We start from the raw sequence: 54,531 nt of genomic DNA on the forward strand, positions 1-54,531 counted from the left end.
GCGGCACGCTCGGCGCGACCACCGAGTCCCAGCTGCCTGTCCTCATCCCCTCCGCCTATCGGCACCCGACCCGGGACCAGTACGGACTGGCGTACTGCACCGGCACAGAGATTGGACGATTCGCCATCTACTCCGACGCGCACGAGTCCCGACCCGGCCAGGTATGGCTGATCAACCACCCGTCGATCGCCACCGGGGACTACGTGCTCCCGGTGTCCGGCATCAGCTGGGTGGTGTGACATGCGCTACCAGTTCGGCGCCACCATGGCGGACTACGTCGTCCGGCCGACCGATGGCCTGTGGGGCGTCGCGCCCGGCGTGACCGTCACCTTCTGGAATGCTCCGGTCGGCGGAGTCCAGTACACAGACCTCCGCAACGGCGCCAACGACCAAATCAGCCAGGTCACCACCGATGAGCAAGGGCTTCTGCCGTCGTTCTTCGGCCCTGACGGGGTCACCGGCATGTGGGCGGACGCGGGCGGCTCCGCGCGCGCCTGGGTGGACTCACACAACGCGGCCACCGCAACCGTAGGCAAGGGCCTGTATGTGCCCCCCGGTTGGGGTGAGAACTGGCGAGCCAAGCGGGACGCTGCCCGGTCCGGGGGCAAGGCCAAGCTGATGTGCATCGGTGACTCGATCACCTACGGCTACTGGTCCAGCGACCTCCTCAGCAAGAGCTGGGTCGGGCTCGTCCGCACCGCTCTCCAGGGCGGGTATGGCGATGGCGGCTCCGGAATGTTCTCCGTCAACAGGTCCGCCGAATTCATCGGCACTGGCAGGGACGCGACCATTGCCCTCTGGAGGGCGAACAACAGCATTACTTCCACCACGGGCACGTGGACGGATACCGGGCTTTTCTACGGCCCCGCAGTCAGCAGCATGTACGCCACCGCCGCCGCAACGGCGACTTTCAAGGTCCGCGGCACCACCATCAACATCTACACCCTCGCCGGAGTGAATCTCCCGAACGCGGGCTTCACCTACCAGATCGACGGGGGCTCCCCGGTCGCCGTCGCCGACCCGGGCCTGTCCACCGGCACCGTCCAGGTGAAGACGATCACCGGGCTCGCCGCTGGGGACCACACGGTCGTCATCTCGTACAACGGCACGGGCGGGGCCCGGCTCCAGCTCATCGGCGTGAGCGCCGAGAACGCTACCGGCGTCGTCGTGGACAACATGGGCCGCTCCGGGGCGTCTACGTCCACGTTCTTCACCAGCGGCACCGGTAACACCCTGTGGAACGGCGGCTCGAGCAACGCCGCCGATCTGATCATCTACTCGCTGGCGATCAACGACGCCCAGGCCAGCGTCGCGGTCGACACCTGGGTCAGCAACGTGATCTCGACGCTGTCCACCTTCAAGGCAGTCAACGACGGCGCGACCGACTTGCTGTTCCTCTTCCAGCACCGAGGCAACTACACCAGCGGCACGTTCTACGGCCAATATCTGACCAGGGCACGCGGTCTCGCTGAGGCCTACGGGGCCGCGCTGGTGAACGTCTGGCCCATGGGACGCAACTCCTACAGCTACTGGACCAGCCTCGGCTACTGGGGCGACGCGGCCAACGCGGGCGCGGCCGGCACTGACGTCGTGCACCCGTCCGACGCCGGCCACCAGGCCATCGCCGACGCCGTGCTGCCCGTCCTGACCGCCTGACTTGGAGGCCCGGATGCCCCTTGTTACGGCCGCCGCCCCACCTCCACCGAAGCCGGTCCCGGCGCCGATCGCGGTGACGGACGGCTACGGCATCAGCATCGGCGGCCTCGTCCTGCACCAGGTCGACGGCCGCCTCGCGGTCCGCATGCCCGACGGCAGCGACCGCTTCATCTCCCTCACCGCCGGCTAGCGGACGGCTCCCAGCCGGCCCCGCATCGCGGCAGACCGTCACCGCCCCGCGCCGCCCGGCCCGGGGCTTTTCTCATCTCTGGAGGCCTCGTGGCCACACCACCGAGCGCGGCCGCCTTCGCCGCGCTGCTCCGCGCCGAGGGCGTCACTGTCGTCGAGGTCGGCGACTGGGAGCACCACAACCGCAACAGCAAGGGCCCGTGGGGACCCGTCCGCGGCGTGATGATCCACCACACCGTCACCCGCGGCACCGCCGCCACCGTGAAAATCTGCCGCGACGGACACTCCGACCTCCCCGGCCCCCTCTGCCACGGCGTCATCGCCAAGGACGGCCGCGTGCACCTCGTCGGCTACGGCCGCGCGAACCATGCAGGCCTCGGCGACGACGACGTGCTGCGCGCCGTCACGAACGAGGCCTCGCTGCCGACCGACAACGAGGCGAACACCGACGGCAACCGGTACTTCTACGGCTTCGAATGCGAGAACCTCGGCGACGGCAAGGACCCCTGGCCCGACGAGCAGCTCGAGGCGATCGAGAAGGTGGCCGCCGCAATCTGCCGACACCACCACTGGGGCGCCGGCAGCGTCATCGGGCACCTGGAGTGGCAGCCCGGCAAGGTCGACCCGCGCGGCTTCACCATGGCCAGCATGCGCACCCGCATCGCCAAGCGCCTCAAGTCGGACGCTCCCGCCGAACAGCTCCCGCCGCCGAAGCGGCCGGTGGTCGACCTGTCCCAGCTCGTCGCCGCGGCCCGCTCCAACCCGAAGGCCAAGGGCACCCCGGTCACCTACTCCGGAGTCAAGGTCGTCGAGACCGCTCTCGTGAACGCCGGCTACCTGCCCAAGGCGTACAGCGACGGCCACTACGGCAGGGTCACCATCGAGGCCTACGCCCGATGGCAGCGCCACCTTGGCTACACGGGTTCCGCCGCCGACGGCATCCCCGGCAAGACCAGCCTCGTCCGCCTGGGCGACAAGTACGGCTTCGACGTGAAGGAGTAGCTCATGCGGATCTCGGAGATGTGGAAGGCCGTTGTCGGCGGCCTGGCCGCGGGCGCGGCTGCCGCGACGACTGCGGTACAGGATGGTCAGGTCACCGCCGCCGAGGGCATCACCATCGCGGTCGCTGTCCTCAGCGCGTACGGCGTCACCTGGTACGTGCCCAACAAGCAACAGCCGTCGGGCGACATCTGATGCGCGCGGCGGTCCGGCGGATCCGTCGCAAGCTGGGCCGCCGCGGCCACTTCCTACTGATCTTGGGAGTCGGCAAGTTCTGCTGGGGCATGGGTTTCATCATCGACCCGCCCGCGCCTGAAGGCCTCCGACTCCTCACCCGCTTCGGCAGCCTCCAGCACTGGGCTCTGCTCTGGATCATCTGCGGCATCGTCACCTCGATCGCAGCCTTCAACCAAGTGGGCCGCGACGGCGCCGGTTTCGTCGCCGCGCTCATTCCCCCCACCGTGTGGGCCATCGCCTACGCGGCCGCTGTCGCCAGCGGCGACTACTCTCGCGGCATCTACGTCGCGATCTGGTACCTGACCTCGCACTGCGGGGTCATCGTGTGGGCGAGTACGGTGCCCGAGCACTCGGTCCCCCACGTGCCGCGCTCCGCCCGGAAAGGCAGAGCCGCGTGAGCATCTGGGCCCAAGTCGTGGCAGCGTTCGGCACCATCGGCATGATCATCGCTGGCGCATTCGCAGCGCGAGCGACCAAGGCGGCAGCCTCCGCCACAGCAGAGGCGACGCAAGCGGCCGCGCAGGCTCAGGCGGCACCGGCTCAGAGGACCGCAGACCTTGCAGTGCTACAGGCGACGGTCGAAAGAGTCGACAAAGAGAACGGCGAGCTCCGCACCAGGCAGAGCCGCCTCGAGGCGGTCCTCCGTGCTTTCTCATGGTCCGCCGACCGCTGGTGCCGACAGATGACCCGCGCCGGCATCGAGCCCGAGCCTCCCCACCCTTTAGTCACGGAATACCAAGAGACCGGCCTGTGAGCTGGCCCCCTTCCGCCTCCGTGGCGGGAGGGGGCCCTTTCGTCATGCCCAGGCTCAGCCAGCGGCGGGCGGCTGCCCGTACACCGCCACCCACCGGTCGCCGCGCGCCACGATGTCCGCCGTCTCCACCGGCCGGCCCGTCGCCTGGTCGTAGTACGTCCGCTCGATGGCCAGCACCGGCCCGGGCGGCGTCATGCCCAGCGCCTGCGCCTCCTGCCGCGTCGCCATGCGGGCCCGAACTCGTTCGACTGGATCACCGACGTCGATGGAGAGGACCCGCATCCGCGCGGCCACTCCAACACCGGCGTACGGACCGACCTCGGGGAGCGCGATGAGCGACTGCCCGGTCAGGGCGAGCGGCTCCCACGACTCGGCCAGCTGAACAGGCCGGTCGTCCGCAAGGTAGGTGTACGAGGTGTGCATCACCGCAGCGCCGGGCTCGATGCCAAGCCGCACGGCGACGGCTTCGCTGGCCTGCTCTGTGGTGCTCTCATGCCGCCAACTGCCGACCGCGCCCTGCTCGGCCGCACCCCGGGCGAACGGCGAGTCCTCGCTGCGGCGCCGGTGCTGACGGACCAGGAGCGCCGGTGTCTCGCGGCCGCGCACGTAGTGCCCCGCGCCGTGACGGCTGATGACGAGGCCTTCGTCGACGAGCACCTTGTAGGCGCCGGTCGCCACCGAGTTGCTGCCGCCGTACTCCTTGATGATCTCCGCGATCGACGGCAGCCGCGTGCCGGGCGGCAGTTCACCGGACTCGATGCGGGCGCGCAGCTCGTCGGCGACCCGTAGATACAACGGCGTCTCGGTGCTCACTGCCCGCCTCCCGATCGTGTGACTTGCGTGACAGAGTAGTCACTTCCCGTCTACTCTCGTACGAGAGTAAGCCTCTCGCACGAGAGTGGGGGATCCGTCATGCCGATCGGTGAGCGCGCAGCCGCGTTACGCGCCGCGCTGGAGAGCGCCCTCGAGGACCCAGTGCACGTCCAGGCAACAGACCAGGGCTACCGCATCACTGGCACCGCCCCGGACAACGCCGACCACGACACCTGGGCCGAACTCCTCACCGCGCTACGTGCCGCGGACCGCTGGGGCAGCACCGACACGGCCGACGATCCCCAGGTATGGGCCGAAGTCGAGGAGAAGTAGCGCATGGCCGTCCAGGAAGACCCCGTCACCCTGATGGACCCCACACACCCGCCCGCGCCCGCGCCCGGCTGCGACGTGTGCCAGGCCCTCGACCGGCAGCGCGCAGCCCACGAGCAGCGCCAGGAGTACGGGCGCGCCACCGACTGCGAGGAAGAGATCCGCCGCCACCCGCAGCACGGCAAGGCCCGCTCGTGACCGGCGAGCATCTGGCGGCTCCGACCGCCGCGGACGCGGAGCAGCGGTACCTCGAGCACGCCGCAGCCTGCTCCGGCTGTAGAGCACTGCTCCGCCGCTGCCCGACCGCTGAGGTGCTGTGGCGGAAGTACTGCGCGGTCGCGCGCCGATGAGCTGGCTCGTCTCCGCCGCGAGCGCCGGCCGCGGCGGAGATGAGCCCCACAACTCCCGTCCGCCAATCCCGTGCCAACAGGACCGGACGGGCCCAACAGCCCCACGCCTGGGGCCAACACCCAACAGGAGGAAGCAGTGACCACCACCTTAGAGCGTCCCCTCAGCAACATCGACGCGCTCACCCTGATCAACCCCGAACTGGCTGACCGGCTCACCCGTCGCATCACCACCGACCACCCGGAGATCAACGAGCCGACCGCCCGCCGCATCGTCGGCCAGGCGGTCGCATTCATCGCCGCCTCCGGCCAGCAGCCCGGACAGTCCCTCGCCCCCAGCAAGCTGGTCGACCTCGGATGGCACGCCTTCGTACTCCACACCGTCGACTACGCCGAGTTCTGTCAGCGCGTCGTCGGTCGGTTCGTCCACCACGTCCCCACCGACGAGGACGAGGAGACGCCGGGTGGCCCGCGGGCCACCCGGGAGCGGACGCTCGCCGCCATCACCGGCGCCGGATACGCCGTCGACGAGGAGCTGTGGCCGAACGTGGCCGACTGTACCCAGTGCCACGCCGGGTGCAGCGACAGCCCGAACAGCGGCAAGAAGTAACGCCCTCGTGTCAGACTCCAGCCGCCCGGCACCACAGCTGGGCGGCTGGCCCTATGAGCGGAGTAGCACGTGACAGACACGGCGATCGCCTGGGACACCTACTCCCAGCAGCGACCGGAACGCCGCGCGGTGAACGGCCGCGGCGACACGACCTGGTTCAACTGGACCCAGTTCGAGGACCACGGGCCCGGCATGGAACTCCTCGAGCTCAAGGCCGGCGACCGGGTCCTGGACCTGGGCTGCGGCAAAGGCGGCAACGCCGCGCACCTCGCCTCCCTCGGCGTGCGCGCGGTCGGCGTCGACGTCTCTCCCGCGCAGCTGCTCGCAGCCCGGAACCGGTGGGGCCTCCTCGCCGGTCTGGAGCTTCACCGAGCCGAGGCAGTCGACTTCCTGCAGACGACCCGCGAGACGTTCGACGCGATCTACTCCGTGTACGGCGCCGCATGGTTCACCGACCCGGACCTGCTGCTGCCCGTGATCCGGGAGCGGCTGCGCCCGGGCGGCCGGCTGGTGTTCTCGCAGCGGCCGCCCGTCCTGGGCTGCTACGGCTGCCAGGCCTCCTACATCCCGCGCGGCCCGGAGGAGGACCCGCTCGTGGTGAAGCGCTGGGACTTCGAACCGGCCGTGTGGGAGCAGCTGCTCGCCAAGCACGGTTTCGTGGATGCGCGGGCGATGGTGCTGTCGGCGCCGCCCGGGCCGCGCACGGTCGGAACGCTGATCGTCGGTGCCCGCGCGCAGGCTTCAGCGGACGAGGTCGGCGAGCGGGGTGTCCAGGGCGTCGGCGATGAGGAGCAGCCGGTCGATGGAAGTGGCGTATGCCCCCTGCTCGATCCGGTTGACCGTCTTCCGGTCGATGCCGGTGAGCTCACCGAGCGCCTCCTGCGACAGCTGGCGTCGGCCGCGCGCGGCGCGGATAGCGTCCCCGATGGCCCGGCGGCGGGTGAGCACCCAGTCGGGCGGGGGATCTGACGGCACGGGTACACGCTGACCCGTCCCATGATCATTGTCTGTACCAGAGTTGGTACAGCAGAAGCGTAGATATATCTTGATTGCAAGAGATGGGTGCCACAAACACTCATTCGAGTGACTGGCTGCATAACGGCAGCGACCTGGGGTTACCCGCTGACTCCCGAGTCAGTTACTCTCCAGTCGGCCGGTCGTCGCAACTGCCCCCCAGGCGGCGGCGATCGGTCCGGAGCCCCCCGGCCTTCGCGGCTGGGGGGCTCTGTCGTGTGTTCCGTTCTGCACTCATCCGGTGCGGCAGTAGGGGTGCGACCGCCTGCCCGTTTGGCCGTGGCCAAACCGACCGGCATCCGCCCCCGTCACGCGTCATCGAGCGTCATCGAAACGCATCCCTTTGTCCGGATTCTCGGCATCATCGCAGGTCACGAACGGGTGAAGAATCGGGTTCGATTCCCGTCCGCCTCCGCTCCCTTCCTCGGACCGGCAGCGCCGCCGCTGATCGTCCACGCGTTCCGTGTACCCGTGGGCGTCCAGGTACTCCAGCAGCGGCACGGCGACCCGGCGCGTGGTGTCCAGGGCCTGGCGGGCCTCGCTCAGTGTGAACGGCTGCGGCAGCATGCGCAGTTCGGCCGCGGCCGCGGCGTCCGCCCCGGGCAGCAGCACGACGCCGTCGGCGATCCGCAGCAGGGCGCCCGCGGCCACGGCGGCGGCCAGCGGCTTCCTGGTCAGGCCGAGCCGGGTCAGCCGGTCGGCCTCGGGGGCGCGAAACGGCGTCCGGGCGAGGTCCCCGCGCACGGCGTCCACCGCGGCCCGCACGGGTGGCGGCAGGGCGGGCCGCGTGTCCTCGGTGTCGTACAACCGGCCCTGCCGGTCGCGGAGTCGGGGCGCGGCCCGGACGAGGGCGTCCACCAGGACGCGGTCGGGCAGGTCCAGCAGACGGCGGGCCGCCTCGGCGGGGAGGCCGGGTTCCAGCGGGTGCGCCTCGGCGTACCGGCGGACCTCGGCGGCCAGCCGGTCCGCGAGGTCGGTCCAGTGCGCCTCGTCGGCCAGCCAGTCGCCGGCGACGGGGCCGGACGGCGGCGGGGCGCCCATGGCGAGCAGGTCGCGGCGCCTGACCAGACCCCGGCGGCGCAGTTCGGCGGCGCCGTCGGGCCGGCCGGTCAGCCCGGCCAGTTCGGCCGCGCGGGCCCGGCCGGCGCCGCGCCGGGTCAGCCGGGGCGGGCGTACGTCGAGGACGGTGACGCCGCAGGGGGTGCGGCTGCCGCCGGGTTCGCGGAGCACCGCCCGGTCGCCGATCCGCAGGGGCAGCGCGCGGCGCAGGGTGAGCCGGGCGGTGTCCTCGCCGAGCGGGCGGACGGTCACCGGGACGGCGGCCGTGCCGATGTGCAGGGTGACCGAGCGGGGCAGGTCGCGGACGGGCTCGCCGGTGACCCGGACGTCCGCGGTGCCGGTCGTCAGCCAGCGGTCCGGGGTGAGCAGGGCCTGGCCGCGGCGCAGTGCGCCGGTCTCCGGCCCGTGCACGTTGACGGCGACCCGGGCCACCGCGCCGGCCTCCGTCCGCTGCTCGTGCAGGGTCTGCAGGCCGCGCACCCGCAGGACGTCCCCGTCCCCGGTGACCAGCCTGTCGCCGACGCGCAGGGTGCCCGCGCCGAGCGTGCCGGTGACCACGGTGCCGTGACCGCGGACGGTGAACGCCCGGTCCAGCCACAGGCGTACGTCGGCCCCGGTGTCCGGTGCGGGCAACCCGGCCGTCAGCCGGGCCAGTTCGGCGCGCAGTTCGTCCAGCCCGGCGCCGGTGACGGCGCTGACCGCCACGGACGGCACCTTGCCGAGGGAGGTGGCGGCCAGCCGTTCCACGGCGTCCGCGCGGACCGGTTCGGGGTCGGCGAGGTCGCCGCGGGTCACCGCGAGGACGGCGTGCCGGACGCCGAGCGCGTCGAGGATCGCCAGGTGCTCCTGCGACTGCGGCTGCCAGCCCTGGTCGGCGGCGACGACGAACAGCACGGCGGGCACCGGGCCGGCGCCGGCGAGCATGGTCGCGACGAACCGCTCGTGCCCGGGTACGTCGACGAACGCGAGGTCCTCCCCGCCCGGTTCGAGCCGCGTCCACACGAAGCCGAGGTCCAGGGTCAGGCCCCGGCGGCGCTCCTCCTCGTAGCGGTCGGGCTCCATGCCGGTGAGCGCCCGCAGCAGGGTGGACTTGCCGTGGTCGACATGGCCGGCGGTGGCGAGGACGTGCACGGCGCCTACCTCTCCGCGGCCGGGCGGGCCGCCCGTACGGCCGCGGCCAGCGGTTCGTCGTCCTCCGGCGGCACGGCCCGCAGGTCGAGCAGGCAGCGCCCGGCCTCGAGCCGGCCGACCACCGGGGTCGGGCCGGTGCGCAGCGCCGCGGCGTACGGCTCGGGCAGCGACAGCGCGGCACTGGGCAGGGTGACGCCGGGCGCCCCTCCCCCGCCGACCGTGGCGGCGCCGGCGACGGCCCGGGCGTCGATCCCGTCGGCGGCCAGGGCGGCGGCGAGCCGGCCGGCGCGCTCGCCGAGCCGGGCCGGGTCGGCGGTGAGGGCGGCGGCGGTCGGGGTGGGCGGTCCGGTGAGCGTGGCCTCCAGGGCGGCCAGGGTGAGCTTGTCGACCCGCAGGGCGCGGGCCAGCGGGTGCCTGGCGAGGGTGCGCACCAGGTCCTCGCGGCCCAGCAGCAGCCCGCACTGGGGGCCGCCGAGCAGCTTGTCGCCGCTCGCGGTGACGAGGGCGGCCCCGGCGCGCAGGGCCGTGGCGGCGTCCGGTTCCTCGGGCAGTTCCGGGTGCGGGGCGAGCAGCCCGGAGCCGATGTCGGCGACGACGGGCACGCCGAGCCCGGCCAGTTCGCCGACCTCGGCGGCGCGGGTGAAGCCGGTGATGCGGAAGTTGGAGGGGTGCACCTTGAGGATGAAGCCGGTGCCGGGTCCGACGGCGGCGGCGTAGTCGGCGGCGGTGGTGCGGTTGGTGGTGCCGACCTCGCGGAGCCGGGCGCCGGTGGAGACCAGCAGGTCGGGCAGGCGGAAGCCGTCCCCGATCTCCACCATCTCGCCGCGGCTGACGACGATCTCCCGGCCGGCCGCGAGGGCGGTGGCGGCCAGCACGAGCGCGGCGGCCCCGTTGTTGACGACGTGCACGCCGCCGGCGGCGGGGACGCGGCCGGCGAGCGCGGCCAGGGCGGAGCGGCCGCGCCGGGCCCGCGCTCCGGTGGCCAGGTCGAGCTCCACGTCCGTGGGTCCGGCGGCAGCGGCCACCGCCTGCCGGGCCGCCGCCGACAGCGGTGCCCGGCCGAGGTTGGTGTGCAGCAGGACGCCGGTCGCGTTGATCACCGGTCGGAGCCCGCCGGCCGTGCCGGGCAGCAGGGCCACGGCGGTGTCCCGGACCTGCTCGGGGGCGATGCCGCCCGCACGCGCCTGTTCCTGCGCCTGCCGGACCGCCCCCTTGACCACATCCTCTCCGAGCCGCCCCACGGCCTCGGCCAGCCGGGCATCGCGCAACAGCACATCGGTACGCGGAATCCGACGCCGGGCGTCGCCGCCGTCACCAGGACGCGCGGCGGCCGGCTCGGACCGGCCGGCCCCGGGACCTTCCGGAGCACCGGCGCCCGGTCGGGCCCGGGCACCGGAGCCGGATCCGCCGCCGTGGCGCCGCAGGTCCGTCCCGCCCGTCTCGACGCCGCGGCCGCCGCCGTCCTCTGCCGGGTCTCCCGAGACGTCGCAGGCGTGCCCCTCGGCACCGGGCCGCCCCGGCCCCGGCCGACGGGCGCGGACGTCGTGGCCGCAACCAGCCGAGGCGCCGGAGCCGGCCCGGGCACCGGAGCCCGGTCCGGTGGGGTTCGGGTTCCGGTCGTCTCTGCCGGGTGCCACCCGCTGTTCCATGCCGCCCCTGTTCCGTTCCTCCGGTTCCGCCGTGCCCGTGCGGGCATCGCTCATCGTCTCCCAGTGCCCCTGCGCGGGCGTTCGACACGCCGGGCGGAACGCGCCGCGTCACGAGCCGCTGCCGGGCTCCCGCGGCCCGTCGCCGGGCCTCGGGGGCGGCCGGGGCGGGGGCGCCTCGCCGGCGGTGAGGTGCGCCAGTACCTCCACCAGCTCCTTGCAGGCCTGCTCCACGGAGCGCCGGGTGTTGCGCTGCTCGGTGATCACGGCGGACAGCAGCAGCGCGGTGAGCGCCATCGCCCCGTTGAAGGCCTGGAGTTTCGCCATGACCTCGATCCGGCTCAGCCCCGCGAAGGCGCCGACGGCGTCCGTCGCCGCGACCGTGGCCAGCACGGACGTCAGCAGGGCGCAGAGCATGCTGCCCGCGAGCTGGAAGCGCAGCGCGGCCCAGATGATCAGCGGGTAGACGAGGAAGAGCAGGCTGATCGAGCTGTAGGCGGCCAGTGGCACGATGGCGCAGGCGACCACGGCCATCGCGGTGGCCTCCTTCCAGCGTCCGAGCGGCAGCGGCCAGCGGGTGCGGCGCAGCATCAGCAGGACCGGGGTGACGAGCAGGACGCCCATCGCGTCGCCCACCCACCAGGCCAGCCAGACGGCCCAGAAGGCGTGCGCCGCCAGCTTGTCGGTCAGGACCAGCACGCCCACGCCGAAGGTCGCGCTGATCGTGGTGGCCGCCAGCGCGCCGAGGAACACCAGGGCGAGCCCGTCGCGCAGCCGGCTGATCTCGGGGCGGAAGCCGGACCGCCGCAGCAGCAGCACCGCGATCACCGGGGCCACCGTCTGCCCGAAGAGGATGCCTACCACGTCGGGGCCGGGGGTGCCGAGGGACCAGGTGGCGAACAGCGCGCCGACCGTGATGGCGGGCCAGCAGGCGAGGCCGAAGAACATCAGGGCGGCCACGGCCACTCCGGTGGGCGGCCAGATCGGGGTGACGACGGCGCCCTCGACCGCAAGTTCGCGCATGAGTCCCAGGCGCGCCGCCCCGTAGTAGCAGGCGGCGACCACCAGAAGCTGGACGGCGTAGCCGCCCGGCCGGCGCAGATCCTGGAGAGGCACCACAGCAGCAATCTCACACCGGTGGCCGTACCTCTGCGAGGCGAGCGGCGTCCGGTCCCGCTCTATGGCTGAACGCCGGGCCGCCGCCGGGACCCCCCGGCCACCGCGTCCCGCCAGTGCGCGCCGGGCCCGTCGAGGCCCGCGACCAGGACCGCGGCGTCGTCCTCGTGCCCCACGCTCTCGGCGCCCTTGATCACCGCGGCGGCCAGCGCGTAGGGCTCGAGTCCGGAGACGGCGGCGATGCCGGCGAGCCGGACGACCTGGTCGAGGCCGTCCTCGACGGCGAGCGAGGGGCCCTCCACCACGCCGTCGGTGAGCAGCACGAACACCCCGCCGGTGGTGAGCCGGTGCCGGGTCACGGGGTACGCCGCGCCGTGCTGGATGCCGAGCGGCGGTCCTCCCTCGTCCTCCGCGACGCCTGATTTGCCGTCGGCGGTGGCCCAGACGAAGGGTATGTGCCCGGCCCGCGCGCTCTCCAGGACGCCGGTGGCCGGTTCGAGCCGCATGAAGGTGCAGGTGGCGAACAGCTCGATGCCGAGCGAGAGCAGCAGCTCGTTGGTCCGGGCCAGGATCTCGCCCGGCTCGGTGCTGACGGAGGCGAGGGCCCGCAGCGCGGTCCGCACCTGGCCCATGAAGGCGGCGGCCTCGATGTTGTGGCCCTGCACGTCCCCGATGGACATCCCGATGCGGCCGTCGGGCAGGGTGAACGCGTCATACCAGTCGCCGCCCACGTTCAGGCCGTGGCAGGCGGGCGCGTAGCGCACCGCGAGGTGCAGTCCGGGCGCGGCGGGCAGGTCCGGGGGCAGCATTCCGCGCTGCAGGGCGATGGCCAGTTCGACCTGGGCGCGCTGCAGCTCGGCACGCTCGCGCGCCTGGGCGGTGAGCATCCCGAGCCGGACCAGCAGCTCGTCGCCATCGTCCGTGGAGCGCTTGCGGGGCATGGATCACATCCGGCTGGGCGGCAGCCTTTTACGGCAAACGCCTAGATTTTACCCATTCGTGGTGATTCTCCGCAGGGGGCGGGGCGCCCGAGACGGTCGGCGGGGCCGCGTGGCCCCGCGATCCGCCCGGTCAACGGACCTCCGAGTCGATACCCGTGACGAACGCGGGTCCCAGCGGCGCCGACCGCTCGTCCAGACCGGCGTCGCGCAGCGCCGAGTCCGCGAGCCGGCGTGCCTCGTCCTCGGCGTGCGGGCCGGTGTCCGCCTCGACGGTCAGACGGAGGGTGAAGGTGTTGTCCTCGTTGACGTTGAGTACGTCCAGGTCCTCGGTGCTGCCCATCCGCGTGGTGTGCGGATCGGCCGGCCGGAGGGCCCGGCTCAGCCGCGCGCGGGCCTCGTCCCCGACTCCCGTCGTGAAGGTACCGGGCACGGTGATGACGTAGGTCGTCATGACGATCCTTTCCTCGGGCGTACCCCCGCCTACCCCGATTCACGGGCTTCGCACGGGGGAGGCGCCGCGACGCCGTGGCCGCTCCGGGTCAGACCCAGCCGTCCAGCGCCGTCATGAAACCCTCGAAGTCGTCGCGGTAGAGGGTGTGACCGGCGTTCGGCACCCAACGGACCATGAAGCCGCGCCGCACCAGCTCGTCGGCCTGCTCGGGCGGTACGAGACTGTTCGCGCCGGCCAGCACCACCAGGGACGGCACCACCGGGCGCACCGGGGTCCGGCTGACCGCGAAGGCGTCGGGGAACGCCTGGACGGTCGCCGCGTCCCAGTCGGCGATGGCGGCCAGTTCGACGTCCACGTCGGCGTCCTCCCAGCGCGGGTTGAACCCCCGGATCACGGTGCGGTCGACGAGCTTGAAGTCGCCGAAGGCGGCGGCGGCCGTCACCGCGCGCTTCCCGAGCTCCCACGCCGGGTCGCAGTAGACGGCCCGTTCCGGCGCCAGCCGCTCCACCGCGAGCGCGAGGGCCATGCCGCCGAGCGAGTGGCCGACCGCCAGCTCGACGCCGGCCGGCAGGGTCTCCACGAGGTCGTCCGCCCAGGTGGCGGCGCCGTACCCGCCCCGGCCGCTCGCGCCGTGGCCGCGCAGGTCGACGCCGATCACCCGGTAGCCCCGGTCCGCGAGCACCGGCGCGACCCGGCGCCAGGTCCGGTGGTCGGACATGATCCCGTGGATCAGGACGGCGATCCGCTCCCCGGTCCCCCACTCGCGGGTGTGCAGCTTCATCGGCTCGCCTTTCTCGTCGGGGCGCCGCAGGATCCTCGCACCGAACCGGCGGCCGATCCACCGGGACCGCCGGCGCGTCCTCCGGGAGCGGCCGCGCCCGCCGGCGGTACGGCGGGCGGCGGGGCTGACGGCGTCACAGCGGGGAGTGCGCCACCACCGTCACGTAGGCGCCGTAGAGCAGGGAGGCGGCGGCGAGGGCGCAGCCGACGAGCAGGGCCTGGGCCGGCCGCGCCCGCCAGGTCCGGGCGAGCGCGCGGGCCGGCGGGATCAGCAGCGGGAAGGCCGGCAGCAGGAAGCGGGGCTTGGACGAGAAGGATCCCGAGCCGCCCAGCACCAGCAGCACCAGGACCGCCGCGAACACCACCAGGGCCAGCGGGGCGCGGTCCAGGCAGAGCAGCCCGAACAGGACCACGCCGAGCAGGACGAGCAGCAGCGCGGCGGGGTAGACGACACCGCCGCCGTACAGGAACAGCAGCCGGAGGAAGCGCAGGGCGCCGGCGCCGAAGTCGAAGCGCGAGTCCCAGGCGCTCTGGACCGTGAAGTAGCCGCGGAACAGGTCGCCGGTCCGGGCGCCCACCCACAGCACGTACCCGAGCCAGCCGAGCGGCGCGAGCAGGACGCCGGCCCACAGGGCGGCGGGCGCCCGGCCGCGCCGGCGCAGCAGTTCGTGCGCGGCGGCGATCCCGAGGGCCGCGGCGACGGCGAACCCGGTCGGCCGGGCCAGTCCGGCCAGCGCGGCGAGCGAACCGGCCCACAGCCAGCGGCCCTTGAGCAGGCAGTACAGGGACCAGACCGCGAGCGCGGCGAACAGGGACTCGGTGTAGGCGATGGTCAGCTCGACGGAGTGCGGCAGGACCGCCCAGAGGGCCACCAGGGCGGTGGCGGCGGCCCGCCCGTACAGGTGGTGGCCGATGAGGTAGAGGCCGTACGCGGCCACGCCGGCGGCGGCCCAGGCGACCAGCAGCCCGGCCTGCCCGGGGGTGCACGGCAGCACGGTCAGCGCGGCCCGGACGAGCCAGGGGTAGAGGGGGAAGAAGGCCCAGTCGGTCTGCACCGCGCCGGACGGGGTGATCCAGATGAGGTGTCCGTAGCCGTGGGCGGCGATGTGCAGGTACCAGCGGGAGTCCCAGGAGTGGGCCAGGCTCCTGGTCAGGGTGTGGCCGGCGAGGTGATCGGCGGTGATCACGACGAGGATCCCGGCGAGCCGGACCGCGGCGAACAGCGCGAGGGCCGCCGGAGCGCCGTCGGGCATCCGGTGCCGGGCCACCAGAGGCCGTCCCGGGCGGCGGAGGGGACCGGACGGGGCGGCCGGCTCGGGCCGGGGTACGGAAGACGTGCTCACGCCCCCGACCTTGGCCAGAGCGGTACGGGCGCGCAACGCGCGACCCGCCTTTCCGGGCGTCTTCCACCCTGATTCAGGAACGGGCGGGAGCCCCCTGCCGGAGACCCTCGGAAAGATCGAAGTAGGGTGTGGTTACCATATGAGCGCTGCCTAGCTCGAAAGATAGATCTGTGACTGTCAACGACGACTCGTTCACCAACTGGATGCACCGCGAGGAAATAGCGGAGTCCATGATCCCGATCATCGGAAAGCTGCACCGCGAGCGGGACGTGACCGTCCTGCTGCACAGCCGCTCCCTGGTGAACAAGTCGGTGGTCAGCATCCTGAAGACGCACCGCTTCGCCCGGCAGATCGCCGGTGAGGAGCTGTCGGTCACCGAGACCATGCCGTTCCTCCAGGCCCTGACCACCCTCGACCTCGGGCCCTCCCAGATCGACCTCGGCATGCTGGCCGCCACCTACAAGGCCGACGACCGCGGCCTGAGCGTGGCGGAGTTCACCGCGGAGGCCGTCGCCGGCGCCACCGGCGCCGACAAGATCGAGCGCCGCGAGCCGCGCGACGTCGTCCTCTACGGCTTCGGCCGCATCGGCCGCCTCGTCGCCCGGCTGCTGATCGAGAAGGCCGGCTCGGGCAACGGCCTGCGGCTGCGCGCCATCGTGGTCCGCGGCGGCGGTGGCCGTGCCGCCGAGGACCTCGTCAAGCGCGCCTCGCTGCTGCGCCGCGACTCCATCCACGGCCAGTTCCAGGGCACCATCACGGTGGACGAGGACAGCAGCACGATCGTGGCCAACGGCAACGCGATCAAGGTGATCTACGCCGACGACCCGTCGCACATCGACTACACCGAGTACGGCATCCGGGACGCCATCCTCATCGACAACACCGGCAAGTGGCGCGACCGCGCGGGCCTGTCGGAGCACCTGCGCCCCGGCATCGACAAGGTCGTGCTGACCGCGCCCGGCAAGGGCGACGTCCCGAACATCGTGCACGGCGTCAACCACGACACGATCAAGCCGGACGAGCGGATCCTGTCCTGCGCCTCCTGCACCACCAACGCGATCGTCCCGCCGCTGAAGGCCATGGACGACGAGTACGGCGTGCTGCGCGGCCACGTGGAGACCGTGCACTCGTTCACCAACGACCAGAACCTGCTGGACAACTACCACAAGGCCGAGCGCCGCGGCCGCTCCGCGCCGCTCAACATGGTGATCACCGAGACCGGCGCCGCCTCGGCCGTGGCGAAGGCGCTGCCCGACCTCAAGGCGCCGATCACCGGCAGCTCGATCCGCGTGCCCGTACCGGACGTCTCGATCGCGATCCTCAATCTGCAGCTGGCCCGCGAGACCACCCGCGAGGACGTGCACGACTACCTGCGGAACGTGTCGCTGACCTCGCCGCTCAAGCGCCAGATCGACTTCACCACGGCGCCCGACGCGGTCTCCAGCGACTTCATCGGATCGCGCCACGCGTCGATCGTGGACGCCGGCGCCCTCAAGGTGGAGGGGGACAACGCCATCCTCTACCTCTGGTACGACAACGAGTTCGGCTACTCCTGCCAGGTCGTCCGGGTCGTCCAGCACGTCTCGGGCGTGGAGTACCCGACGTACCCGGCGACGGCCGTCTGACGCCGTAGCGCCGGTCACACGACGGCCGCCGACCGGAAGCCCGGTCGGCGGCCGTCGTGCTCGCCGCCCGCGGCCGGGCCTGCCGCGGCCGGGCGCGGACGCCCCCCGAGGAGCCGGTCACGCCCCGGCGACGCTCCAGGTGCGCGCGGCCCACGCCCTCAAGTGCGGTGCCCCGGCGACCAGTTCGCGGTACGCGCCGGTGGCCGACTGCATCAGCGCCTCCACGACGTCGTCACCGACCGCGTCGGGCCGCCAGGCCAGCACATAGCGGCACCACAGCGGCGAGCCGGCCAGCGGCCGCACCGCGACGTGCGGGATCGGGCGCAGGGTGGGCTGGACCAGGGACACGCCCAGCCCGTCGGCGATCATGCTCTGGAGCTGCGTCTGGTCGCCGAGGAACTCGTGCACGGTGACGGGGGTGAAGCCGGCCGCGGCGCACGCGTCGTAGAACACGGCGGGCCAGCCGGCGCCGTCGTCCGGGGTGACGAACCACGGGTCCTCGGCCAGGTCCGAGAGCTGCACCTGGGCGCTCTGGCGCAGCCGGTGGCGGGCGGGCAGGGCGACGAACGTCGGCTCGGTGACGATGCCGCGGTGGCGCACGGCGGGCGAGTGCGCCAGTTCCCGGCCCGGGTAGTCGGCGGCGATGGCCGCGTCCACCGCGCCCTCCTCCAGCAGCTCCACGATCCTCGAAGAGGCGTAGACGCTGGTCACGGCGACGGACAGATCCGGAAGACGGGCGCGGACGCGGGAGACGGCGCCCGAGAGCATGGGCGAGTTGGTCGCGGCCACGCGCAGGGTGCGGCCCGGACGGGCGGCGGGCGGCCGGTGGCCGATGGCGTCGGCGCGGGCCAGGACGTCCCGGGCCTGGGCGACGACCTCGGCGCCGTACGGGGTGGGCCGTGCCCCGCTCGCGCCGCGCTCGAAGAGCGGCTCGCCGAGATGGCGTTCGATGCGCCGGAGCTGGGTGCTGACGGCGGGCTGCGAGTAGCCGAGCTGCGCGGCGGCGCGGCCCACGCCGCCCGCGTCCGCGATCGCGCACAGCACCCGCAGGTGCCGGAGCTCAAGCTCCATCGCCCACTCCCCGTCTCCTCGGTCCGGCTCGCACGAGCCCCGCACGATTGTCCACCCTGCGGCAGCATGCCGACACTCCCTATCACCTTTTCGCACTTGCCTAAAGCATTTAGGTAAACGCATAATGCATGAAGCCGAAGAGGAGGAAGCTGATGGTGCGCGCAGGTCTGACCACGGAGCGTCTGGTCCGGGCGGGGGCCGAGCTGGCCGACGAGGCCGGCTTCGAGCAGGTGACCGTGTCGGCGCTGGCCCGGCGCTTCGACGTCAAGGTGGCCAGCCTGTACTCGCACCTGAAGAGCTCCCAGGACCTGAAGACCCGCATCGCGCTGCTCGCGCTCGAGGAACTCGCCGACCGGGCCGCCGAGGCCCTGGCCGGCCGGGCCGGGATCGACGCTCTGCGCGCCTTCGCGGACGCCTACCGCGACTACGCCCGTGAGCACCCCGGCCGCTATCAGGCGGCGCGGTTCCGGCTCGACCCGGAGACGGCCGCCGCGAGTGCGGGCGGCCGGCACGCGCAGATGACCCGGGCGATCCTGCGCGGCTACGACCTGGCCGAACCCGACCAGACCCACGCCGTCCGGCTGCTCGGCAGCGTGTTCCACGGCTACGTCGATCTGGAGGCGGCCGGCGGCTTCAGCCACAGCGCCCCCGACTCCCAGGAGTCGTGGACCCGGATCCTCGACGCCCTCGACACGCTGCTGCGCGAGTGGCCGGCTCGCTGAACTCCCCGAACCCCCGATACGACAGGCTCCTTCCGATGCCCTCCACCCCGTCCGACTGGATCACCACCCCGCTGACCGCCGGCCTCGTGCGCGGCGCCCTCGACCTCGAACGCACCGAGCACGGACTGCTGCCGCACCGGCTGCCCGCCCGGGCTCGGGCCCAGTGCGCCGATCCGCAGCTGCGGATGGCGGAGTCCCAGCCCTCCGGCGTACGGCTGGTGCTGCGCACCCGTGCCACCGCCGTCGAACTCGACACCCTGCCCACCAAGCGCGTCCACACCGGAGCGCCACCGCGCCCGGACGGCGTGTACGACCTGCTCGTGGACGGGCGCCCGGCCGGCCGTGCCGTCGCCGCCGGCGGCAACACCCTGACGATCGACATGGTCGCCGGCACCGCCGAGCACCGGCCCGGCCCGGTCGCAACCGTGCGTTTCACCGGCCTCGAGGACCGCGTCAAGGACGTCGAGATATGGCTGCCGCACAACGAGACCACCGAGCTGGTCGCGCTGCGCACCGACGCACCCGTCGAACCGGCGCCCGACCGGGGCCGCGCGGTGTGGCTCCATCACGGAAGCTCGATCAGCCACGGCTCCGACGCCGCGAGCCCCACCACCACGTGGCCGGCGCTGGCCGCCTCGCTCGGCGGGGTGGAGCTGATCAACCTGGGCCTCGGCGGCAGCGCCCTGCTCGACCCCTTCACCGCACGCGCGCTGCGCGACACGCCCGCCGACCTGATCAGCGTGAAACTCGGCATCAACCTGGTCAACACGGACCTGATGCGTCTGCGCGCCCTGGGGCCGGCCGTCCACGGCTTCCTCGACACCGTCCGGGAGGGCCACCCCGGCACACCGCTGCTCGTGGTCTCGCCGATCCTGTGCCCCATCCACGAGGACACCCCGGGCCCGAGCATGCCGGACCTGTCCGCCCTGAGCTCCGGACAGCTGCGGTTCCGGGCCGCCGGGGACCCGGCGGAGGTCGCGCGGGGCAAGCTCACCCTGGGCGTCGTCCGGGCGGAGCTGGCCCGGATCGTGCGGGAACGGGCCGCCGAGGACCCGCTGCTGCACTACCTCGACGGCCGTGAGCTGTACGGGGAGGCCGACTTCGCCGAACTGCCGCTGCCCGACGGGCTGCACCCGGACGCCGCCGCGCACCGGCGGATCGGCGAGCGCTTCGCCTCGCTCGCCCTCGCCCCGGGCGGCCCGCTCGGACGCCGGACCGGCCGATCGGCTGACGGGCTGACCGGCGCCGGCTGACAGCCCCTCACACCAGGTGGGCGAAGACGACCAGGTTGTCGGTGTAGTCCCGCACCGTGTGGTCGTAGTCCCCGGCGCAGGTGATGAGCCGGACCTCGGGGCGGTCGGCGTCGGCGTACACCCGGTCGCTGGGGAACGCGTCCTTGGCGAAGGTCTCGGTGTCGTCCACGACGAACTCCGCCTTCCGCCCGTCGGCCCGGTCCACGGTGAACCGGTCGCCGCGCCCGAGCTCGTAGAGGTTGGCGAAGACGGCCGCCGACGTGACCGTGTCCACATGACCGGCGATGATCGCCGTGCCCTTCTCCCCGGGCGTGACGCCGTCGGCGTACCAGCCGACGAGGTTGGTGTCGGCCGCCGGCGGCGGCTGGAGCTGCCCGGTGGAGGCGAGCGAGAGGGGGGTGAAGGGGGCGTCCACGGAGATCTTCGGGATGACCAGGCGGGTCGGCGTGGCAGGGGGCAGCGACCGCTCCGCCTCATCCGTGCCGGACCCGTCCGTGCCGGGCTGCTCGGTGCCGGCCGGTGTTCCGGCGCTCACCGTCGTGCCGCCGGGCGCCTGCGGGGCGTCGCCGTCGCCGCGATGGCCGCCGAACAGGCTGACGGCGATGAACACGATCGCTACGCCCCACAGCGTCAGGCGCCCGCCGCGACCGGCGTTCTGCGCGTCCTGCGCCCGTTCGGCGGAGGCCGGGGCCGAGGGGCCGGCAGACCCGGAGGCGGGAGAACCGGGGCCGGAGGAAGGGCCCGGCGAGGAGGTACTCGGGGAAGAGGGGTCCGGGGAAGAGGGAACTGCTGCCATCGGACATCACCTCACTCGGGCACGGCAGCACAGGCGTCGGGCTCTTTCAGGGCGCGGCGCCGCCGGCGCGGGGACACCGGCGGCGTACGCGGCCCTGAGAGAAGAGGGGGCCGGTCAGGACGCCGGCTCGACGGCCTTCTTGCGGCGCAGCGCGTACATGCCGGTGGCGCCTACGGCGAGCACCGCCAGACCGCCCGCGGTGATGCCGGGAGAGGCGAGGCCGCCGCCGCCGGTGTGCATGCCGCCGCGCGGCTTGTCGTGGTCGCCGCCGCCCCAGTCGTCCTTGCCTCCTCCGCTGTCCTTGCCGCCCCAGTCGTCCTTCCCGCCGCCGTCCCGGCCGCCGTCCTCCTTGCCGCCGCCCTCCTTGCCGCCCCCGCCTTCCTTGCCGCCGCCCTTTTCCTTGTCCCGGTAGGTCTCGGGGTCGAACCTGCTGTCGCCGCCGGAGCCCCAGTCGTCGCCGCCGCGGACCGCGGCGAGCGCACCGCCGCCCGTGTGCATTCCGCCGCGCGGACCGTCGTGGCTGCGGCCGCCGTCGTCCTCGCTGCTGTAGTCGTTGTCGTGGTCCTTGCCTGAGCCCTTGTCGTGGTCCCGGCCGGAACCCTTGTCGTAACCGCTGTCGGAGTCGCTGTCGTGCTCCTTGCTGTACGAGGAGTCGTCCCGGCCTCCGCCGTCCGCGGCCGGCGCGGCGAAAGCCGCAGCGGGCGTGGCGAAGGCCAGGGCGGCGGAGGCGGCCGCCGTGGCGAGAAGAATGCGGGCAGAGCGCATATCGGTGTCCTTCCGCCGTGGCCGGGCAGCGGATACGTCATCAGCTGAATGGACCCGGTCTCGACATGAACCACCGTCAGTCAGGCCGTGACGGCGCACCATCCGGGCGGCCCAGCCGGGTCATCGCGCCACCCGTCTGTCCCAGCGACACGCCGGGGCACCCTCCGTCCGGGGCAGTGCGCGTCACCCGGCCGCGCGCTCCGGCCGGACCCCGGCACGGGTGTCCCCCGTCCGGGCCGATCCGGCCGCGGGGCGGCGGTGGCAGGCTTGAGGGGAATCCGACGGCGCATCACATCACGGCGGAGTGACCGTTCCCCGGCCCGCCGAGGAGGGAGCCGCTCCATGACCCGCGCGACCACGGGCGGCCGGCGTCCGGTCCGGCGCCTGCTCGCGGCCTCGCTCGGCGGCCTGATCGGGGTCGCCGCGGTGGCCGCGCCGGCCGGGGCGGACGTGGGCGATGTGACGGTGCATCCGATCACCACCACGGCCGGCACGCTGCCCGCCGGCATCACCACCGGCCCGGACGGGGCGCTGTGGTTCGCGGGGTCGGGGGCCGGCCGTATCGGACGGGTCAGCGCCGAGGGCGAGGTCACGGACTTCCCCGCCTCCGGGCCGGACAGCCTGCCTCTCGACATCACGGCCGGTCCCGACCGGGCGCTGTGGTTCACCGAGGGCAGGGCCAACCGGATCGGGCGCCTCACCACCTCCGGCCGGCTCACGGAGTTCCGGGTCCCGACGCCGGACGGCTTCCCGGCCGGGATCGCGGCCGGGCCGGACGGCGCCCTGTGGTTCACCGAGCAGCACGCCGACAGGATCGGCCGGATCACCACGTCCGGCCGCGTCACCGAGTATCCGGTGCCGACCCCGGACGCCGCCGTCCGCTCCATCGCGGCGGGCGCCGACGGCGCGTTGTGGTTCACGGAACCGGCCGGCGGCAGGATCGGGCGGATCGGCGTCGACGGGCGGATCACCGAGTTCGGGCTGCCTCCCGGCGGGGCCTTCCCCGACGCGATCGTCGCCGGGCCCGGCGGCATGTGGTTCACCATGTCCGGCCCGCACCCGATCGGCCGGATCGACTCCTCGGGCCACGTCACCGGGTTCCGGCCGCCCGATCCGGACAGCGTCCCGGCCGGCATCGCACGCGGGCCCGACGGCCGGGTGTGGTACGCCGACCAGGCGGGCCGGATCGGGCGGATCGACGCGGGCGGCGCGATCACCTCCTTCCCGGTGCCGGACGGCGGCGACGCCGTGCCGTTCCGTCTCACCGCGGGTCCCGACGGGGGCGTGTGGTTCACCGAACTGCTCGGCAACGCCGTGGGGCGGGTCCGGGCCGTGCCGCGCTGAGCCCGTGACGTGATCCGCGGGCACACCGGAGCCTCTTGTTATGACCGGCGTCATAGAGCAGGCTGTTCGACGGCCGGCGGCCGGCCGGGGGCCGGTGGGGCGAGGTGGCGGGAGGACGCTGTGGTGGACGCGACGGCGCGGGACATGTGGGAGCTGTTCGAGCCCTTGCACGATCTGGTGTACTTCGCGCCCGAGGCGCGGCAGGCGGCGGACGGGCTCGGGATGCGCGGGTACTGGATGGGCTACTTCGCGCTGCGCGCCGCCCCGTTGGGACCGGTGTCCCCGAGCGTGGTGACGAGTTCCTTCTACGTCTTCCATCCCGCCCGGGTCGCCCGCGCGCTCCCCGACGCCTGGAGTCACGCGTCTCCCGCACAGGTGCTGGCGGCCCGCGCGGAGGCCGTGGACGCGGCGATGACCCGCCTGTTCGGGGCGGAGACGGCGCGGTCCGAGCGGTTCGCCGAGGCGGCCGACCTCGCGTGGGAGGCCGCGGCAGCGGCGGACACCAATGGCCGGGTGCTTGCCGCGGCCAACCAGGCGCTGGAGCGGCCCGGGAGAGCGGCCGCGCGGCTGTGGCAGGCGGTGACGACGCTGCGGGAGCACCGGGGCGACGGGCATGTCGCGGTGCTGGTGAGCCTGGGGATCGGCCCGTTGGAGGCCATGGTGCTCAAGGCGGCCGCCGGCGAGTCGGACGGGGCGTTCCTGCGGGAGACCCGGAAGTGGGAGCAGGAGGACTGGACGGCGGCCGAGCGGGCCCTGCGCGAGCGCGGGTTCCTGGACGCGCACGGCGCGCTGACCCGCGCCGGCGTGGCGGGCCGGGCACTGGTCGAGCGGCGGACCGACGAGGCGGCCGGGCGGCCGTGGCACGCGCTGGGCGCGGAGCGCACCGCACGTCTGGCCGCGCTGCTGGACCCGCTCGCCCGCGCCGTCCGGGAGTCGGGGCTGCTGCCGCCCGGCAATCCGGTGGGGCTCCCCCCGCGGGAGCCCGCGGCGCGGTGACGGCCGCCGGGCCTGCCCGGATCCGGCCGTAGCCGGATGAGAGAACGGCCGAAGCGTCCTCAGAAAGGGCTCATCCGCGGGTCGTACGCTGAGGCCGTGGTCGATCGAGACGAGGAACCAGGGCGGGTGGCGTCCCGGCTCACCGGGCGCCGGGTCACGGCCGCGCGGGCGCCGTCCGGGGCGCCGGCCGAAGTGACGCTCGAAGGCGGCACGGTGGTGATGGTCAAGCGCGGCGACGCCCCGGGCGCGGTGCGCGCCGAGGTGGCCGGTCTGCGCTGGCTGGGCACGGCGGACGCGGTGCGGGTGCCGGCGGTGCTCGGCCACGACGAGCGGTGGATGGTCATCGAGCGGGTGCCGACCGGGCGGCCGGACGGCACGGCGGCGCTGCGTTTCGGCCACGCCCTCGCCGCCCTGCACGCCGCCGGGGCGCCCGCGTTCGGCGCGCCGCCGCCCGGCGGGCCCGAGGCGGCGTACATCGGCGCCGCCCCCATGCGCAACGCGCCGGCGGCCGACTGGCCCACGTGGTACTCCGAGCACCGGGTGCTGCCGTATCTGCGGGCCGCCGTCGACGCCGGCGCCCTGCGGCCCGCGGAGGCCGCCCCGATCGAGCGGGTCTGCGCCCGGCTGCCGGACCTCGCGGGGCCGGCCGAGCCGCCCGCCCGGCTGCACGGCGACCTGTGGAACGGCAACGTGCTCTGGGGCGCGGACGGGGAGGTGCGGCTCATCGACCCGGCCGCGCACGGCGGGCACCGCGAGACCGACCTGGCGATGCTCCGGCTCTTCGGCTGCCCCCTGCTGGACCGGGTGCTGGCCGGCTACACCGAGGCCGCGCCCCTGGCGGACGGCTGGCGGGACCGGGTCGGTCTGCACCAGCTCTTCCCGCTGCTGGTGCACGTGGTGCTGTTCGGACGCGGATACACGGAACGGGCCGTGGCCGCGGCACGCGGAGCCCTGTCCGGATGAATCCGCCGCGACCGCGCGCAGCCTCGCGGCCTCCGTCGGCGTCCTAGTACCTGACGCCTCCGAACGGCCTTGCTTCCGACCATGGTTACGGAGCGTAAGGAAACCAATCACCCGTTCGATTCGTATAAGGACGTGAAAGCCGAATCAGGGAGAGACCCATGCAACCGTTCACGCTCAACTACGCGCGCCCCGCTGTGCAGTTGGACGTCACCGCACCGTACGCGTACGACTCCGGACTGCAGTTGAACGTCCTCCCGGACGGGCGGATCGCCGCCACCGACCACGCCACGCTGAGAGCGTTGGGGACGACGACCTCGACGGCCGGCTCCAAGACGCACTTCGACGACTGACGCGGGCCCACGGAAGATGACCGTGCTCATCCTGACCAGTGAAGAGGACGTGACGGCGGACATGGTGGTGCTCCGGCTGCGCCGGACCGGTGTGCCCGTGGTCCGGCTGGACCCCGCCGATCTCACCAACGGGGTAGCCCTGTCGGGCGAGTTCGTGCACGGCGCCTGCCGCGGGCATCTGTCCGTCGGCGGGCGCCTGGTGAGCATGGACGGCCTGCGCTCCGTCTGGGTGCGCAGGCCGGGCGAAGCGGCCGCCCGCGCCGCCCAGCCGTCCGCCTGGCTCACCGAGGAGTCCGCCCAGGCGCTGTACGGCATGCTGCGCTCCACGGGGGCACGCTGGATGAACCATCCGGACGCGGCGCGCCGCGCCCGGCACAAGCCCTGGCAGTTGAGGCTGGCGCAGGACAGCGGCCTCCCCGTGCCCGCGACGCTGATCACGACGTTCCCGCAGGCGGCCCGGGAGTTCGCCGAGCGGTTCCCGGACCTGGTGGTCAAGCCGGTCTCCGGCGCGCATCCGCAGGAGCCGCCGCGTGCGGTGCCCACCAGCCGGGTCGCGCCGGACGCGGACTTCTCCGCCGTGGCCTTCGGCCCGACGCTGCTGCAGCGGCGGATACCGAAGCGGGCCGACATCCGGCTCACCGTCGTCGGCGACCGGCTGCTCGCCGCGCGCAAGCCGGCCGATCCCGACGGCCACCCCGACGACGTGGACGTGCGCTTCGCGCCGTCGGTCTCGCCCTGGCTCCCGGACCAGGTGCCGCCGCGCGTCGCCGAGGCCGTCCTCCGCTACATGAAGGAAGCCGGACTCGCCTACGGCGCCTTCGACTTCGCGGAGGACGCGGACGGGATCTGGTGGTTCCTGGAGTGCAACCAGTCGGGCCAGTTCGGCTTCGTCGAGATGGACACCGGGCAGCCGATCGCGGAGACCATCGCACGGTGGCTGGCGGGCGACGGAGAGCCGGCGGCGCCGGACGCGGGTGACGACCGGGACACGGCGCCGTGACGCCGTCGGCTCCGGTCCGGACAGAGGAGGACCACATGCGCATCGGACTGCTGGGGACGGGCCCGTGGGCCCAGGCGGCCCACGCCCCCGCCCTCGCCGGGCACCCCGGCCTGGACTTCGCCGGGGTGTGGGGCCGCCGCCCGGAGGCGGCCGCCGAGCTTGCGGCGCGGTACGGGGTGCGGGCGTACGACGACGTCGACGCGCTGCTCGCCGACGTGGACGCGGTCGCGCTGGCCCTGCCGCCGTCCGTGCAGGCGGAGCTGGCGGTGCGGGCCGCGCGGGCGGGCCGTCATCTGCTGCTGGACAAGCCGCTGGCAGTGGGGGTGGCCGAGGGGCGGGCCGTCGTCGAGGCGGTGGAACGGGCCCAGGTGGCCTCCGTGGTCTTCCTCACCACCCGGTTCCAGAAGGAGCCGGAGGCGTGGGTCGAGGAGCAGGCCGCCACGGCGGGCTGGTTCACGGCGCGGGCGCAGTGGCTGGGGGCGGTGTTCACCGGTGACAGCCCGTTCGCCCACTCCCCCTGGCGGCGGGAGAAGGGCGCGCTGTGGGACGTGGGACCGCATGCGCTGTCCCTGCTGCTGCCGGTGCTCGGCGACGTCCGGCGGGTGGCGGCCGCCGCGCACGGCCCCGCCGACACCGTGCACCTGGTCCTGGACCACGCCACCGGCGCTTCGAGCACGCTCACCGTGAGCCTGACGGCCCCGCCGGCGGCGGCCGGGGCCGACCTCGAGCTGCGCGGCGAGGCGGGAACCGCGGTACTGCCGAGGAGCTCCGAGGGCGCGGTCCCCGCTCTCGCCCGGGCCGCCGACGCCCTGCGCACCGCGGCCCGCACCGGCCGCCCCCATCCGTGTGACGCCGCCTTCGGCCTGCGCATCACCGAGATCCTCGCCGCTGCCGAGGCCCGCCTGGCCGGCCACTCGGCCGATTAGGCCAACCAGGCCGACCGGCACCCACCCAGCGGCCCGCCGGTGGCCACGGGGGCTAGTCGGAGGTCAGCGGGCGGGCAGCGCGGCGATGGGCCCGGCCGCCCGGTCCGGGGGCCGCGGAGGGAGGTGAGGGCCCCGGAGGCGGCGTAGCGTGGGAACGTGACTCGGGTGCGTGGCGAGACGTCGCGTCGGGACGTGGAGGATCGCGGCTGGCTGCGGGGTGCGCCGCCGCCGCGGTGGGTGCGGGTGCTGCCGGTGCTGCTGCTCGTGGCGGTGACCGGGGCCACGCTCGTCACCCCGGAGGCGAGCGACCTCGGGTTCCTGCTCGGCGCGATCCCACCGCTCGCGGTGCTGTCGTACGGGCCCTGGGGCACGGCCGCGCTCGGCGGCGCGGTCGTCGCCGTGCTCCACGTGCCGGCCACGCATCTGAACCGCCCCGGTAACACGGACCTGCTCACCATCGTCTTCGTGGCCGTGCTGAGCGTTTTCGTGTCCTACGTGCGCAGCCACCGCGACGCCCAGCTCGTCGTGGAGCGGGCGATCGGGGAGGCCGTGCAGCGGGCGGTGATGCCACCGCTGCCGGAGCGGGTCGGCCGGATCGGCTGTGCCGGTTTCTACCGGGCCGCGCAGGACGGCACGCTGGTGGGCGGCGACTTCTTCGACGTGCGGGACGGGCCCGGCGGTGTCCGCGCGGTGATGGGCGATGTGCGGGGACACGGCCTGGCGGCGATGACGACGGTGGTGTCGCTGCTCGGCGCGTTCCGCGAGGCGGCCCTCGACCAGCCTGACCTCGAGGCGGTCGCGGCCCGGATGGACCGGAGACTCGGCATGGACGCGGCCGGCGACGGCCAGACGGAGCTGTTCGCCACCGCCGTGCTGCTGGAGTTCACCGGCGACGGCGACGCGGTCCGGGTCGTGGCCTGCGGTCATCCGCCGCCCGTGCTGCTGCACGGCGGGCAGGCCCGGGAGGCGACCGTCACGCCGGGCCCGCCGCTGGGCATCGGGCTGGTCGGTCTCGATCCGCCGAAGGAGGTCACGCTCGCCCTGGCGCCGGGCGACCGGCTGCTGCTGGCCTCGGACGGGGTGTGGGAGGCGCGGAACGCCGCCGGGTCCTTCTACCCGCTGCCCGACCGGCTCGGCCGTCTGGCCGCGGCCGCTCCCGCCGGGCTGCCGGACGCGGTGTGGGAGGACCTGGCGCGGATCGGTTACGAGGTCCGCGACGACGCCACCATGCTGGTGCTCACCCCCCGGCCGCCGGACGCCTGACCGGCACACCGGTGCCGGGGGACGCGCCGCGCCGCGCCGGTCAGCCGACGTCCCAGAGGAACCGGTGGGTGTGGATCCCGAAGTACGGGAAGGACTGGATCTCGCGGACGCCCTCGACGGGCCGGACCACGTCGTTGACGAAGTCGAGCAGCTCCTTGGGTCCCGGCGCGACCACCTCCGCGAACAGGTCGAAGCCCCCGGCGGTGAGCACCGAGTAGACCACCTCGGGGCGTTGCGCGAGCGCGTCGGCGACGGTCCGCGGGTCGCCGTCGACGACGATGCCGAGCAGGGCCATCGCCTGTCCGCCCATGGCCATCGGGTCGGTGACGCCGACGACCTGGACGGCCCTCGAGTCCAGCAGGCGCTGCAGTCGCTGCCGGGCCGCCGAGGCGGACAGGCCGACCCTGGGGCCCAGGTCGGCGTAGGCGATGCGGCCGTCGGTCTGCAGTTCGCGCAGGATGGCGCGGTCGGTCTCGTCCATCTGGGCGGCCGTCCTCTCTCAGTCCGCCAGTTCGGCCAGGGCCGCGGCGAAGACCTGGGTGTGGGTGTCGACGTCCTGCTCGGTGGTGTCGGGGCACATGAGGGCCATGTTGTGGAAGGGGGTCAGGAGGATGCCCCGGTTGGCGAGGTAGAGGTGCAGGAAGTCCTCCAGTTCCGGGTCGGCGGCGGCCGCCGACCCGGTGCCGGTGCGGGGCGCCGGGGCGGCGAAGCGGTACTCGGTGCGGGCGCCGAGCCTGCTGACCGACCAGGGCAGCCGGTGGGCCTCGACACCGGCCCGGACGCCCGCCTCGAAGCGCTCCGAGAGGCCCGCCATGCGGGCGAAGGCCTCGTCGGTGAGCACGTGCTCCAGGGTGGCGCGGGTCGCGGCGACCGACAGGGCGTTCCCGGCGAGGGTTCCGCCGACGCCGCCCATGTCCACCAGGTCCAGGTCTTCGCGGCCCAGCAGCCGGTCGGCCAGCTCGGCGGACAGGCCGTACGCGCCGGCCGGGATGCCGCCGCCGATCGCCTTGCCGATGGTCAGCAGGTCGGGTTCCAGGCCCCAGGCTGCCGTGCAGCCGCCGGGTCCGGCGGAGAAGGTGTGGGTCTCGTCGTTGATCAGCAGCACGCCGTGCCGCCGGGTCAGCTCGCGGACGCCGGCGAGGTAGCCGGGCTCGGGCAGCACGATGCCGATGTTGGTGAGCGCGGGTTCCATGAGCACGGCGGCGACGTCGCCGTGGGCCAGTTCGCGTTCCAGCCCGTCGAGGTCGTTGAACTCGGCGACCCGGCTGGTCAGCGTGACGTCGCAGGGCGCGCCGACGTTGCCGGGGCGGTCCGTGCCCCGGCCGTCGGGACCGACGACGATCAGCGACTCGTCGACGCTGCCGTGGTAGCAGTAGCTGTTGACCAGGATCTTCGGGCGGCCGGTGACGGCCCGGGCGAGCCGGATCGCCCACCGGTTGGCGTCGGTCGCGGTCAGCGAGAAGCTCCAGCGGGCCAGCCCGAACCGCCGGGTCAGCTCGGCGCCGACCCACTCGGCGTCCTCGGTGGGCAGCATGGCGGTGGCCCCGCCCAGGGTCTGGTACCGGTGCCGCACCGCCTCGGCGACCGGGGCCGGCGAGTGCCCGGCCATCGCGCCGGTGTCGCCGAGGCAGAAGTCGATGTACTCGTGCCCGTCCACGTCGGTGACCCGGGCGCCGCGTGCCCCGGCGAGGTAGCGGGGGAAGGCGCCGGCGGTCTTGTTCATCCAGGTCATCGGCACCCGGCCGAAGAGATGGTCGGCCTCGGCGTAGGCCGCCCTGGAGCGCGGGTTGCGGCGTTCGGCCTCGGCGCTCTCGCGGGCCAGGAGGGCGTGCAGACGCGAGCGGTCCATGGAGTACCTCGGTGCGTGCTGGGCGACGGAACAGTGGGAGCGTACAACCGGAAAGGCGCCGAATACAAGATCGGGCGCTTGAATCGGTCGTCGGCGCGATCGATTCCGCTGCCGCTGGGTCGACACGGCGCACGGCGTCGAGCGCGCCCCCCAAACGCCAGGCTGCGCCACCCCTTCCGCCAGATAGAAATATCTACCAGCATGCATATGCCGGGTTGGCGTGCGCGTGCACCGACTGCCCGGTCATGACCGTTTCCCGCGCCGCGGGCGGCCGAGCGACATCACCCGGAGCAGTGCATGAGGAACGCGATGTGGATGCGGGGCGTGGAGTGGCTCGCCGCGGCGGCGGCCGATCCGCGGGCCTGCAAGTGGGAGTGGGATCACGGCGACGGCGTCTCGGTCCTGGAGGCGGGCCGTTTCTGGGACGTGCTGAGCGTGCCGGACCGGCTCGGTCTGCTGGCCCTGGACCTGCTGTGGCGGCCCGCGCTGCCCGTGCCCGGCCCGGCCCTGGTGGACACCACCGCGGGACGGGTCGGTTTCTTCCTGCCTCCCGACCCCGCCGGCGGCTGGGTCGGCGCCGGTCTGCGGTACGCGACCAAGGGGTCCTGGGTCGCCGTACCGCCGCCGTACCGCTCCGCCCGCTCCCTGGAGTGGCTGATCCCGCCGGACGGCTCCGGCACGCTGCACGCGCCGGGCACCCTGGAAGCGGCGCTGCGGCAGGCCAACGGCGTGCTGGCGGTCACGGCTCCGCTGTGCGGCCGTTAGCGGACCGCCCCGAGGACCGTCCCTCCGCGACGAGTTGGGCGGCGACGGCCGGTGAGAGCGGCGCGGCCCGGCCGACGGGCGGGGTGCGGCCCCCGCCCCTATGCTGAGCAGGCAGGGCTCCGACGTCTCGCCCACCGCACGTCCGGCTCTCACGTGGTTGGAGTCGCCCATGTCGCACTCGCTCGCACGCCTGCGCAGGGGGGCCGCGGCAGCCGTCGTGGTGGGGACACTGACGGTGCCGTTCACCGGCGTTCCCGCCGGGGCGGCGCAGGACGCCGTACGCGCCGCGTCCGCCGCCGCCTCGCCGAGCCCCTCCCCGTCCGGACCGAATGCCGTCCGCGCCCTCACCCCCGACGTGACCCGTGAACTCGACGCCGCCGTGCGGCAGGTGATGCGCACGGCGAACGTGCCCGGCGTGACCGTCGGCGTCTGGACGCCGGACCGCGGCAGTTACGTCCGCTCCTTCGGCGTGGCCGACAGGAGCGACGGCCGGCCGATGACGCCGGACATGTACGTCCGGATCGGCAGTGAGACCAAGACGTTCACCGTGACGGCGCTGCTGCAGTTGGTGGACGAGGGGAAGGCCGCTCTGGACGACCCGATCGGCAGATACGTCGCCGGGGTGCCCAACGGCGACCGGATCACCCTGCGCGAGCTGGCCGGGATGCGCAGCGGGCTGTTCAACTACTCCGAGGACGACGGCTTCTTCAAGGCGCTCACGTCCGATCCGCAACGCCCCTTCACACCGCAGCAGTTGCTCGGCTACGCGTTCCGGCACCCGGTGATGTTCCCGCCCGGGCAGAAGTTCTACTACAGCAACACCAACCTCATCCTGCTCGGCCTGGTCGTCGAGAAGCAGAGCGGCCAGAGCCTCGGGGACTACATCCACCGGCACATCCTCGTCCCGGCCGGGATGAACGACACGTCGTTCCCGTCCGGCGCGGAGTTCCCCTCCCCGCACCCGCAGGGCTACACCGACCAGACGGCCGACGGCAAGGTGCAGGACACGGCCGACTGGAACCCGTCGTGGGGGTGGGCGGCCGGCGCCATGGTCTCCACCCTGGGGGACCTGCGGACCTGGGCGCCCACGGTGGCGACCGGCCGCTTCCCGGACGGCCGGCGGATGATCAGCCCGGCCGCGCAGGCGCAGCGGCTCGTCACACCGCCCACGCCCATCCCGGGCGCCGGGTACGGGCTGGGGATCTTCGACGTGCAGGGATGGATCGGCCACAACGGCTCGCTGCCGGGCTACGAGACCCTGACCGTGTATCTGCCCGAGGCCCGCACGACCCTCGTGGTGGCCCTCAACACCGACATCGACCACGACAACCAGGAACCGAGCACCCTGTTCGGGCAGGCGATCACGAGGATCATCTCCCCCGGCCACGTCTTCGACCTGCCGGCGGAACCCGCCGCCCGGTGACACGGGGCGGGCCGGCCGGCGGAGAAGGGGGCGGGGCCCCGACCGGTCCCCCGTGCCGGTCGTGCCCCGCGGACCGCCGACGTTACGCGCGGGACCCGGCGACGGGTACCGCGCCGGTGCCCTTCCACCGGCGCCGGGGACTCAGTCGTGCACAGCCGAGTCCGGTTGGCCCGGGTTCGCCCCGCCGAGGCCGGGGACGGCGAGGGCGCCGGTGGCCAGGTGGGCGAGGACGACCTCGTACAGATCGCTCCCGCCGGTCAGCAACTGGCGTTCCAGCACGGGTTCGGCGGCCCGGACGTGCTCGCGCACGGTCTGGGCGTGGACGCCCAGCTCCCGGGCCGCGCGTTCGGCGTTGGCGTCGGCGGCGAGCCAGGCGCGCAGGGTGCGGCGCAGATCGCGGCCGTCACCGTCCAGGCGGCCGAGGAGGTCCCCGGCCCAGCCCCGCAGCGCGGGCGGGGCGAGCAGATCGCCGAGCCGGTCGCCCCCCGCCGGGGCGGGTGCCGTGCCGCCCGGGTCGTACGGGCCGCGCGCCGCCTCGGAGTCGAGCGCGAGCCGGACGACGGCGCGGGTGCCGAGGCCGGAGAAGTCCATGCCGATCAGCGTCTCGACGCGGTCCATGCGGGCGCGGACGGTGTTGCGGCTGACGCCGAGCACCTTGGCCGCGGCCACGGCGGTGAACTCCAGGCCGAGACGGGTGGTGGCGAGGAGTTCGGCGCGGGTGTGGTGGGGCAGCGTGTCGAGGGGGCACAGCGCTCCGGCGGACCAGGCGTGCAGAGCGGCCGGGTCCATGAGCCGCTCGGGGTGGGTGCGTTCGGCGTAGACGGCGGTGCGGTCCGGGCGGCAACGGGCCACGGCGAGGGCGCTGACCGCCTGGCCGTAGGCGGTGGCGGTGCGGGCCAGGCGCTGGCGCAGGCTGCCGCCGAGGAAGATGCCGGACCGGCCGTCGAGCAGGGACCGCAGCCGCTGCCCCGCCGTGGGCTCGGGGCTGACGACGATGACATGGCCGTCCATCGCGGGGCAGCGCACGACGAGTGCCTGGCCTTCGGTGGCGTCGGCGCAGGCGTCGGCGAGCGCGTCCCGCTCGGCGGGGGCGCTCTCGACCACGTAGACCCGTGCGGTGTCGCCTTCGAGCAGGCCCGGCCACAGGCCCGCGGCGACCCTGCGGGCGGAGACGATGTCCTCCACCATCAGCAGCTGCAGGATGGCGAGCCGCAGGTCGGCCGTGGCCCGGCGCAGCCGGCGTCCGGCGTGCGTCAGCTCCCGGTGGCGCAGCAGGAGTTCGAGCACGCCGGCGGCACGGTTCACGAGTTCGGCGGCGCGCCGGTCGAAGGGTTCGGCGCGGGCCACGGCCAGCACGGCGCCCGCGCCCCGGTCGCGGTGCCGTACCGCGACCATGCGGAGCCGGCGGTCGCCGTCGTCCAGGGCGGCGGAGGAGATCCGGCCGCCGGCCATGTCGTGGAGCACGGCGGCGTCGAGCGGGATCGACTCGCCCGCGAGAAGGCCGCCGTGCGCGTCCTGGAGGCACACGTTCGCCCGCAGTGCCTGTCCCAGCCAGCCGGCCACCCGGTGCGGGTCCCGGGCCGCGGGGCGGAGGTGGTCGAGCAACTGCTCGGCCCAGTCGGGGGCGTACGGCTCCTCGGCGCGGGGGACCTCGTCGGCTCGGCCGGCCACGTCGTGCCCCTCCTCGTCCTCGGGCTGACCTCGGGTTTCGGACGTGGACGTTACCCGATCGGCGCTCTGCCGTCCCCGGCGGCCGGACATGGCTCCGCCGGCGGTCCTGGGGGGGGAATGGACCGCCGGCGGAGGCGCCGCAGCCCGGTGGCGGGGGGAGGCCCCGGGCGGCTCCTCCATCGGATGCCCACTGACGCACGTCCTACACCACACGATTTCCGGGGACTTCCGGAGCGGTTTCCTCAGTCGCTCACGCGGGTGCGGTCACCGGCGCCCGCGCCGGGCGAAGGGCGCGAACGCCGGTTCCGTGCGCCACCGGCAGGGCGGGTGCGGACGCACGCCGGCGCCGGACCGGGCGGGGAGGCACGACCGGTGCGGCCGGGCCGCGCCCGCGGCGCCCGGGAAAGGGCATTAAGCTCGGCGGATGGCGAAGTACTTCGACGTGCACCCCGAGAACCCGCAGCCGCGCAGCATCGGCCAGATCGTCGACGCGGTGCGCTCGGGGGCCCTCATCGCATACCCGACCGACTCCTGCTACGCGCTGGGCTGCCAGATCGGCAGCCGGGACGGCATGGAACGGATCCGTTCCATCCGCCATCTGGACGACCGGCACCACTTCACGCTGATGTGCCGGGACTTCGCGCAGCTCGGCCAGTTCGTGCGCGTCGACAACGACGTGTTCCGGGCCGTCAAGGCGTCGACCCCGGGCAGCTACACCTTCATCCTGCCGGCCACCCGCGAGGTGCCGCGCAAGCTGCTGCACCCGAAGAAGAAGACGGTGGGCGTGCGCATCCCCGACCACGTGGTCACCCAGACCCTGCTGGCCGAACTGGGCGAGCCGCTGCTGTCCAGCACGCTGCTGCTGCCGGACGAGGAGGAGCCGATGACCCAGGGCTGGGAGATCAAGGACCGGCTCGACCACGTGGTGGACGCGGTGGTCGACTCCGGGGACTGCGGCACCGAGCCGACCACCGTGGTGGACTTCTCCAGCGGCGAGGCCGAGATCGTCCGGCGGGGCGCCGGGGACACGGCACGCTTCGAGTGACGGGCAGGCCCGTCCCGGCCGTGTGGATCTTGCGTGGCAGCATGAGGCGTGCACGCGAGGCCGAGGGGAACCGGTGTCCCCCTCGGCCGATCCACCCGGGAGGCTCCACACCATGACCGACGCACAGGGGACCGACGTCGACGTCCCCACCGCGGACGGCGTCGCAGACGCCTATCTCGCCCATCACGCCGACGGACGCCCGCGGCCGGGGGTCCTCCTCTACCAGGACGCGTACGGGCTGCGCCCGCAGCTGCGCTCGATGGCCGACCGGCTCGCGGCCGCCGGCTACACGGTGCTGGTGCCCAACGTCTTCTACCGGCACGGCCGCACCCCGATCGGGGAGGTCCCGGAGTTCATCGACACGGCGGCCGACCCGACCATCTGGGAGCGGATCGGCCCGGTCATGGCCTCCCTCACCCCGGACCAGACCCGGCGGGACGCGGACGCCTACCTGGACTGGCTCGCCGGCAGCCCCCTGGTCGCCGACGGCCCGGTGGCGCTGACGGGCTACTGCATGGGCGCCCGGCTGGCCCTGCGGACGGCGGCCACCCACGCGGACCGGGTCGCGGCCGCGGCCGGCTTCCACGGCGGGCGGCTCGCCACCGACGCCCCCGACAGCCCGCACCTGGGCGCCGCGCGGATCACCGCCGAGCTGTATTTCGGCCACGCCGACCAGGACCGGTCCATGCCCGAGGAGCAGATCCGGCGCCTGGACGACGCGCTCACCGCGGCGGGCGTCCGGCACACCACCGAGGTCTATGCGGGGGCCGCGCACGGGTACACGCAGGCGGACACCACCGCCTACGACCGGGGGGCCGACGAGCGGCACTGGGCCGCGCTGCTCGCCCTGCTGGAACGCGCCTTCTAGGGCCGGCCGTGGCGTCCGCCCCGGCGCGGACGCCACCCGGATCTTGTCCAAATCATTGACATGCACGTGATCGAACGCAACGCTGAGAGCGCTCTCAGAACAGGTACGGACCAATTTCGTGCCACCCCGACCCCACACGGAGGTGGAGAGTGCTCCCCAAGCGAACGCGTCCCGTGCTGCCCATGGCGGCCGCGGCGGCCCTGGTGGGCGGTGTGCTCGCGCTGGGCACGCCGGACCGCGCCGGCGCCGCCGTCCCGGACACCATCCCCCTGAAGATCACCAACAACTCGGGCCGTTCCGAGCCCGTGTACGTGTACGACCTCGGCACCCAGCTGTCCTCGGGACGGCAGGGCTGGGCCGACGAGAGCGGCGGCTTCCACGCCTGGCCCGCGGGCGGCAACCCGCCGACCCCGGCGCCGGACGCGGCGATCGCCGGACCGGCTCCCGGGCAGTCGAAGACGATCCGGATACCCAAGTTCTCCGGCCGGATCTACTTCTCCTACGGCCGGAAGCTCGACTTCCGGCTGACCACCGGCGGCCTGGTGCAGCCGGCCGTGCAGAACCCCTCCGACCCCAACAGGAACATCCTGTTCAACTGGTCGGAGTACACCCTGAACGACTCGGGCCTGTGGCTCAACAGCACCCAGGTGGACATGTTCTCCGCGCCGTACGCGGTCGGGGTGCAGCGCGCGGACGGCGGCGTGAGCACCACCGGGCACCTGAAGTCCGGCGGCTACAACGCGGTGTTCAACACGCTGCGCGGCCAGTCGGGCGGCTGGTCCGGCCTGGTCCAGACGCGTTCCGACGGCACCGTGCTGCGCGCGCTCTCCCCGCTGTACGGGGTGGAGACCGGGGCCCTGCCGGCGAACGTCATGGACGACTACGTCAACCGGGTGTGGCAGAAGTACACGACGTCGACGCTGACCGTCACGCCCTTCACCGACCAGCCGAACACCAAGTACTTCGGCCGGGTGTCGGGGAACGTCATGAACTTCACCAACTCCTCCGGCGCGGTGGTCACCAGCTTCCAGAAGCCGGACGCCTCCAGCGTCTTCGGCTGCCACAAGCTGCTGGACGCGCCCAACGACAACGTGCGCGGCCCCATCTCCCGCACGCTGTGCGCCGGTTTCAACCGCTCCACGCTGCTGAGCAACCCCAACCAGCCCGACACCTCGGCGGCCGGCTTCTACCAGGACGGCGTGACCAACCAGTACGCGCGCGCCGTCCACTCCCAGATGGCGGACGGCAAGGCCTACGCCTTCGCCTTCGACGACGTCGGCAACCAGGAGTCGCTGGTGCACGACGGCGGTCCGCAGCAGGCGTATCTGACGCTGGATCCGCTGAGCTGAGACATGGGACGGTCCCGCACCCCGGAGCTGCTCCGGGGTGCGGGACCGTTTCGTGCGGTGATCAGCCGGTCGTCAGGGCGGTGTCGTCCACGACGAAGCTGGTCTGCAGGGAGGAGTCCTCCACGCCGTTGAACTTCAGCGTGACGGTCTGGCCCGCCAGCGAGGACAGGTCGAAGGACTTCTGGCTGTAGCCGGACGCCGCGTTGGCGTTCGAGTAGGTGGCCAGGGTCTTGGAACCGGCGGTCACCGTCAGCTTGTCGTACGCGGTGGTGCCGCTCTCCGCGGTGTCGATGTGCAGGTAGAAGGTCAGGGTCGCCTTGCAGCCCGCGGGGATCGTCACCGACTGGGACACGGTGTCGGTGTGCGTGGTGCCGTAGCCGTCGAGCCAGGCCTTGTACGAACCGCTGTGCGCGGCCTCACCGGTGTCGGTGGTGATGGCGCCGCTCGTCGCGGTCCAGCCGGTGCTGCCCGACTCGAAGCCCGGGTTGGCCAGGAGCTGGGACGCGGAGCAGCCGCCGCCGGTGGTGCTGACGGTCCAGCCGAAGGTCGCCGTGCCGGTCGCGCCGGTGGAGTCCTTCACCGTCACCGTGGTGCTGGAGGAACCGGCGGTGGTGGGCGTACCGGAGATCAGGCCGGTCGAGCTGTTGATCGACAGGCCGGCCGGCAGACCGGTGGCGCTGTAGGTCAGGGCGCCGCTGTTGGTGCTGCTCGCCTGGACCTGCAGGCTGACCGCCGTGCCGACGGTGGCGCTCTGGCTGCCCGGGTTGGTCACCGTGACGCCGCTGCTCGGCGGGTTGATGTGGCTGCCGACGTTGATGCCGGCGAAGGCGTTGCCCACCCCGGCGTACTCGGCGGAGTTGGTGCCGTACAGCGAGGCGGCCGCGTTCAGGGCGGCGGTGCGGGCGCCGGCGTAGTTGGTGCTCGACGTCATGTAGGTCGTCAGCGCCTTGTACCAGATCTGCAGCGCCTTGGCGCGGCCGATGCCGGCGACGGCGACGCCGTCCGAGGTCGGGCTGTTGTAGGTGACCCCGTTGATGACCTTGCTGCCGCTGCCCTCGGACAGCAGGTAGAACATGTGGTTCGCGGGGCCCGAGGAGTAGTGGACGTCCAGGTTGCCGACGCCGGAGTACCAGCTGTCGGCGGAGCCGCCGTCCTTGCTGGGCTTGTCCATGTAGCGCAGCGGGCTGCCGTCGCCGTTGATGTTGATCTTCTCGCCGATGAGGTAGTCACCGACGTCGGTGGAGTTGTTGGCGTAGAACTCCACGCCCGTGCCGAAGATGTCGGAGGTCGCCTCGTTCAGGCCGCCGGACTCGCCGCTGTAGTTGAGGCCCGCGGTGTTGGAGGTGACGCCGTGGCTCATCTCGTGGCCGGCCACGTCCAGCGACGTCAGCGCGTGGGTGTTGGACGTGCCGTCGCCGTAGGTCATGCAGAAGCAGCTGTCGTCCCAGAACGCGTTGACGTAGCCGCTGCTGTAGTGGACCCGGCTGTAGGCGGCGACACCGTCGTTGCGGATGCCGCTGCGGCCGAAGGTGTTCTTGTAGAAGTCCCAGGTCTCCTGGGCGCCGTAGGCCGCGTCGGCGCCGGCGGTCTGGGTGTTGGAGCCCGAGCCGGTGCCCCAGACGTCGTCCGAGTCGGTCATCAGCGTGCCGGTGCCGGAGGTGCCCCCGTTGAGGGTGTACGTCTTGTGGCCGCCGCGCGTGGTGTCGTAGAGCTGGTACGTCGAGCCCGACAGCGTGGTGCTGAGGCTGACGGAGCCGCTGTACTGGGTGTTGCCGGTACCGGTCTGGACGGCCTGGTAGCGGTTCAGCTCCTTGCCGGTGTGGGCGTCGGTGATGACGTGGAGCTCGCTGGGCGTGCCGTCGTCCTGGAGGCCGCCGATCACCGTCTCCCAGGCGAGCTTCGGGGTGCCGTCGCCGGCCCAGATCACCTTGCGGGCGCTGTCGGTGGTGGCCTTCTTCGCGTCGAGTGCCTTGGCCGCCTTCAGGGCCTTGGTCTCGGCGGAGCCCTTGGCGAAGGTCGCGGTGGTGGAGGCGACCTTCACGGCGTGCTTGTTGTTGAAGGTCGTGCTCACCGTGCCCTTGGCCACGGAGGCCGGCGGGGTGTGCACCACGATGTCGCCGCCGAGGACGGGCAGCCCGGCGTAGGTGCGCTCGTAACGGGTGTGCAGAGTACCGTCGTTGTCCTTGACGACGTCCTTGACGACCAGCTTCTCCTTGGCGCCGAGACCGAGGGTGCGGGCGGTCGCGGCGGTCTTCTGCTGGGCGGTCTTGAGCAGCTTGGCGTGCTGGGCCGGGGAGAGCCGTGCCTCCAGGCCGCCGGTGCGCAGGTGGCCGGCGTGGGGAGCGGAGGGCTTGGCGGCGGCCGGCACCGACTGGATGCCGACGGCGAGGAAGGCCGCGGTGGAGACCAGTGCGGCTCCGGCGATGGCCCGTCTGTGGGGAAGACGACTCACTCGATTTCCTCCTGCTGCGGCCGCCGGATAGCGGCCGGTGAAGACCCGGGCAGACGGGTGTGCTGTCCGGGACGAGCTGAACTGTGTGGGGAGCAAGGTGCTTGCACGCGAAACCGACTGCGTGCTGGGGGAGAATGGCAGCCTTGACTCGCGCATGTCAGCAGCGTCAGAGGCAATTCAAGGGTTTTCCCTACCCTGCCCCGGCGACGGCGGGGCGGCCCCGTGTGCTCGCGTCGCGCCGGGCCGGCGCATCGGGCGGCGCAGGGCGCGGTGAACACGGCTTCGGCAACGCCGAACCGCGAAGTCCTCTTATTTTACCAGCACTTGACGTCGAGTCCCACCCTTCGGGCGTTCACAGGGCCGTTGTTACCGTGCTCGCGTGTCTGAATCCTCACGCGATACCGCCCGGGGCGCCGGCTGGGGCCCCTCCGAACCCGGCCTCTACCAGCGGCTGATGCCCGTCCACGTGCGGAAGCTGTCCTGGCTGGATCCGAGGGTCCTGTGGGCCGCCCGCAACGGGGTGCTCGCGTCGTGGTTCGGCGATCCGACCGGCCGTACCCGCGGCCGCCTGGTGGCCGCGCAGGCGGCGGCCGGGGCGCCGGCGGACAAGGTGGTGCGGCCGGACGTGCCGGACCGCTTCTCCTTCATGGTCCTCGGGGACACCGGCGAGGGCGGCGCCTCCCAGTACGCCACCGTGCCCGGCCTGCTGAAGGCCGGCCTGGACACGGAGTTCGCGGTGATCGCGAGCGACGTCATCTACCCCGTCGGCAGCGCGGACGACTACGGCACCAAGTTCTTCCGGCCGTACCAGGACTATCCCGCGCCCATCTACGCCGTACCGGGCAACCACGACTGGTACGAGGACCTCGCCGCGTTCACGCGGGTCTTCTGCGCCGACGCTCCCCCGCCCGCCCCCGAGCCGCGGCCCCGCCCGCTCACCCGCGCCTGGCTGCGCACCCTGCTGTGGCACCGGGCCCGCCCGTCGGACGGTGAACACCTCTCCGAGGCGCGGGAGTCGCGCTCGGCACCGGAGCAGCGGGCCGTGCAGCCGGGGCCCTACTGGGCGATCGACGCCGGACCGGTGCGGATCGTCGGCATCGACACCGGGCTGCTCGGCACGATCGACGCCGAGCAGGGCGCGTGGCTGCGGGAGGTGTCCCGGGGACCGCGGCGCAAGATCCTGATCACCGGCTCCCCGCTGTACGTGGACGGCGAGCACCACCCCTGCGCCATCGAGGGCGGCGGCACGGTCGACGACGTCGTACGCGACCCGGAGCACCACTACGTGGCCGCGATAGGCGGCGACATCCACAACTACCAGCGCTATCCGGTCGACGTCGACGGCCGCACCGTCCAGTACGTGGTCTCGGGCGGCGGCGGCGCGTTCATGCACGCCACCCACACCATCCCGCGGGTGTCCGTCGCCGGTGTCGGCGAGCGGGAGTTCCGCTGCTATCCGCTGCGCGGCGACTCGCTGGCGTTCTACAGCCGGGTGTACGCCCGGCGGCTGCGGCTGCGCCGCTTCTTCACCCTCACCGAGGACGAGGCGACGGCGGTCGTGGCCCGACGTCTCGGCATCGAGCCCGCCCGCGCGCCCGCTCCGGAGGCCCGGATCACCCTGCGGGTCCGGCTGGTCGCCGGACTGCTGGGCACGGGCCGCCGCCCCGACCGGGCCGCCCGGTTCCGGCTGCCCGTGCGCAAGCTCTACACCCAGCTCTTCTCGCCCGGTTCGGTCACCTACAGCCCGCCGTTCTTCAAGTCCTTCCTGCGCCTGGACGTCACCCCGGAGGCGGTGCGGCTGCGCTGCTTCGCCGCGACCGGCAACCGCGCCCAGGAACTGGATCCGCCGGTCGAGGACGAGGTCATGATCCCGCTGACCTGAGCCGCAGGGGGCCGGCGCCGCGCCGTGGGCCGGCCCCCGCCCGGTTCACCAGCGGCCCGGCTCCGTACCGGTGACCGGCTCGGACGGCCTGCCGTCCACGCCCACCGGGACGTCGCCCGCGAGCATCACCCGGTGCATGATCCGGGGAAGGCCCAGATGGGCGTTGTCGCTCGGGGCCAGGTGGATGGTGGCCCGGTTGTCCCAGAAGGCCACGCTCCCCGGCTCCCAGCGGAAGCGGACCGTGTACTCGGGGCGCACCGCCTGGTCGAGCAGCATCTCCAGCAGGGCCGCGCTCTCGGGCCGGGAGACCCCGGTGATCTGCTCGAGGTAGTAGCCGTTGACGTACAGCACGCGCTCGCCCGTCTCCGGGTGCACCCGCACCAGGGGGTGCACGGAGGCGACCTGATGGTCCAGCAGATGGCGCAGGTAGGCGTCGTCGCCGGGGCGCGGCTGGTAGCCGACGCCGAGCCGGTGCTCGGCCCGCAGTCCGTCCACGAAGGCGCGCACGGGCGCCGAGAGACCGGCGTAGGCGGCGGCCAGGTTGGCCCAGGTGGTGTCGCCGCCGTACGGCGGCACGGTCTCGGCGCGCAGGATGGTCGCGGCCGGCGGGTCGACGCGGGCGCCGTGGTCGCAGTGCCAGCCGCGCAGCAGGGTGTGCCGGCGCCGCCGCAGCCACTCCTCGTGCTCCATGCCGAAGCGTCCGCCCAGCTCCAGCCGGTCGGCGGTGGTCTCCACCTCGGGGAAGCCCTCCGGTGAGGCGCCGCCCCGCCGGCCGAGGACGACCGGCTCGCCGAACCGGCGGGCGAAGGCGACGTGCGCCGCGTGGTCCAGTTCCTGCCCCCGGAAGAACACCACCTTCCAGCGCAGCACCGCCTCCCTGATCAGCTCGGTCACCGCGTCGTCCGGCGGACCGGCGAGATCGACGCCGATGATCTCGGCGCCGATGTGCCCGGCGACCGGGCGCACCTCCACGCCGCCGGTCCGTTCCGCCCGCCCGGTGTGCTCCGCCGTGTCCCTGTGCGTCGTCATGCGCGCTCCGTTGGTCGTCCGAACCGGCCTCACGACCGATCGTGACACCGGGGCCCCGTGCGCCGCGAACATCCCGCGGCCGCGGACATCCCGTGTCAGCGGCGCCCGCCTCCGCCGGCACAGCCCTTCCCGCGCTACGGCTCCTCGGCTGGTTCCGGCGCGGCGGCCGGGCGGGGCGCGGCGAGGCTGCCGAGGATGTCGAGGAGTTCGGCGCTGCGGCTGCCGGGCTCGGCGTGGAAGACCACCAGGGTCAGTCCCCCGGTGCCGTCCGCGGTCAGCTTCTCCGAGTGCAGGTCCAGGTCGCCCACCTGCGGGTGGCTCAGTCTGCTGATCCGGCCGCGCCGGGGCCGCACCTCGTGCCGGGCCCAGAGCGTCCGGAAGCGGTCGCTGCGCACCGAGAGGTCGCCGACCAGGTCGCGCAGCCGCGGATCGTCGGACTCCGGCCCCGCGTACGCGCGCAGCGCGGCCACGCCCTCCTCGGTGAGGTCGTCCCAGTCCCGGCGCAGCGCGCGCTCGGCGGGGTCGAGGAGGACGGCCCGCAGCAGGTTGACACCGGGCCGGTAGTTGGGCGTGAGGGCCGTGGCGAGGGCGTTGGCGGCGAGGCAGTCGGTGTAGCGGTTCTGGATGTAGGCGGGATTGCGCGGCCAGCCCTCGATGAGGCGCAGCAGACCGTCCGGCACCCGCTCCCGGTGGCCCGCTGGCCCGGTGCGCGCCCCCTGCCGGGTCTCGCGTGGCCGGTCCCGGGCGAGACCGAGGAGGTAGGAGGTGGCGTCGGCGTCCAGCCGCAGCACCCGTGCGATGGCCCCGAGGACCTGCGCGGAGGGGTTGCGGTCGCGGCCCTGCTCCAGGCGGAGGTAGTAGTCGGAGCTGATGCCGGCGAGCATCGCGACCTCCTCCCGGCGCAGCCCCGGCACCCGGCGCAGCCCCGATCCCGGCAGCCCCACGTCCTGCGGCCGGACCTGGCCCCGGCGGGCGCGCAGGAACTCGCCGAGCGCGTTCGTACCGTCCATGACACCACCGTACGGCGGCGCCCGCGGCGGTGACTGGTCCCGCCACTCCCAGGAACGCGGGGACACTGCCGTGCGGGGCGCGGCTGGCGCAGGGTGGAGAGGAGCCGCCGGCCGGCGGCTCGGCGAACGGCACGAAAGGCACGACATGACCGCACAGCTCGGCGGGACCTTCACCCCCGCGGACGGTCTGACCCTGACCCGCATGGGCTACGGCGCCATGCAGCTCGCCGGACCGCACGTGTTCGGCCCGCCCGAGGACCGGGCCCGGGCCGTGGCGGTGCTGCGCGCCGCGGTGGACGCGGGCATCACCCACATCGACACCGCCGACTTCTACGGCCCCGTCGTCGTCAACGAGCTCATCCGGGAGGCGCTGCACCCCTACCCGGACGGCCTGCGCATCGTCACCAAGGTCGGCGCGCGGCGCGGCGCGGACGGCGGCTGGATCATGTCCCGGCATCCGGCGGACCTGAAGGCGCAGGTGCACGACAATCTGCGGCACCTGGGCCTGGACGCGCTGGACGTGGTGAATCTGCGGCTCGGCGACGTGGACGCCCCGAACGAGGAGCCGGTGGCGGAGATGTTCGGCGCCCTGGCCGAGCTGCGGGAGCAGGGCCTGATCCGGCACCTGGGCCTGAGCACCGTGTCCCTGGCACAGCTGGAGGAGGCGCGGGAGATCGCGCCCGTGGTCACCGTGCAGAACCTGTACAACCTGGCCGTCCGGCGGGACGACGCCCTGGTGGAGCGCACGGCGGCGGAGAACATCGCCTTCGTGCCGTACTTCCCGCTCGGCGGGTTCACCCCGCTGCAGTCCGACGCCCTGTCGAAGGTCGCCGCACGGCTCGGCGCCTCGCCGCAGCAGGTGGCCCTCGCCTGGCTGCTCGGCCGCTCGCCGAACATCGCGCTCATCCCGGGCACCTCCTCCCCCGCTCACCTGCGCGAGAACATCGCCGCCGCGGCGCTGGTCCTGCCCGCGGACGCGGTGGCCGAACTGGACGCGATCGCGGGCTGACCGGGCCCGTCCCCGGGTACCCGGAGGCGGACGGACGGAGGGAGCCGCACGTGGCGACGGAGGACCGGCTGCGGACCTACCGCGGCAGGCGTGACTTCGAACGGACCGGCGAGCCGTCCGGCGGGGCGGCGGCCGCGGGCGAGCGGCCGCGGTTCGTGGTGCAGATCCACGACGCCCGCCGATGCACTTCGACTTCCGGCTCCAGGTGGGGGACGTGCTGAAGTCCTGGTCCGTCCCCAAGGGGCCGTCGACGGACCCCGGGGACAGACGGCTGGCCCTGCCCACCGAGGACCATCCGCTGGAGTACGAGGACTTCGAGGGCGTGATCCCGAAGGGCGAGTACGGCGGCGGCACGGTGATCGTGTGGGAGCACGGGACGTACGAGCCGCTCAGCCACGACCGCCGGGGACGCCCCCTGGACTTCGCCGAGTCGCTGGAGCACGGGCACGCCGTGTTCCGGCTGCACGGCGCCAAGCTGCGCGGCGAGTGGGCCCTCACCCGGTTCCGCGGCGGCCCGGACGAGGAGGAGTCCTGGCTGCTGGTGCGCAAGGGTCCCGCCCGGGCGGAGGGGCACGGCACCCCCGATCCGCGCCGGGCCCGCTCGGTGCGCACCGGGCGCACCCTGGCGCAGGTCGCCGCCGACGAGGGATGACGAACGGGCCCGCGTGCCCGGCTCCGCTCCGCCGGCCGGGTGGGCCGTGCTCGGACGGGCGGGCGCGGCGAGCAAAACCCCGGCCGCCGCCAGCGGATCATCCGCCGGCGTAACCGGATCACCCGGTTCCGCCCCCAACTCCCGCCTTGTGCCTCTATGTTCGCGGCAACCGCTCGCGACCATGGAGGCTTCCGCATGCGCACCGCACTCCGCACCGCCCTCGTCGGCGTGGTCACCGCCGCCGCGTTCCTCGCCTGCCCCGCCGCGGGGGCCACTCCGCCGGGCTCCGGGGTGACGGCCCGGACCCTCGCCCAGAGGACGGTCGGCGGCACCGACTACACCCTGCGCGAGATCACCATCCCGCCCGGCCAGGGCACCGGCTGGCACTACCACGACGGCCCGCTGTACGGCGTGGTGAAGCAGGGCACCCTCAGCCACTTCGACTCCGGCTGCGCGTCCGACGGCGTGTACCGCGCGGGCTCGGCGATCCAGGAGCCGTCGGGTCCGGACCGGGTGCACATAGGCCGCAACCTGGGCACCGTCCCCGTCGTCCTGGAGGTGCTCTACGTGCTGCCGCACGGCGCCCCGTTCTCCGAGGACGCGCCGAATCCGGGGTGCTCCTTCGAGTGATCAGGCGCCGGGCAGCGGCTGCTGGGCCCAGATGGTCTTGCCGCTGCCCGTCTGCCGGCTGCCCCAGCGCTGGGTGAGCTGGGCGACCAGCAGCAGTCCGCGGCCGCCCTCGTCGTAGGCGTGCGCCCGGCGCAGGTGCGGTGAGGTGGAACTGCCGTCGGACACCTCGCAGATGAGCGCGCCGTCGCGGATCAGGCGGAGCTGGACGGGCGGTTCCCCGTAGCGGATGGCGTTGGTGACCAGTTCGCTGACGACGAGTTCGGTGACGAACGCGATCTCCTCGAGGCCCCACTCGGTCAGCCGCTCGGTGGCCGCCTGCCGGAAGGCGGCCACCGCGGCCGGGTCGGGCGGCACGTCCCAGGTGGCCACCCGGTCGGCGCCCAGGGCGCGGGTGCGCACCAGGAGCAGGGCTATGTCGTCGGTGGGCCGCTCGGGCATGACGGCCTTGAGGATGTCGTCGCTGAGTGCCTCCAGCGAGGCGGCGGGTACGCCGAGGGCGTGGCGCAGTTCCTCGCCGGCCCGGTCGACGTCCCGCTCGCGCCCCTCGACCAGGCCGTCGGTGTAGAGGGCGACGACCGAGCCCTCGGGCAGTTCGAGTTCCGTCGCCTCGAAGGGCAGCCCGCCGACGCCTAGGGGCGGCCCGGCGCTCATGGGCACGAACTCGGGGGTGCCGCCGGGCAGCACGACGGCCGGTGCCGGGTGCCCGGCCGCGGCCAGGCTGAGCCTGCGGGACACGGGGTCGTAGACGGCGTAGAGGCAGGTGGCGCCGAGTTCGGCGACCTCCTCGCCGGTGCCGTCGGACGCCAGGTGGCTGACCAGGTCGTCCAGGTGGGTGAGGAGTTCGTCCGGCGGCAGGTCGACGTCGGCGAGGGTCCGCACCGCCGTGCGCAGCCGGCCCATGGTCGCGGAGGACCGGATGCCGTGGCCGACGACGTCCCCGACGACCAGTGCGACCCGGCTGCCGGAGAGGGGTATGACGTCGAACCAGTCGCCGCCGATACCGGCCAGCGAGCCGCACGGCAGGTACCGGTGGGCCACCTCGACCGCTGCCTGCCCCGGCAGGCCGCTCGGCAGCAGGCTGTGCTGGAGGGCGTGGGCGGTGTCGCGCTCACGGGCGAACCGGCGGGCGTTGTCGACGCAGACGGCGGCGCGGCTGGCCAGCTCCTCGGCGAAGACCGCGTCGTCGGGGCCGTAGGCGTCCGAGTGGTACTTGCGCACGCACACCGCGGCGCCGAGGGTGATGCCCCGGGCGCGCAGCGGCACCGCGATCATCGAGTGGACGCCCTCGCGGTGGGGCCGACCCTCCGGGGAGCGCGCGTTGCGGTCCGCGAGCCACTCGTCGAACGCCGGCTCGCCCGTCCCGGCCAGCACCGCCCGGCCCTCCCGGAGGGCCACGGCCGGCGGGGTGGACGGCAGGTACCGCTCCGACTCCCCCGGCGCCAGCGCCGCGCCCCGGTTGCCGGGCACGACGGAGCGGTGCGCGACGCGCCGCAGCTCGGTGCCGCTCTCCGGGCCCGCCGGCGGCTCGTCCGCGCCGAGGACCCAGTCCAGCAGGTCGACGGTGGCGAAGTCGGCGTACTGCGGGACCAGGAGCTCGATCAGCTCCTCGGCCGTGCGCACCACGTCGAGGGTGGTGCCGATGCGGGTGGCGGCCTCGTTCAGCAGGGCCAGCCGGCGGCGGGCCCAGTGCTGCTCGCTGCTGTCGAAGGCGGCGAGCGCCACCGCGGTGGGCTCTCCGGAGCCGTCGCACAGGGGCCACATCTCGATGCTCCAGGCGTGCGCCCGGTACAGGGCGGGGTCATCGGCGAAACTCTCGTAGCGGACCGGCCGGCCGGTCTCGGCCACCTCGCGCAGATGGCTCACGTACCCCCGGGCCTGCTCGCCGTCCTCGACGGTGTCCTGGTAGAGGCGGCCGACCAGGGCGTCCTCGGGCACGCCCATCAGCCGGCAGGCGGCCTCGTTCACGTACAGGTAGCGCTGCTCCAGGTCGAAGACCGACATCGACATGGAGGCCTGCCGGAAGGCCTCGCCGACCAGCGCCGGGCCGGCCGGGTCGGCGGTGATCACGTGGCCGGCCGGTGCGCCGCCGGCGCCGAGCACCGGGCAGACGCTCACGGCGACCTCGACCGTGTGTCCCTCGCGGTGGCGCAGGGCGAGGACGCCGGACCCGGCGGCCAGGACGCCGCCGGGCGGCTCGCCGGCCAGCAGCTCCACCGCCGCCCGGCCGACGACCTCGTCCGCCGCACGGCCTGTGAGCAGCCGCGCGCCCTGGCTCCACCCGGTCACCCTGCCCTGGGCGTCGATGACCACAGCGGCCGCGACTCGCTCCATATGCCCCAGGATGATCCGAATGCTCCGGTCCATCAAGCGCGGAGGCGGACGGATCAGGCCCCGGGGGCGCGCAGCACCGCGAGGGCGCGGTCGGCGTGGGTGTTCATGCGCAGCTCGCTGCGCACCACCTCCAGGACGGTGCGGTCCTGGCCGATCACGAAGGTGACCCGCTTGGTCGGGGCGAGGGTGAAGCCCCGCCTGACCCCGAACCGGTCCCGCACCGCGCCGTCGGCGTCCGACAGCAGAGTCATGCCGAGGGTGTGCCGGCCGGCGAACTCCTGCTGGCGTTCGACGCTGTCGCCGCTGATCCCGACCGGGCGGGCGCCGACCGCGGCGAACTCGGCCGCGAGGTCGCGGAAGTGGCAGGCCTCGGCGGTGCAGCCGGGCGTCAGGGCGGCGGGGTAGAAGAACAGCACGACCGGGCCGTCGGCCAGCAGCTCGGTGAGCCTGCGGACGGTGCCGGTCTCGTCCGGCAGCGCGAAGTCCTCGGCCTTCTCGCCCACCTCGACCCGTCCGGTCACGACCGTCCCTCCCCGCCGCGGGCCACGCCACGGGCCCACAGCACCAGGGGCACCTGGAGCGGCAGCCGGGCCAGGGCGGCGTTGCGCTGCGGCGCGGGCCGGCCCCGCCAGTCGACGGCCATCTTCACGTTGGCCGGGAACACCCCGACGAAGAAGGCGGCGGCCGCGCGGGCGGCCAGGGGACGCGTCCGGCGCGCGGCGACACCGGCCGCCAGGGCCAGCTCCACGGCACCGCTGCCGTACGTCCAGGCGCGGGGCGAGCCCGGCAGCGCTCGCGGGACGAGGTGGTCGAACTGGCGGGGTGCGGCGAAGTGGGCGACTCCGGCTGCGGCCAGCAGACCGGCGAGCAGCAGGGGCGAGCGTTCGGACCGGGGCACGGTTCCTCCTCTGGTGACCTGCCGCCGGATATTACTCGACAGTAGTCGCGGCCAGGGGCGCTTCGGGCGGGCGGGGAGCGGAAAACGCGCGGTGCCGCACCGGGCACGGGCGGCACGGTCCCGGCCGGCGGCCGGGTCGCGGACGCGGCACGGGGGCGGGTGCGGCCGGCACGGGGGCGGGTGCGGCGCGGCACGGTTCCGGCCGACGGCCGGGTCGCGGACGCGGCACGGGAGCGGGCACGGGCGCGGCAGGGTTCGGGCCGGCGGCCGGGGCGCGGGCGCGGCCTAGGGGTGGGTGCGGCGCGGCACGGTTCCGGCCGACGGCCGGGTCGCGGACGCGGCACGGGGGCGGGCACGGGCGCGGCACGGTTCCGGCCGGCGGCCGGGGGCGCGGGCGCGGCCTAGGGGTGGGTGCGGCGCGGCGCGGTCAGCCCGCGGTGACGAGCCGCTGCCCGGTGCCGGTGTGCTCCGGCCGCGCGGGACGAGCGCAGGGCGGCGATGCCGAACATCGTGCTGATGAGCGAGGTCTGGCACCTGGTCCTGGTGTCCTGCGTCATCGGCGCCGGCGTCGGGTTCGCCTACGGCGCCATGCCCGCGCTGATCATGGGCGCGGTGCCCGCCTTCGAGACGGCCGCCGCCAACAGCCTCGACACCCTGATGCGGTCCATCGGCACCTCGGGTGGCCGGCGCCGTCGCCGGCGTGGTCCTCGCCCACCTGACCACCGGCCGCGGCGGTCGCACGCTGCCGTCCGAGAACGGCTTCAAGGTCTACCTGGCGCTCGGCGCCGGCTCCGCCGTCCCGGCCTCCCTGCTCGCCGCCTTCCTGCCCCGCCACCGCCCGGCGGACCCGGTGGCGGCCCGGGCCGCCGGCGCGCCGTCGGCCGAACCGGTGGGCTGAGGACGGCCCCGCCCGGCCCCGGGGCCCGTTCAGGGGAACCGGGGCCGAAAGGCGCGTGAGGTCGGGCGCGGCGGTCGAGACCTTCAGCCGTGAACGCCGTGACCCTGCCGCTCGTCGCGCCCATGCTCGCCACCCCCGGGCCGCTGCCGCCCGCCGCCCAGGACGAGCGGTGGGCGTACGAGACCAAGCAGGACGGCCAGCGGGTGATGGTCTACCTGCCCGGCGACGGCAGCGTCCTGCTGCGCGCCCGCTCCGGCGAGGACATCACCGGCGCCTACCCCGAACTGCGGCCGCTCGGCGCCGCCCTGGGCGGCACGCCCGCCGTCCTCGACGGCGAGGTGCTGGCCCTGGACGAACTGGGGCGCTCCGACTTCCAGTTGCTGCAGAGCCGGATGGGCCTCGCGCACTCCCCCGCCCGGGCGGCCCGCCGCGCCGCCCAGGTGCCGGTCCACCTGGTGCTGTTCGACGTCCCGCACTTCGAACGCCCCCTGCTGCGGCTCCCGTACACGCGGCGGCGGGCGCGGCTGACGGAGCTGGACCTGACCGGACCGCACTGGTCGACGCCGGCCGCGGTGACCGGACACGGCGCGCAGGCCCTGCGGGCGACCCGGGAGCACGGCCTGGAGGGCCTGGTGTGCAAGCGGCTCGACTCGGTGTACGAGCCGGGGGTGCGCTCCCGCTCCTGGATCAAGATCCGGAACATGCGCAGCGAGGACGTGATCGTCGGCGGCTGGCTGCCCGGCAAGGGGCGGCTGACCGGGCTCCCCGGCGCCGTGCTGGTCGGCCAGCGCGCCGGGGGCCGGCTGCGCTACGTCGGCGGGGTGGGCACCGGCTGGAGCGAGGCGGAGCGTACGGAACTGGCCCGGTTGCTGCGGGCCGAGGCGAGCGGCCGCTGCCCCTTCGACCCCGTGCCGCGTGTCGCGGGCGCCCACTGGGTGCTGCCCCGGCTGGTCGGCGAGGTCAGCTACAGCACCCGTACCCGGGCCGGGATGCTGCGCCAGCCCTCGTGGCAGCGGCTGCGCCCCGACCTGACCGCCGAGGAGTCGTCGGCGGACCTGCCGGAGGACTTCGGCTAGCCGCGGCTGTTCCACGGCCCTTCACTTCTGGGACGCCTGTGACCCCTTGGCAGCGGGGCGCCCGGCCGGGATGCTGAACTCCCCTGCCCCCCACCGCAGTTGGAGGCTCACATGCCCTTGCCGCGTCTTCGCGCCCGGAGCTGGCTCGCCGCGCTGGCCGGTGCCGCCGCTCTCGTCGTGGCCGTCCCCTCCGTCGCCTTCGCCGCGCCGCCCGCCGCGCTGCCCCGCAACGCCGAGCCCGGCGAGCTGGCGTACCAGCCGGCCTTCGACTACGACACCGACGGCTGCTATCCGACGCCCGCCATCGGGCCGGACGGGACGGTCAACGGCGGTCTGAAGCCGACGGGCGCGCTGAACGGCAACTGCCACGACGCCTCCGACCTCGACAACACCAACAGCTACTCGCGCTACAAGTGCGACAACGGCTGGTGCGGTTACCTCTACGGCCTGTACTTCGAGAAGGACCAGGCGCTGCCCGGCAGCAGCATCGGCGGGCACCGGAACGACTGGGAGCACGTGGTGGTGTGGGTGCAGGACGGGCAGGTGCGGTACGTGTCGACGTCCAACCACGGCTCGTTCACCGTGCACCCGGCCTCCGAGGTCCGCTTCGACGGCGGCCACCCGAAGGTCGTCTACCACAAGGACGGCATCGGCACCCACTGCTTCCGGCTGGCCAACTCGGGCGACGAGCCGCCGGAGAACCACAAGCACACCTGGCAGTACCCGCCGCTGGTCGGCTGGAACGGCTATCCGGCGGGGCTGCGCGAGAAACTGAGCGCGTACGACTTCGGCAGCGCCCACTTCGGCCTCAAGGACGGGAGTTTCGCCTCCCACCTCGCCTCGGCCAAGCCCTCCGGCATCCCCTTCGACCCGAACGCCTGACGGCGCGCTCGTCCCCTGCCGCCGAGTCGCCACTGTCCACGGGCCGGCGTGCGTCGCGGCGCCGGTGAGGGTCTATGGTGTCCACCATGTCCGTGCCCGAGTTGATCCGTATCGTCTCCCGCGACTCGCCGATGGCTCTCGCCCAGGTCGAGCGCGTGCGCGCCGACCTGGGCGTACTGCGTCCGGGGGTGCGCACCGAGGTCGTCCCCGTGAAGACCACCGGAGACAAGTGGCTCGGCGATCTGTCCCAGGTCGAGGGCAAGGGCGCGTTCACCAAGGAGGTGGACGCGGCCCTGCTGGCCGGGGAGGCGGACCTCGCGGTGCACTGCGTCAAGGACGTGCCCGCCGACCGGCCGCTGCCGGCCGGCACGGTGTTCGCCGCGTTCCTCAAGCGGGACGACGTGCGGGACGCGCTGGTCCACCCGGGCGGACTCACGCTGGACGAGCTTCCGGCGGGCACCCGGATCGGCACCTCGGCGGTGCGCCGGGTGGCCCAGCTCGCCGCCTCGCACCCGCACCTGCAGTGCGTGCCGTTCCGCGGCAACGCCAACCGCCGGCTGGCCAAGCTGGCCGCCGGCGAGGCGGACGCGCTGCTGCTCGCGGTGTCCGGTCTGGAGCGGATCGGCCGCGCGGACGTGATCAGCGAGGTGCTGTCCACGGAGACGATGATGCCGCCGATCGGCGCGGGCATCCTCGCCCTGCAGTGCCGGGAGGGCGACACCGAGCTGATCGACGTGATCAGCGCTCTCGGCGATCCGGACACGCACCGGGAGGCCGCAGCCGAGCGGATGTTCCTGCATGTGCTGCAGGGCCACTGCAACAGCCCGATCGCCGGCTACGCGCGCGTGGACCGCTCCGGTGAACTCTCCCTCCGGGCCTGTGTGTTCACCCCCGACGGCAAGACCCGGCTGAACGCCCACGAGTGGGCGGGCCGGCTGGACGCGGCCACGCTGGGCACCTCGGTCGCGGTGTCGCTGCTGCGGCAGGGGGCGCGGGAGATCATCGACGGCATCCCGCACTGAGCCGGCTCAGGCGCCGCCCGGCTCCGTCTGTTCCTTGAGGAAGGCGCTCACCTGGTGGGCCAGGCTGGTCTGCGCGCCGGCCGCCGGGGCGGCGGGCGTGGCGCCCTCCGGTGCGCCGATCCCGCCCGCCCACATCCGGCGGTCGGTCCACTCCTCGTCCACCCGGAGCTGCACCTGGACGTCCACGTGCGTCAGGGAGGGCTCGGGTCCGGCGGCGTAGAGCACGGCGGTGGCCCGGCGCAGCGGGTAGACGTCGAAGCCCTCGATGAACTGGGAGTTGCGCCAGTCGATGAAGGCGCCCTCCCCGTCGGGGCCGACGCGGACGTCGAGCTGGCCGTCCTCGAGGTGGATGCCGTAGTGCCGCGAGCCGCGGTTCTCGATCGTCACCCGGACGCTGAAGTACGTCAGACCCGCGGCGGCGTCGTCGCGTCCGCGCGGCGGCTCGGCCGCCTCCAGGCGGTGGACGCGGATCCGCAGACCGGCATGCTCGTCGTACTCCTGCCAGTCCCCGACCACGTTCGGCTCGTACACAATGCCCCTCTCCACCTTTCGAGAGCTGCTGTCTATCTGTGTGCCGAGCGCACTGTCAAATGAGCGGAATGCGCTGTGGCCAGCGGGTTCGCCCGCTTTGATCGGTGATCAAGCGCTGCCCAGGAGAAATCCGTCCGGCGGGCTCCCGGGCCGGGTCCGGGCGCGTGCCGCACATCACGTCGGCGGCCGGACCGGCGGACCGCGGCGCCGGGTGCTCCGGCGTGCGGTTCAGCGGGCCAGCCGGCCGAGCAGCGAGGAGGCCGCGGCGACGCCGAGCGCGGCGGCCACCGCGAGGACGCCGAAGTCGGCTCCGAGGTGGGCGGGGGTGCCGATCAGCAGGCCGCGCAGCGCGTCGACCTGGTAGCTGAGCGGGTTGACCTTGCTGACGGCCTGGAGCCAGCCCGGCATCAAAGAAATCGGGTAGAGGGCGTTGGAGCCGAAGAACAGCGGCATGGTGATCGCCTGCCCGATGCCCATCAGCCGGTCGCGGCTGAGGACGACGCCCGCGATGGTCATCGAGAGGCAGGAGAAGAAGACGGAGGCGAGGACCACCGCGCCTGCCACGCCGAGCAGCTTCAGCGGGTTCCAGGTGAGGGCGACGCCCAGGACGGCCGCGATGACGATGACGACGACCGCCTGGACCAGCGACTTCACCCCCGCCGCGAACGCCTTGCCGGTGATCAGCGCCGACCGCGGGGTCGGGGTGACGAGCAGCTTGTTCAGGATGCCCGCGTCCCGCTCCCAGATGATCTGGATGCCGTAGAAGATG

At 73.8% G+C, this 54,531-nt stretch carries 55 protein-coding genes and 3 pseudogenes (2 of these 58 cut by a window edge); 34 read left to right on the top strand and 24 right to left on the bottom strand.

Annotated elements, in window-relative coordinates:
• From ACZ7JA_RS14570 to ACZ7JA_RS14600, 7 genes are all read left to right on the top strand, one after another.
• Positions 1–239, top strand: the 3' portion of a protein-coding gene (locus tag ACZ7JA_RS14570; protein WP_470808439.1) for a hypothetical protein. Its footprint begins 703 nt before the window's first position; only the last 239 of its 942 coding nucleotides appear in the window; the start codon falls outside the window, past its left edge; its stop codon occupies positions 237–239.
• 1 nt (position 240) lies between these two features.
• Positions 241–1,656, top strand: coding sequence for an SGNH/GDSL hydrolase family protein (locus tag ACZ7JA_RS14575; protein WP_470808441.1), 1,416 nt, complete (start codon positions 241–243; stop codon positions 1,654–1,656).
• A 13-nt stretch (positions 1,657–1,669) separates the two neighbouring features.
• Positions 1,670–1,846 (top strand): hypothetical protein, encoded by a 177-nt coding sequence (locus ACZ7JA_RS14580; protein WP_470808443.1) that lies wholly within the window; start codon positions 1,670–1,672, stop codon positions 1,844–1,846.
• A gap of 89 nt (positions 1,847–1,935) precedes the next feature.
• Positions 1,936–2,847, top strand: a complete 912-nt coding sequence (locus tag ACZ7JA_RS14585) for an N-acetylmuramoyl-L-alanine amidase (protein WP_470808445.1) — start codon at positions 1,936–1,938, stop codon at positions 2,845–2,847.
• Positions 2,848–2,850: 3 nt separating this feature from the next.
• On the top strand, positions 2,851–3,039 hold the full coding sequence (locus tag ACZ7JA_RS14590) for a hypothetical protein (RefSeq protein WP_470808447.1): 189 nt from the start codon (positions 2,851–2,853) through the stop codon (positions 3,037–3,039).
• Positions 3,039–3,479, top strand: coding sequence for a hypothetical protein (locus ACZ7JA_RS14595; protein WP_470808449.1), 441 nt, complete (start codon positions 3,039–3,041; stop codon positions 3,477–3,479). The genes ACZ7JA_RS14590 and ACZ7JA_RS14595 overlap by 1 nt, the downstream gene beginning before the upstream one ends.
• Positions 3,476–3,835 carry a hypothetical protein gene (locus tag ACZ7JA_RS14600; RefSeq protein WP_470808451.1) on the top strand — a complete coding sequence of 120 codons (360 nt, stop codon included), beginning with the start codon at positions 3,476–3,478 and terminating at the stop codon, positions 3,833–3,835. The genes ACZ7JA_RS14595 and ACZ7JA_RS14600 overlap by 4 nt, the downstream gene beginning before the upstream one ends.
• A gap of 54 nt (positions 3,836–3,889) precedes the next feature.
• Here ACZ7JA_RS14600 and ACZ7JA_RS14605 read toward each other — a convergent pair whose 3' ends face one another.
• Positions 3,890–4,648, bottom strand: coding sequence for a GntR family transcriptional regulator (locus ACZ7JA_RS14605; RefSeq protein WP_470808454.1), 759 nt, complete (start codon positions 4,646–4,648; stop codon positions 3,890–3,892).
• A 99-nt stretch (positions 4,649–4,747) separates the two neighbouring features.
• Here ACZ7JA_RS14605 and ACZ7JA_RS14610 point away from each other — a divergent pair, with 99 nt between their 5' ends.
• The 4 genes and pseudogenes from ACZ7JA_RS14610 to ACZ7JA_RS14625 form a co-directional block, all read left to right on the top strand.
• The gene (locus ACZ7JA_RS14610) at positions 4,748–4,981 is read left to right on the top strand and encodes a hypothetical protein (RefSeq protein ID WP_470808456.1); all 234 of its coding nucleotides are present in this window, start codon (positions 4,748–4,750) and stop codon (positions 4,979–4,981) included.
• A 3-nt stretch (positions 4,982–4,984) separates the two neighbouring features.
• Positions 4,985–5,176 (top strand): hypothetical protein, encoded by a 192-nt coding sequence (locus ACZ7JA_RS14615; RefSeq protein WP_470808458.1) that lies wholly within the window; start codon positions 4,985–4,987, stop codon positions 5,174–5,176.
• Between the two features lie 288 nt (positions 5,177–5,464).
• On the top strand, positions 5,465–5,935 hold the full coding sequence (locus tag ACZ7JA_RS14620) for a glycine-rich domain-containing protein (protein WP_470808460.1): 471 nt from the start codon (positions 5,465–5,467) through the stop codon (positions 5,933–5,935).
• Positions 5,936–6,127: 192 nt separating this feature from the next.
• Positions 6,128–6,445 (top strand): annotated as a pseudogene (locus ACZ7JA_RS14625) (SAM-dependent methyltransferase); the annotation flags it as partial.
• Between the two features lie 231 nt (positions 6,446–6,676).
• Here ACZ7JA_RS14625 and ACZ7JA_RS14630 read toward each other — a convergent pair.
• The 8 genes from ACZ7JA_RS14630 to ACZ7JA_RS14665 form a co-directional block, all read right to left on the bottom strand.
• Positions 6,677–6,910, bottom strand: coding sequence for a helix-turn-helix transcriptional regulator (locus tag ACZ7JA_RS14630; RefSeq protein WP_470808462.1), 234 nt, complete (start codon positions 6,908–6,910; stop codon positions 6,677–6,679).
• 354 nt (positions 6,911–7,264) lie between these two features.
• Positions 7,265–9,139 (bottom strand): SelB domain-containing protein, encoded by a 1,875-nt coding sequence (locus tag ACZ7JA_RS14635; protein ID WP_470808464.1) that lies wholly within the window; start codon positions 9,137–9,139, stop codon positions 7,265–7,267.
• A gap of 5 nt (positions 9,140–9,144) precedes the next feature.
• Positions 9,145–10,428 carry an L-seryl-tRNA(Sec) selenium transferase gene (gene selA / locus ACZ7JA_RS14640; RefSeq protein WP_470808553.1) on the bottom strand — a complete coding sequence of 428 codons (1,284 nt, stop codon included), beginning with the start codon at positions 10,426–10,428 and terminating at the stop codon, positions 9,145–9,147.
• Between the two features lie 468 nt (positions 10,429–10,896).
• Positions 10,897–11,904, bottom strand: a complete 1,008-nt coding sequence (locus tag ACZ7JA_RS14645; protein WP_393437678.1) for an MASE1 domain-containing protein — start codon at positions 11,902–11,904, stop codon at positions 10,897–10,899.
• A gap of 59 nt (positions 11,905–11,963) precedes the next feature.
• Positions 11,964–12,842 carry a PP2C family protein-serine/threonine phosphatase gene (locus ACZ7JA_RS14650; protein WP_351669901.1) on the bottom strand — a complete coding sequence of 293 codons (879 nt, stop codon included), beginning with the start codon at positions 12,840–12,842 and terminating at the stop codon, positions 11,964–11,966.
• A gap of 130 nt (positions 12,843–12,972) precedes the next feature.
• Entirely contained in the window at positions 12,973–13,293 is a 321-nt protein-coding gene (locus ACZ7JA_RS14655) for a hypothetical protein (protein ID WP_351669904.1), read from the bottom strand.
• Between the two features lie 88 nt (positions 13,294–13,381).
• The gene (locus ACZ7JA_RS14660) at positions 13,382–14,074 is read right to left on the bottom strand and encodes an alpha/beta fold hydrolase (protein WP_470808467.1); all 693 of its coding nucleotides are present in this window, start codon (positions 14,072–14,074) and stop codon (positions 13,382–13,384) included.
• Between the two features lie 133 nt (positions 14,075–14,207).
• Entirely contained in the window at positions 14,208–15,416 is a 1,209-nt protein-coding gene (locus ACZ7JA_RS14665) for a hypothetical protein (protein ID WP_351669910.1), read from the bottom strand.
• A gap of 170 nt (positions 15,417–15,586) precedes the next feature.
• On the opposite strand from ACZ7JA_RS14665, the gene ACZ7JA_RS14670 reads away from it, so the two are divergent.
• Entirely contained in the window at positions 15,587–17,041 is a 1,455-nt protein-coding gene (locus ACZ7JA_RS14670; protein WP_351669913.1) for a glyceraldehyde-3-phosphate dehydrogenase, read from the top strand.
• A gap of 117 nt (positions 17,042–17,158) precedes the next feature.
• On the opposite strand, the gene ACZ7JA_RS14675 is transcribed toward ACZ7JA_RS14670, so the two are convergent.
• Positions 17,159–18,112, bottom strand: coding sequence for a LysR family transcriptional regulator (locus tag ACZ7JA_RS14675; protein WP_351669916.1), 954 nt, complete (start codon positions 18,110–18,112; stop codon positions 17,159–17,161).
• A gap of 152 nt (positions 18,113–18,264) precedes the next feature.
• On the opposite strand from ACZ7JA_RS14675, the gene ACZ7JA_RS14680 reads away from it, so the two are divergent.
• Both ACZ7JA_RS14680 and ACZ7JA_RS14685 read left to right on the top strand, forming a co-directional pair.
• Positions 18,265–18,834, top strand: a complete 570-nt coding sequence (locus ACZ7JA_RS14680; RefSeq protein ID WP_389297471.1) for a TetR/AcrR family transcriptional regulator — start codon at positions 18,265–18,267, stop codon at positions 18,832–18,834.
• Positions 18,835–18,869: 35 nt separating this feature from the next.
• On the top strand, positions 18,870–20,087 hold the full coding sequence (locus ACZ7JA_RS14685; RefSeq protein ID WP_470808471.1) for a GDSL-type esterase/lipase family protein: 1,218 nt from the start codon (positions 18,870–18,872) through the stop codon (positions 20,085–20,087).
• Positions 20,088–20,094: 7 nt separating this feature from the next.
• On the opposite strand, the gene ACZ7JA_RS14690 is transcribed toward ACZ7JA_RS14685, so the two are convergent.
• Positions 20,095–20,697, bottom strand: coding sequence for a class F sortase (locus ACZ7JA_RS14690; protein ID WP_470808473.1), 603 nt, complete (start codon positions 20,695–20,697; stop codon positions 20,095–20,097).
• A 300-nt stretch (positions 20,698–20,997) separates the two neighbouring features.
• A complete protein-coding gene (locus tag ACZ7JA_RS14695; RefSeq protein WP_470808475.1) occupies positions 20,998–21,648 on the bottom strand; it encodes a hypothetical protein in 651 nt (216 codons plus the stop codon).
• A 342-nt stretch (positions 21,649–21,990) separates the two neighbouring features.
• Between ACZ7JA_RS14695 and ACZ7JA_RS14700 the strand changes: the two genes are divergently transcribed.
• The 7 genes from ACZ7JA_RS14700 to ACZ7JA_RS14730 all read left to right on the top strand — a co-directional run bounded on the left by ACZ7JA_RS14700 (position 21,991) and on the right by ACZ7JA_RS14730 (position 28,490).
• Entirely contained in the window at positions 21,991–22,992 is a 1,002-nt protein-coding gene (locus ACZ7JA_RS14700) for a Vgb family protein (protein WP_470808477.1), read from the top strand.
• 123 nt (positions 22,993–23,115) lie between these two features.
• Positions 23,116–23,988, top strand: a complete 873-nt coding sequence (locus tag ACZ7JA_RS14705; protein ID WP_470808479.1) for an SCO6745 family protein — start codon at positions 23,116–23,118, stop codon at positions 23,986–23,988.
• Positions 23,989–24,114: 126 nt separating this feature from the next.
• A complete protein-coding gene (locus ACZ7JA_RS14710) occupies positions 24,115–24,951 on the top strand; it encodes a fructosamine kinase family protein (RefSeq protein ID WP_470808555.1) in 837 nt (278 codons plus the stop codon).
• 158 nt (positions 24,952–25,109) lie between these two features.
• Positions 25,110–25,301, top strand: a complete 192-nt coding sequence (gene tgmA / locus ACZ7JA_RS14715; RefSeq protein WP_014670659.1) for a putative ATP-grasp-modified RiPP — start codon at positions 25,110–25,112, stop codon at positions 25,299–25,301.
• 16 nt (positions 25,302–25,317) lie between these two features.
• Complete coding sequence (gene tgmB, locus ACZ7JA_RS14720) at positions 25,318–26,301, top strand: ATP-grasp ribosomal peptide maturase (protein WP_351669936.1); 984 nt, start codon at positions 25,318–25,320, stop codon at positions 26,299–26,301.
• A 35-nt stretch (positions 26,302–26,336) separates the two neighbouring features.
• Positions 26,337–27,227: a Gfo/Idh/MocA family protein gene (locus ACZ7JA_RS14725; RefSeq protein WP_404033014.1), complete on the top strand. Its 891-nt coding sequence runs from the start codon at positions 26,337–26,339 to the stop codon at positions 27,225–27,227.
• 156 nt (positions 27,228–27,383) lie between these two features.
• Complete coding sequence (locus ACZ7JA_RS14730) at positions 27,384–28,490, top strand: PP2C family protein-serine/threonine phosphatase (protein WP_470808482.1); 1,107 nt, start codon at positions 27,384–27,386, stop codon at positions 28,488–28,490.
• A 40-nt stretch (positions 28,491–28,530) separates the two neighbouring features.
• On the opposite strand, the gene ACZ7JA_RS14735 is transcribed toward ACZ7JA_RS14730, so the two are convergent.
• The gene (locus ACZ7JA_RS14735; protein WP_450745662.1) at positions 28,531–28,971 is read right to left on the bottom strand and encodes an Lrp/AsnC family transcriptional regulator; all 441 of its coding nucleotides are present in this window, start codon (positions 28,969–28,971) and stop codon (positions 28,531–28,533) included.
• Positions 28,972–28,989: 18 nt separating this feature from the next.
• Positions 28,990–30,339 carry a transaminase gene (locus ACZ7JA_RS14740; protein WP_470808484.1) on the bottom strand — a complete coding sequence of 450 codons (1,350 nt, stop codon included), beginning with the start codon at positions 30,337–30,339 and terminating at the stop codon, positions 28,990–28,992.
• Between the two features lie 297 nt (positions 30,340–30,636).
• Here ACZ7JA_RS14740 and ACZ7JA_RS14745 point away from each other — a divergent pair, with 297 nt between their 5' ends.
• Both ACZ7JA_RS14745 and ACZ7JA_RS14750 read left to right on the top strand, forming a co-directional pair.
• Positions 30,637–31,104, top strand: coding sequence for a hypothetical protein (locus tag ACZ7JA_RS14745; protein ID WP_389297454.1), 468 nt, complete (start codon positions 30,637–30,639; stop codon positions 31,102–31,104).
• Positions 31,105–31,273: 169 nt separating this feature from the next.
• Complete coding sequence (locus ACZ7JA_RS14750) at positions 31,274–32,527, top strand: serine hydrolase domain-containing protein (RefSeq protein WP_470808487.1); 1,254 nt, start codon at positions 31,274–31,276, stop codon at positions 32,525–32,527.
• A gap of 141 nt (positions 32,528–32,668) precedes the next feature.
• Here the strand turns inward: ACZ7JA_RS14750 and ACZ7JA_RS14755 are convergent, their stop codons facing one another.
• Positions 32,669–34,198 (bottom strand): helix-turn-helix domain-containing protein, encoded by a 1,530-nt coding sequence (locus tag ACZ7JA_RS14755; protein WP_470808489.1) that lies wholly within the window; start codon positions 34,196–34,198, stop codon positions 32,669–32,671.
• 424 nt (positions 34,199–34,622) lie between these two features.
• On the opposite strand from ACZ7JA_RS14755, the gene ACZ7JA_RS14760 reads away from it, so the two are divergent.
• From ACZ7JA_RS14760 to ACZ7JA_RS14770, 3 genes are all read left to right on the top strand, one after another.
• Positions 34,623–35,243 (top strand): L-threonylcarbamoyladenylate synthase, encoded by a 621-nt coding sequence (locus ACZ7JA_RS14760; protein ID WP_389297448.1) that lies wholly within the window; start codon positions 34,623–34,625, stop codon positions 35,241–35,243.
• A gap of 112 nt (positions 35,244–35,355) precedes the next feature.
• Positions 35,356–36,111 carry a dienelactone hydrolase family protein gene (locus tag ACZ7JA_RS14765; protein ID WP_351669961.1) on the top strand — a complete coding sequence of 252 codons (756 nt, stop codon included), beginning with the start codon at positions 35,356–35,358 and terminating at the stop codon, positions 36,109–36,111.
• A 182-nt stretch (positions 36,112–36,293) separates the two neighbouring features.
• Positions 36,294–37,460, top strand: coding sequence for a glycoside hydrolase family 64 protein (locus ACZ7JA_RS14770; protein ID WP_470808557.1), 1,167 nt, complete (start codon positions 36,294–36,296; stop codon positions 37,458–37,460).
• 61 nt (positions 37,461–37,521) lie between these two features.
• Here ACZ7JA_RS14770 and ACZ7JA_RS14775 read toward each other — a convergent pair whose 3' ends face one another.
• Positions 37,522–39,912, bottom strand: coding sequence for a M4 family metallopeptidase (locus ACZ7JA_RS14775; RefSeq protein WP_470808492.1), 2,391 nt, complete (start codon positions 39,910–39,912; stop codon positions 37,522–37,524).
• Between the two features lie 379 nt (positions 39,913–40,291).
• Between ACZ7JA_RS14775 and ACZ7JA_RS14780 the strand changes: the two genes are divergently transcribed.
• Entirely contained in the window at positions 40,292–41,794 is a 1,503-nt protein-coding gene (locus ACZ7JA_RS14780; protein WP_470808494.1) for a metallophosphoesterase family protein, read from the top strand.
• Positions 41,795–41,839: 45 nt separating this feature from the next.
• Here ACZ7JA_RS14780 and ACZ7JA_RS14785 read toward each other — a convergent pair whose 3' ends face one another.
• Positions 41,840–42,823, bottom strand: a complete 984-nt coding sequence (locus tag ACZ7JA_RS14785) for a TauD/TfdA dioxygenase family protein (protein WP_470808497.1) — start codon at positions 42,821–42,823, stop codon at positions 41,840–41,842.
• Positions 42,824–42,957: 134 nt separating this feature from the next.
• Positions 42,958–43,833 (bottom strand): helix-turn-helix domain-containing protein, encoded by an 876-nt coding sequence (locus tag ACZ7JA_RS14790; RefSeq protein WP_351669973.1) that lies wholly within the window; start codon positions 43,831–43,833, stop codon positions 42,958–42,960.
• A gap of 145 nt (positions 43,834–43,978) precedes the next feature.
• On the opposite strand from ACZ7JA_RS14790, the gene ACZ7JA_RS14795 reads away from it, so the two are divergent.
• From ACZ7JA_RS14795 to ACZ7JA_RS14805, 3 genes and pseudogenes are all read left to right on the top strand, one after another.
• On the top strand, positions 43,979–44,842 hold the full coding sequence (locus tag ACZ7JA_RS14795) for an oxidoreductase (RefSeq protein ID WP_470808499.1): 864 nt from the start codon (positions 43,979–43,981) through the stop codon (positions 44,840–44,842).
• A 50-nt stretch (positions 44,843–44,892) separates the two neighbouring features.
• A pseudogene (locus ACZ7JA_RS14800) lies at positions 44,893–45,494 on the top strand (DNA polymerase ligase N-terminal domain-containing protein).
• A gap of 195 nt (positions 45,495–45,689) precedes the next feature.
• Entirely contained in the window at positions 45,690–46,124 is a 435-nt protein-coding gene (locus ACZ7JA_RS14805; RefSeq protein ID WP_351669982.1) for a cupin domain-containing protein, read from the top strand.
• Here ACZ7JA_RS14805 and ACZ7JA_RS14810 read toward each other — a convergent pair whose 3' ends face one another.
• The 4 genes from ACZ7JA_RS14810 to ACZ7JA_RS14825 form a co-directional block, all read right to left on the bottom strand.
• Positions 46,125–48,455: a SpoIIE family protein phosphatase gene (locus ACZ7JA_RS14810; protein WP_470808502.1), complete on the bottom strand. Its 2,331-nt coding sequence runs from the start codon at positions 48,453–48,455 to the stop codon at positions 46,125–46,127. It lies immediately after the preceding gene.
• Between the two features lie 53 nt (positions 48,456–48,508).
• On the bottom strand, positions 48,509–48,976 hold the full coding sequence (locus ACZ7JA_RS14815; RefSeq protein ID WP_470808504.1) for a peroxiredoxin: 468 nt from the start codon (positions 48,974–48,976) through the stop codon (positions 48,509–48,511).
• Positions 48,973–49,353 carry a DoxX family protein gene (locus ACZ7JA_RS14820; RefSeq protein WP_351669991.1) on the bottom strand — a complete coding sequence of 127 codons (381 nt, stop codon included), beginning with the start codon at positions 49,351–49,353 and terminating at the stop codon, positions 48,973–48,975. The genes ACZ7JA_RS14815 and ACZ7JA_RS14820 overlap by 4 nt, the downstream gene beginning before the upstream one ends.
• 401 nt (positions 49,354–49,754) lie before the next feature.
• On the bottom strand, positions 49,755–49,910 hold the full coding sequence (locus ACZ7JA_RS14825; protein ID WP_470808567.1) for a hypothetical protein: 156 nt from the start codon (positions 49,908–49,910) through the stop codon (positions 49,755–49,757).
• Between ACZ7JA_RS14825 and ACZ7JA_RS14830 the strand changes: the two are divergent.
• The 4 genes and pseudogenes from ACZ7JA_RS14830 to hemC form a co-directional block, all read left to right on the top strand.
• A pseudogene (locus ACZ7JA_RS14830) lies at positions 49,858–50,251 on the top strand (MFS transporter); the annotation flags it as partial. The gene ACZ7JA_RS14825 and the pseudogene ACZ7JA_RS14830 sit on opposite strands and share 53 nt — an antisense overlap.
• 98 nt (positions 50,252–50,349) lie before the next feature.
• Positions 50,350–51,327 (top strand): ATP-dependent DNA ligase, encoded by a 978-nt coding sequence (locus ACZ7JA_RS14835; protein WP_351670043.1) that lies wholly within the window; start codon positions 50,350–50,352, stop codon positions 51,325–51,327.
• Between the two features lie 111 nt (positions 51,328–51,438).
• Entirely contained in the window at positions 51,439–52,209 is a 771-nt protein-coding gene (locus tag ACZ7JA_RS14840) for an NPP1 family protein (RefSeq protein WP_351669993.1), read from the top strand.
• Between the two features lie 86 nt (positions 52,210–52,295).
• Positions 52,296–53,231, top strand: coding sequence for a hydroxymethylbilane synthase (hemC, locus tag ACZ7JA_RS14845; RefSeq protein WP_470808507.1), 936 nt, complete (start codon positions 52,296–52,298; stop codon positions 53,229–53,231).
• A 6-nt stretch (positions 53,232–53,237) separates the two neighbouring features.
• Here hemC and ACZ7JA_RS14850 read toward each other — a convergent pair whose 3' ends face one another.
• Together ACZ7JA_RS14850 and ACZ7JA_RS14855 are read right to left on the bottom strand one after the other, a co-directional pair.
• Entirely contained in the window at positions 53,238–53,762 is a 525-nt protein-coding gene (locus tag ACZ7JA_RS14850; protein WP_351670046.1) for a hypothetical protein, read from the bottom strand.
• Between the two features lie 228 nt (positions 53,763–53,990).
• Positions 53,991–54,531, bottom strand: partial view of an ABC transporter permease gene (locus ACZ7JA_RS14855; protein ID WP_389447742.1) — the 3' portion only. 305 nt of this gene lie beyond the right edge of the window; the window shows 541 of its 846 coding nt (coding positions 306–846); its start codon lies off the right edge, out of view — the gene reads right to left on this strand; it ends in the stop codon at positions 53,991–53,993.

The organism is Streptomyces sp. NPDC038135, assembly GCF_055601245.1.

What these genes read in the sequence shown, in the direction of transcription:
- ACZ7JA_RS14575 (WP_470808441.1), top strand. Translation starts at nt 241, where the DNA reads ATGCGCTACCAGTTCGGCGCCACCATGGCGGACTACGTCGTCCGGCCG.
- ACZ7JA_RS14580 (WP_470808443.1), top strand. Translation starts at nt 1,670, where the DNA reads ATGCCCCTTGTTACGGCCGCCGCCCCACCTCCACCGAAGCCGGTCCCG.
- ACZ7JA_RS14590 (WP_470808447.1), top strand. Translation starts at nt 2,851, where the DNA reads ATGCGGATCTCGGAGATGTGGAAGGCCGTTGTCGGCGGCCTGGCCGCG.
- ACZ7JA_RS14595 (WP_470808449.1), top strand. Translation starts at nt 3,039, where the DNA reads ATGCGCGCGGCGGTCCGGCGGATCCGTCGCAAGCTGGGCCGCCGCGGC.
- ACZ7JA_RS14610 (WP_470808456.1), top strand. Translation starts at nt 4,748, where the DNA reads ATGCCGATCGGTGAGCGCGCAGCCGCGTTACGCGCCGCGCTGGAGAGC.
- ACZ7JA_RS14615 (WP_470808458.1), top strand. Translation starts at nt 4,985, where the DNA reads ATGGCCGTCCAGGAAGACCCCGTCACCCTGATGGACCCCACACACCCG.
- ACZ7JA_RS14650 (WP_351669901.1), bottom strand. Translation starts at nt 12,842, where the DNA reads ATGCCCCGCAAGCGCTCCACGGACGATGGCGACGAGCTGCTGGTCCGG.
- ACZ7JA_RS14655 (WP_351669904.1), bottom strand. Translation starts at nt 13,293, where the DNA reads ATGACGACCTACGTCATCACCGTGCCCGGTACCTTCACGACGGGAGTC.
- ACZ7JA_RS14660 (WP_470808467.1), bottom strand. Translation starts at nt 14,074, where the DNA reads ATGAAGCTGCACACCCGCGAGTGGGGGACCGGGGAGCGGATCGCCGTC.
- ACZ7JA_RS14675 (WP_351669916.1), bottom strand. Translation starts at nt 18,112, where the DNA reads ATGGAGCTTGAGCTCCGGCACCTGCGGGTGCTGTGCGCGATCGCGGAC.
- ACZ7JA_RS14680 (WP_389297471.1), top strand. Translation starts at nt 18,265, where the DNA reads ATGGTGCGCGCAGGTCTGACCACGGAGCGTCTGGTCCGGGCGGGGGCC.
- ACZ7JA_RS14685 (WP_470808471.1), top strand. Translation starts at nt 18,870, where the DNA reads ATGCCCTCCACCCCGTCCGACTGGATCACCACCCCGCTGACCGCCGGC.
- ACZ7JA_RS14695 (WP_470808475.1), bottom strand. Translation starts at nt 21,648, where the DNA reads ATGCGCTCTGCCCGCATTCTTCTCGCCACGGCGGCCGCCTCCGCCGCC.
- ACZ7JA_RS14700 (WP_470808477.1), top strand. Translation starts at nt 21,991, where the DNA reads ATGACCCGCGCGACCACGGGCGGCCGGCGTCCGGTCCGGCGCCTGCTC.
- tgmA (WP_014670659.1), top strand. Translation starts at nt 25,110, where the DNA reads ATGCAACCGTTCACGCTCAACTACGCGCGCCCCGCTGTGCAGTTGGAC.
- tgmB (WP_351669936.1), top strand. Translation starts at nt 25,318, where the DNA reads ATGACCGTGCTCATCCTGACCAGTGAAGAGGACGTGACGGCGGACATG.
- ACZ7JA_RS14725 (WP_404033014.1), top strand. Translation starts at nt 26,337, where the DNA reads ATGCGCATCGGACTGCTGGGGACGGGCCCGTGGGCCCAGGCGGCCCAC.
- ACZ7JA_RS14735 (WP_450745662.1), bottom strand. Translation starts at nt 28,971, where the DNA reads ATGGACGAGACCGACCGCGCCATCCTGCGCGAACTGCAGACCGACGGC.
- ACZ7JA_RS14740 (WP_470808484.1), bottom strand. Translation starts at nt 30,339, where the DNA reads ATGGACCGCTCGCGTCTGCACGCCCTCCTGGCCCGCGAGAGCGCCGAG.
- ACZ7JA_RS14745 (WP_389297454.1), top strand. Translation starts at nt 30,637, where the DNA reads ATGAGGAACGCGATGTGGATGCGGGGCGTGGAGTGGCTCGCCGCGGCG.
- ACZ7JA_RS14750 (WP_470808487.1), top strand. Translation starts at nt 31,274, where the DNA reads ATGTCGCACTCGCTCGCACGCCTGCGCAGGGGGGCCGCGGCAGCCGTC.
- ACZ7JA_RS14760 (WP_389297448.1), top strand. Translation starts at nt 34,623, where the DNA reads ATGGCGAAGTACTTCGACGTGCACCCCGAGAACCCGCAGCCGCGCAGC.
- ACZ7JA_RS14765 (WP_351669961.1), top strand. Translation starts at nt 35,356, where the DNA reads ATGACCGACGCACAGGGGACCGACGTCGACGTCCCCACCGCGGACGGC.
- ACZ7JA_RS14770 (WP_470808557.1), top strand. Translation starts at nt 36,294, where the DNA reads ATGGCGGCCGCGGCGGCCCTGGTGGGCGGTGTGCTCGCGCTGGGCACG.
- ACZ7JA_RS14785 (WP_470808497.1), bottom strand. Translation starts at nt 42,823, where the DNA reads ATGACGACGCACAGGGACACGGCGGAGCACACCGGGCGGGCGGAACGG.
- ACZ7JA_RS14790 (WP_351669973.1), bottom strand. Translation starts at nt 43,833, where the DNA reads ATGGACGGTACGAACGCGCTCGGCGAGTTCCTGCGCGCCCGCCGGGGC.
- ACZ7JA_RS14795 (WP_470808499.1), top strand. Translation starts at nt 43,979, where the DNA reads ATGACCGCACAGCTCGGCGGGACCTTCACCCCCGCGGACGGTCTGACC.
- ACZ7JA_RS14805 (WP_351669982.1), top strand. Translation starts at nt 45,690, where the DNA reads ATGCGCACCGCACTCCGCACCGCCCTCGTCGGCGTGGTCACCGCCGCC.
- ACZ7JA_RS14810 (WP_470808502.1), bottom strand. Translation starts at nt 48,455, where the DNA reads ATGGAGCGAGTCGCGGCCGCTGTGGTCATCGACGCCCAGGGCAGGGTG.
- ACZ7JA_RS14825 (WP_470808567.1), bottom strand. Translation starts at nt 49,910, where the DNA reads ATGACGCAGGACACCAGGACCAGGTGCCAGACCTCGCTCATCAGCACG.
- ACZ7JA_RS14840 (WP_351669993.1), top strand. Translation starts at nt 51,439, where the DNA reads ATGCCCTTGCCGCGTCTTCGCGCCCGGAGCTGGCTCGCCGCGCTGGCC.
- hemC (WP_470808507.1), top strand. Translation starts at nt 52,296, where the DNA reads ATGTCCGTGCCCGAGTTGATCCGTATCGTCTCCCGCGACTCGCCGATG.